The sequence below is a fragment of the Neobacillus niacini genome, from assembly GCF_000759675.1.
Taxonomy (GTDB): Bacteria; Bacillota; Bacilli; order Bacillales; family Cytobacillaceae; genus Neobacillus; species Neobacillus niacini_A.
On the sequence record NZ_BAWM01000046.1, the window covers coordinates 1 to 45,462 of the forward strand.

Annotated in this window: 30 protein-coding genes; 18 read left to right on the forward strand and 12 right to left on the reverse strand. The window is 39.9% G+C overall.

Annotated elements, in window-relative coordinates; translation table 11 throughout:
- Positions 1 to 425: 425 nt before the first annotated feature.
- Both TR08_RS17895 and TR08_RS17900 read right to left on the reverse strand, forming a co-directional pair.
- Complete coding sequence (locus tag TR08_RS17895) at positions 426 to 836, reverse strand: DUF3021 domain-containing protein (protein ID WP_045520486.1); 411 nt, start codon at positions 834 to 836, stop codon at positions 426 to 428.
- On the reverse strand, positions 833 to 1,291 hold the full coding sequence (locus TR08_RS17900; RefSeq protein ID WP_045520487.1) for a LytTR family DNA-binding domain-containing protein: 459 nt from the start codon (positions 1,289 to 1,291) through the stop codon (positions 833 to 835). Before TR08_RS17900 ends, TR08_RS17895 begins: the two co-directional genes overlap by 4 nt.
- A gap of 586 nt (positions 1,292 to 1,877) precedes the next feature.
- On the opposite strand from TR08_RS17900, the gene TR08_RS17905 reads away from it, so the two are divergent.
- Positions 1,878 to 2,357: a hypothetical protein gene (locus tag TR08_RS17905; RefSeq protein WP_045520488.1), complete on the forward strand. Its 480-nt coding sequence runs from the start codon at positions 1,878 to 1,880 to the stop codon at positions 2,355 to 2,357.
- Positions 2,358 to 2,554: 197 nt separating this feature from the next.
- Here the strand turns inward: TR08_RS17905 and TR08_RS17910 are convergent, their stop codons facing one another.
- Positions 2,555 to 6,940 carry a hypothetical protein gene (locus TR08_RS17910; RefSeq protein WP_045520489.1) on the reverse strand — a complete coding sequence of 1,462 codons (4,386 nt, stop codon included), beginning with the start codon at positions 6,938 to 6,940 and terminating at the stop codon, positions 2,555 to 2,557.
- Between the two features lie 45 nt (positions 6,941 to 6,985).
- Positions 6,986 to 10,042, reverse strand: a complete 3,057-nt coding sequence (locus tag TR08_RS17915) for a hypothetical protein (RefSeq protein ID WP_045520496.1) — start codon at positions 10,040 to 10,042, stop codon at positions 6,986 to 6,988.
- 193 nt (positions 10,043 to 10,235) lie between these two features.
- Here TR08_RS17915 and TR08_RS33645 point away from each other — a divergent pair, with 193 nt between their 5' ends.
- The 3 genes from TR08_RS33645 to TR08_RS32650 are packed head-to-tail and all read left to right on the forward strand — an operon-like array spanning position 10,236 to position 11,050.
- Complete coding sequence (locus TR08_RS33645; RefSeq protein WP_274521023.1) at positions 10,236 to 10,358, forward strand: hypothetical protein; 123 nt, start codon at positions 10,236 to 10,238, stop codon at positions 10,356 to 10,358.
- Positions 10,359 to 10,385: 27 nt separating this feature from the next.
- Positions 10,386 to 10,892 (forward strand): hypothetical protein, encoded by a 507-nt coding sequence (locus TR08_RS17920; protein WP_045520498.1) that lies wholly within the window; start codon positions 10,386 to 10,388, stop codon positions 10,890 to 10,892.
- The gene (locus TR08_RS32650; RefSeq protein WP_193747780.1) at positions 10,874 to 11,050 is read left to right on the forward strand and encodes a hypothetical protein; all 177 of its coding nucleotides are present in this window, start codon (positions 10,874 to 10,876) and stop codon (positions 11,048 to 11,050) included. Before TR08_RS17920 ends, TR08_RS32650 begins: the two co-directional genes overlap by 19 nt.
- A gap of 107 nt (positions 11,051 to 11,157) precedes the next feature.
- Here TR08_RS32650 and TR08_RS17925 read toward each other — a convergent pair whose 3' ends face one another.
- Complete coding sequence (locus TR08_RS17925) at positions 11,158 to 12,684, reverse strand: phospholipase D-like domain-containing protein (RefSeq protein WP_193747781.1); 1,527 nt, start codon at positions 12,682 to 12,684, stop codon at positions 11,158 to 11,160.
- A 341-nt stretch (positions 12,685 to 13,025) separates the two neighbouring features.
- Between TR08_RS17925 and TR08_RS17930 the strand changes: the two genes are divergently transcribed.
- Positions 13,026 to 13,250 carry a hypothetical protein gene (locus TR08_RS17930; protein ID WP_045520502.1) on the forward strand — a complete coding sequence of 75 codons (225 nt, stop codon included), beginning with the start codon at positions 13,026 to 13,028 and terminating at the stop codon, positions 13,248 to 13,250.
- 393 nt (positions 13,251 to 13,643) lie between these two features.
- Here TR08_RS17930 and TR08_RS17940 read toward each other — a convergent pair whose 3' ends face one another.
- Complete coding sequence (locus TR08_RS17940) at positions 13,644 to 14,750, reverse strand: hypothetical protein (RefSeq protein WP_045520505.1); 1,107 nt, start codon at positions 14,748 to 14,750, stop codon at positions 13,644 to 13,646.
- A 1,216-nt stretch (positions 14,751 to 15,966) separates the two neighbouring features.
- On the opposite strand from TR08_RS17940, the gene TR08_RS17950 reads away from it, so the two are divergent.
- The gene (locus tag TR08_RS17950) at positions 15,967 to 16,509 is read left to right on the forward strand and encodes a HEAT repeat domain-containing protein (RefSeq protein ID WP_045520509.1); all 543 of its coding nucleotides are present in this window, start codon (positions 15,967 to 15,969) and stop codon (positions 16,507 to 16,509) included.
- A gap of 477 nt (positions 16,510 to 16,986) precedes the next feature.
- Here TR08_RS17950 and TR08_RS17955 read toward each other — a convergent pair whose 3' ends face one another.
- The gene (locus tag TR08_RS17955; RefSeq protein WP_045520511.1) at positions 16,987 to 17,679 is read right to left on the reverse strand and encodes a response regulator transcription factor; all 693 of its coding nucleotides are present in this window, start codon (positions 17,677 to 17,679) and stop codon (positions 16,987 to 16,989) included.
- Positions 17,680 to 17,939: 260 nt separating this feature from the next.
- Between TR08_RS17955 and TR08_RS17960 the strand changes: the two genes are divergently transcribed.
- The 3 genes from TR08_RS17960 (at position 17,940) to TR08_RS17970 (ending at position 21,429) form a co-directional block, all read left to right on the forward strand.
- On the forward strand, positions 17,940 to 19,565 hold the full coding sequence (locus TR08_RS17960) for a flavin-containing monooxygenase (protein WP_045520517.1): 1,626 nt from the start codon (positions 17,940 to 17,942) through the stop codon (positions 19,563 to 19,565).
- An 81-nt stretch (positions 19,566 to 19,646) separates the two neighbouring features.
- Positions 19,647 to 20,381: an SDR family NAD(P)-dependent oxidoreductase gene (locus tag TR08_RS17965; protein WP_045520520.1), complete on the forward strand. Its 735-nt coding sequence runs from the start codon at positions 19,647 to 19,649 to the stop codon at positions 20,379 to 20,381.
- An 85-nt stretch (positions 20,382 to 20,466) separates the two neighbouring features.
- Positions 20,467 to 21,429 (forward strand): alpha/beta hydrolase, encoded by a 963-nt coding sequence (locus TR08_RS17970; RefSeq protein WP_045520522.1) that lies wholly within the window; start codon positions 20,467 to 20,469, stop codon positions 21,427 to 21,429.
- A 523-nt stretch (positions 21,430 to 21,952) separates the two neighbouring features.
- Here TR08_RS17970 and TR08_RS17975 read toward each other — a convergent pair.
- The 3 genes from TR08_RS17975 to TR08_RS17985 are packed head-to-tail and all read right to left on the reverse strand — an operon-like array spanning position 21,953 to position 24,528.
- The gene (locus TR08_RS17975) at positions 21,953 to 22,738 is read right to left on the reverse strand and encodes an ABC transporter permease (RefSeq protein ID WP_045520523.1); all 786 of its coding nucleotides are present in this window, start codon (positions 22,736 to 22,738) and stop codon (positions 21,953 to 21,955) included.
- 3 nt (positions 22,739 to 22,741) lie between these two features.
- Entirely contained in the window at positions 22,742 to 23,533 is a 792-nt protein-coding gene (locus TR08_RS17980; RefSeq protein WP_045520526.1) for an ABC transporter permease, read from the reverse strand.
- Positions 23,530 to 24,528 carry an ABC transporter ATP-binding protein gene (locus TR08_RS17985; protein WP_045520528.1) on the reverse strand — a complete coding sequence of 333 codons (999 nt, stop codon included), beginning with the start codon at positions 24,526 to 24,528 and terminating at the stop codon, positions 23,530 to 23,532. Before TR08_RS17985 ends, TR08_RS17980 begins: the two co-directional genes overlap by 4 nt.
- A 706-nt stretch (positions 24,529 to 25,234) precedes the next feature.
- Between TR08_RS17985 and TR08_RS17990 the strand changes: the two genes are divergently transcribed.
- The 6 genes from TR08_RS17990 to TR08_RS18015 all read left to right on the forward strand — a co-directional run bounded on the left by TR08_RS17990 (position 25,235) and on the right by TR08_RS18015 (position 37,562).
- A complete protein-coding gene (locus tag TR08_RS17990; protein ID WP_238579171.1) occupies positions 25,235 to 29,404 on the forward strand; it encodes a 5'-nucleotidase C-terminal domain-containing protein in 4,170 nt (1,389 codons plus the stop codon).
- Positions 29,405 to 29,878: 474 nt separating this feature from the next.
- Entirely contained in the window at positions 29,879 to 32,632 is a 2,754-nt protein-coding gene (locus tag TR08_RS17995) for an ATP-binding protein (RefSeq protein ID WP_045520530.1), read from the forward strand.
- A 54-nt stretch (positions 32,633 to 32,686) separates the two neighbouring features.
- Positions 32,687 to 33,496, forward strand: a complete 810-nt coding sequence (locus tag TR08_RS18000; protein ID WP_081954543.1) for a CheR family methyltransferase — start codon at positions 32,687 to 32,689, stop codon at positions 33,494 to 33,496.
- The gene (locus tag TR08_RS18005; protein ID WP_052427506.1) at positions 33,438 to 35,504 is read left to right on the forward strand and encodes a PAS domain S-box protein; all 2,067 of its coding nucleotides are present in this window, start codon (positions 33,438 to 33,440) and stop codon (positions 35,502 to 35,504) included. The genes TR08_RS18000 and TR08_RS18005 overlap by 59 nt, the downstream gene beginning before the upstream one ends.
- Positions 35,505 to 35,543: 39 nt before the next feature.
- Positions 35,544 to 36,485, forward strand: a complete 942-nt coding sequence (locus TR08_RS18010) for a sugar ABC transporter substrate-binding protein (protein WP_052427507.1) — start codon at positions 35,544 to 35,546, stop codon at positions 36,483 to 36,485.
- A 753-nt stretch (positions 36,486 to 37,238) separates the two neighbouring features.
- Complete coding sequence (locus tag TR08_RS18015) at positions 37,239 to 37,562, forward strand: hypothetical protein (protein ID WP_052427510.1); 324 nt, start codon at positions 37,239 to 37,241, stop codon at positions 37,560 to 37,562.
- Between the two features lie 32 nt (positions 37,563 to 37,594).
- Here TR08_RS18015 and TR08_RS18020 read toward each other — a convergent pair whose 3' ends face one another.
- Positions 37,595 to 38,689, reverse strand: coding sequence for a glycerophosphodiester phosphodiesterase family protein (locus TR08_RS18020; protein WP_370576349.1), 1,095 nt, complete (start codon positions 38,687 to 38,689; stop codon positions 37,595 to 37,597).
- A gap of 597 nt (positions 38,690 to 39,286) precedes the next feature.
- Here TR08_RS18020 and TR08_RS18025 point away from each other — a divergent pair.
- Together TR08_RS18025 and TR08_RS18030 are read left to right on the forward strand one after the other, a co-directional pair.
- Complete coding sequence (locus TR08_RS18025; RefSeq protein ID WP_045520534.1) at positions 39,287 to 42,706, forward strand: phosphodiester glycosidase family protein; 3,420 nt, start codon at positions 39,287 to 39,289, stop codon at positions 42,704 to 42,706.
- Between the two features lie 368 nt (positions 42,707 to 43,074).
- Positions 43,075 to 43,275, forward strand: coding sequence for a twin-arginine translocase TatA/TatE family subunit (locus TR08_RS18030; RefSeq protein WP_045520536.1), 201 nt, complete (start codon positions 43,075 to 43,077; stop codon positions 43,273 to 43,275).
- A gap of 189 nt (positions 43,276 to 43,464) precedes the next feature.
- Here the strand turns inward: TR08_RS18030 and TR08_RS18035 are convergent, their stop codons facing one another.
- Entirely contained in the window at positions 43,465 to 44,385 is a 921-nt protein-coding gene (locus tag TR08_RS18035) for a DUF4822 domain-containing protein (protein WP_045520537.1), read from the reverse strand.
- Between the two features lie 367 nt (positions 44,386 to 44,752).
- Between TR08_RS18035 and TR08_RS18040 the strand changes: the two genes are divergently transcribed.
- Positions 44,753 to 45,310 (forward strand): DUF4865 family protein, encoded by a 558-nt coding sequence (locus TR08_RS18040; RefSeq protein ID WP_045520539.1) that lies wholly within the window; start codon positions 44,753 to 44,755, stop codon positions 45,308 to 45,310.
- Positions 45,311 to 45,462: the final 152 nt, after the last annotated feature.

Consider the following 45,462-nt stretch of genomic DNA (forward strand, 5'->3'; position numbering starts at 1 on the left):
TCATTCTATTTATAGAGGTTATGAAATCCTGCGAATAAGTGAGCATTCAAGAGATATTCGTATCAAACTGAGGGAGTTGAAGAATGACTTAAAAAAGCATCGGCTTTATAACTGATGCTTTTTCAACTTTATGATATGGAATTTGCAATTTCCACTAATATCTTGGGTGTAACTTTACCAGATATTCAACAGCCATATTCTATTGGAATCCATTTCTTCTTTTCCACTAACCTTGTAACTAGCAAGGCACAAACATAGTAAGCAATAATTTCTATAAAATTCCTTCTAAAGCTACCGCTTAACTGAGCATAGATGAGTCGTTTCATTCTTTTTATGACCAATTAAACTTTGTATAAACTTCTCATTCTTTATCTCATCCGCCATAAAGCGTATAAGCGATCCCAGTACCTCATAAACATCAATTCTCATAGTTTCTTTAAATCATCATTTAATTTCCGTGCTTGATTTTTGAAGTAAAGATAAAATGCAACCCAAAAGATCGTATAGACGACAATGGAAATTAAGAGTGTTAACAAAATGTTGGTAATATTAAATGGGATCCAGCCAATCGTGAGTGCCAAGATGAGGTATAGGATTATGATGGTTAAAAAATGGAGAATCGTCTGCTGCGATAGTTTCAAATTCCTGTTTTCAAAGTATAAGGGACTGACTGTAAAAAACCAGCCACAAAGAGCGGAACCGATGGAGTTTTTCAAAAATAATGGTCCATCTATCATTTCGAAGCCACCGAAAAGGATATATAAATTGGTGAATAAAACCGCAATAAAGCATCCGAAGAAAATACCAATAAAACTGCGGATTATAAATGTTTTCATTCTACTTTCCTCCTGTTCAATTTTAGAGCTTCTTTAATCGCAGGGACATAGGTGCGAGACACATATTCTTTCTTTCCTGATTTGAAGTAAACGCAGAGTGTACCATTAAATGATGCTTCAAATCGGCTTAATTGATTTAAATTGGCGATAACCGATTTAGACAGGCGGATAAATTTTTTATAAGGGAGCAGGGCCTCGAGCTCATATAACTTCTCTTTTAAAATAAAAGAATCTATTTCCGTTACGGCGATAATATGATCGTTTTCAGTATGAAAATAGTGGATGTCATCCGGTTTAAGAATATGTTGCATTTCTCCCTTTTTTCCAATCAGGAATTGTTGCTCTCTACCATAGATGAAGTCAATTAATTCCTGTATATGTTCATCCAACTCAGGTCCTTCGATGGTAACTCTTGTTTCTTTAAGTGATTTGTCAATATTAAGGAAAAGTTTCAAATTTCAGACACCTCTTTTCACCTAAAAGTATAATCGTTTCTGCTCTCGATGTCTGTCAATATCTGTTCTTATAATTCCCTCCTCTCATTGACTTTCTAATCAAATTGTATGATGAAATTCCTTTCAAGTCTGCATTATTCCAGTAAGTGGAATAAAAGTGAAGGGTAACTTGTGGAAAATAGTTGGTGACTTACATAAAAGGAATCCCTTAACGAAAACAACAATTTGTTTAGTTATAAAGAAAGGCATAAACCTTCAACTGTGAGAGAGGAATGGTTACAGTATTTTTGATGAGAACTATTCATTACTTTGTGAAGTATTGTACTTAAAGTAACGGGTGCATTACTTTAACATCAGGCTGCCATTATGGTGGCTTTTTCTTTTGTACTGTATGCAGGATAGTTTAATAAGGCGTTGAATATTTAATTAGTGCAATTTATTATGATGGGATAATAAGGGGGAATTGGTGAATGGCTATAGTTCGATTTATAAAGGAAGAGGACAAACACAGATATTATAGATTGGCGAGAAGGAAACCCCCAAGGTTTTCAAACTCTTTTTTGTAGTAAAGTATGCCGCGGTTGAGATGGATCCCCTTACAGATGCATTGACCTATGCACCTAATCTAGCTCGATTCCTTCCGTTAGTGCAACTTCATATAAATGAAGATCCTGAACGGATGAGACGTATTCAATGTGCATTGACAAAGTTGACGAATCCAGGTACTGACGATACGTACTTTCAAAGGGGCTCACTTAGTCAAATCTCCGGCGGTCTGAAAGGTTTGACTGATGAACAGATTCTTACTATCGCTAGAAATATTATGCACTCCCTTCGAAGAGATATTGCAAATAATAACCCTAATGGGTTTCTAGTACCGAACGACGTAGTGATACAAAATCTTCTTCGCTGGGAAGAGAATGTCCGGCATACTAAGAACAAATTAGTAGAAAGAATAGCGGTGGAAGGAGCAGCTGCAGGCCAAGTGCATAAGTCTGTAGCACGGTACATTTCACGGAATGAGGACAATGCAAATAGTATTTTGAGTTGTTTCAAGGGTACTTGATAGAAAAATCGAAGCAGTACGTACATGTTATTTTATGGTTATGGGGTCAGTCTCCCGCTAAAAATACTGGGGTGGGGGACTGTCTTCATTTTGGCGAATGAACGACTGTCACCACCTAATAAATTTATTAGGTGGTGACAGAAACCTATTATGATATTCATTTTTTCTTAGGTTGAATCATATACGAAAAGCAATTTTTACAGGTGAATGATATCCATATAGACGATACGTTGATAAGTTTCCGTTGGTTGTGCACCGTAAAATACATCCATTTCTTTAACAACCAGTCGGAATGGATATCCTCGATTTTCCTCTGGAATAGCTACTTGGCCTTCCCATATGACCACACCATTTGCATCAGGGGGGCCTGGGTGGAGCACGATTTCATCAAAGTTCGGCACGTCCTCCCACCCGATGGTCTCATCTACCATCTCCGCCAGTTGTCGTTGCAGTTGGATATTCATCAAACTCGTAGCAGATTCTACCGTGTTGATTGGTACGTTTTGGTTCTTTTTCGAATAAGTTACACCGCTTACGGAGACATTGTAGGCGCCGGGATGATTTGGATCCCGTGTTACGGTTAAAGAACGATCCGGTGACGTTTGAACGATGTCGGCAAGCACTACGGGTGAGATGCGTAAATCTTCAGGAACTGGATTTGTTAAGATCAACGATTTTGGCTGGAATCGGACAAGGGCTAGGCGGATAAATGGGTAGTAGGCATTGCCGGTATCAAGTTCTAGGTCACAATACCTCATCTTGCGTTCACGATCCCAATCGACGTCGAAGCAAACGACCTTTACAGCTTGATTTGGGAGTTCAAACAAAGGAGCATCATAAACCCCTTTATAATTCTTAAAATCTGCTATGGTCGGCAGTGGAAGTCCGGGTGATTCACGGATTGGGTCTTGCCCCCAAAAAGTCAAATAACTGTAAATTTCTTCCATTAGATTGGGTACTTTATTTTCAACTAACACAACCCCCAGCATCTCACCGTCTCCGGAAGACCACCAAGTGCGGTCAAGATAAATCCGAACCCCTCCTTTTCGCACACTTGTCACTTTGCCAACATTATCATTCATTTGCTGCCAAGAAAAAGTAGGCAAGACGTATTTAACTAAAGGCTTAGAAGGCCTAGCGGTGCTAAGGATGTCTATTTCAATCTCTTTAGTGTCGCGGACAAGGCTCTCGTTTGGCATGCTTGGTGAGAAGTACTCACGGAATCGTGTTGTCGCCCTGACTTTGTAACGGACACGCCTGTACTTCGTATCGCCAAATCCATGTTTCCCTACTTTGCTTGCCAAATTGATTTGTTCCTGTATTTCCGGAGTTGCTGGTTCTTCTTTTAGCAAGGTCTCATAGATCGTTTTCGCTTCATAACTGTTGAAGACCAAGCGTGATTCATTAGGTTCCAAACGTAAGGCATTCGGGTTCCTTTTCACAATTACTTCTTTACCGTGGTCCAGCCAAATTGGTAATTCCATCACATGATCACGGAAGGGGACGGGTTCTAAGTCTGGTTCCGGTTTTGTTAGGTCATCCACTCTTTCTGACCATTCGGCAAGAATATCCACCTTGGAAGTGCTGGGGATATGAACATAGAAATTTCCATAAAGATAGGCTTCGGTGCTATTCTTCTCACGTGGTCTTATTTGCAGTAAAGGCTGTGAAGGAAAATCGAGCGGCTGCTGAACAGCGTGAACAAGACTAATCTCCCGAAAAGGGGTGAACAACCAGTTGCGGCCGGCATAGATTTCTTTTTCCAGTTTCACCAGTTCCTCATTGGTCCAATTGGCTTTGTCTTCTTTCACCCACTGCAAAAGCCCCATATCTGGAAGATTTCCTCCAAATGTAGAGCTGACGCGAATATTGGTTGTGATACTTGCCTTAGGCAGATAGATTGTCAGAACGCGGGTTCTTTCATCCCACAGAGGTACATTAGAGCCTTCAACGATACGAATGCGGAATGATTTTGCTTCATACCAAGTTTTTCCTTTTACCTCTACGAAAAAGAAATCTTCGGGATTACCACCGGGAAGCCCTTGAAACATTACCCCCGAAATCCATGGTTCCGGCAAGTAAGGAAGGATCAGTTGCTCCTCGGTATGAACAGCATAGCCATCGGTCGAAGAAGAATCAGAATTGGTGCGAATAAAGCGAACGGACGGTGATGATACATCATTGAACGATCCGGACTCACGTGCAGCCAAGTAATAGACATTCTGGATGACATGGCGAATCTGAGCCGGAGCCATGCCGCTATACTTAGCATCAATGGCTTCATCGAGCAGTCCATGCTCCTCTATCAGTTGAAGTGAGGCTTTCGGCGGTGCAACATGCCTCTCGTTAAAAGGCAGATAGATAGGGCGGGCTGCCGCATATTCTTCTGCGGTTTGGTTATAGTTGCTTCGAATCACGAGCCTCTCTAATGATTCACCTTCCGCATAGGCGGTTGTATCCGGATTATACAGGTTGCCACTTGGACTATATAGCTGTCTCGGAACAAGCTCCGGAGGATTGACGGGATCAAAACGGAGGTACTTAAGGGTACCGATCGCTGTCTGATTAAGCCCTAATGCTGCTTCAATCTTTTGTGATTCGTCCATCGCTGGTCCATTTCCTGCTAAATCAACGGTTCGGACACGGAATGTATATTCATTTCCAAACCTGAGACGAGGCAAGGTACCAGGCACGACGGAAAAGTTTGTCTCTAGTCCAAGCTTTGTCATCGCTGTGTTATTCACTTTCTGCGGCATGGTATCAGGTTGGCTAGGATTAGGCGCGCTAGCCGTACTGCTAATGCTTTTGCCGGGGCGGGGTGCTGATAAACTCCAGCCTTGCCAAGTGAAAAGGGACTCGTGAATATAAAGTTCGCTAACGGGACCCGTATTAGGAGTACTAGTGACGCTAGGCTGAATAAAACCCTCATCCATAAACTCCAAGTAATTTGCTACATTCAACAGGTAATATTGACCAAAACGCCGGTGCAAAGAATTTCGATTATGATATTGATCAATCACATCTAGTCGATACCCGCGTAAAAGATCTTCTGCATAGAGGGGATCTTCCAGTTTAGGCGGACCGGCATTTAGCATCCCATTCAATTTGTTCGAGCGGTTAAAAATATCGTTTAAATTGTTGGCATTCTTATTCCGTACAACCGAGATACCGCCGTTACGCAGAGGAGAGACACCCGCCTTTTCTTCTGTATCAATGGGTTTGTCGTTTATCCCTTTAGCCTTTTGAGCCGCAACGGTTGCGGCAAGGTTCAAGGTCTTGAGTGCAGCACCATCCACATCGACTTGAACCAATTCAATCTCCTCTTTTTTTGGAATCCAGATTCCCCCGTCAAGTTCATTTGTTTGAGAGTGGGCCGTAAATAGGGTGAGACCATTTTTCTCCTGATAATTATATGCCGTCCATGGACAATAATCTTCCGACGAGGATGTTGGACGGTTTTGAAAAGAAGACTGACCTCCATTCCCGGAAGATTGCCCGTTTTGAAAAGAAGACTGACCGTTATTTTGCTGAGTATTGAACTGAGAGAACCATTTGGGCACGATACGCATTTTAAATGTGCCGGTATTGTTATTTGTTTTTGGTATCGCATCAGCCGGAATATAAAAGTCTATCACCAGGCCTAAGCGGCGCAAAATCTCAGGATAATCACCTAAGGCTGAGAGCATTTGATGAAAGTCGATTTCTTTCTCAAAGTGAGCTTTGGCTTCAGGGCCCTCAGGCATGGCAGCAGGCTGAGCATCGGCTGGTCGATAGTGATAGAGCATCGTACGGTAATACGCATCTTGAACATCCTGATTACGAGGGTCGCCGGGAAGTCGTACGATTGGACCTTCCGGAGCCGGCGGACCCGCCGGAGGCTGTGGGCCGTTTGGACCCGGCGGAGTTGGCGGACCAACTGGGCCTGCAGGTGGTTCCGGAAGAAAAGGAAACTTAGGTATAATGGCATCTCCAGTCTTCCCTGAGATACGGCGTCTGCGGGCTGTGACTCTGGCTTCTTCAAGAGAATTATTCAACAGGGTGCTTAAGTCCTTTTCCGTTTTGATCCCACGAGCACGAAAGCGGTTGTGCAGTTCAACAAGTTCATTGATAAATCGATCTATACTCACACCGACTCCATTTGAACCTCTAGGAGGAATCATAGGTGGCAGGTCATAGCGTGATTCTTTCATAAGCTTTTGATAAAAACTCTTCGTATACTCCAATACTTTTTTCACCGGATAACTCACGATCGGCCGATTGGAATAGTCATCAAATTCATGCGGGTGAACAGGAATATCCGGCCGGAAAAGGGACTGCCATAGCGGTTGACTAGGAGGAGAGCTCACTCTGTGTGCCGGGATCACTTTCGTCTGTATTCCGTCATGCACCTCAACTGAAAATGTCGACCGTTCTGGCTGCATATGGTATGCCCAATTAAGAAAATTTGGAAAAGATGCCAATGTTGTTTCTTGTTCCGAATATAAACGCGGATTTACATAAGCTGACAGTCGCAAATAGCGGTTGTTACCATCCATTGTCATTCCATTTGGGAGAGCAATCCAAAGAAGCCTTTGATTGACCATACAAAACTCCTTTATCGTTAGTTTTATCGTAAAAAAATGAACTGTTTAGGCAAATGCCATGCAATATTTTTCCCATTCAACGGGATAGCCGCCTGGGTGGTCAGGTCCCATGATTTGGGCAAAAGTAGGATCTCCTGCTGCTCCGGCGAATCTGCGCTCCACCGTGAGGCTCACGCTTTTACTAAAAAAGGCGATCTTAACGCCAACCGTTAAAGAGGCCTGCCCCCAGACTTCCACTTTGCCATTTCCTTTCTCTCGGATAGTGAGACCCATGTAGAATTCAACAGTCACTGAAACCAAACCTAGTACACTCACATTGCCGCCACACCGCAGGTAACCTGTTAGCTTTACTTCGTTCCCGGTCATCCCGAAATAAATCCCGGCCATCACATACACACCGCCACTGGCGACTCCAAGATTAATGCTGATGTTTCCGCCAAATTCGATCGATGCCTCAATCGTTTCAATTCCCTTCGCATTGAGTGCAAGAGCAAAGAAACCTCCACCAGCAAAACCGCTTACCGAGACATTGAATGGCTTCTGACGTTCAGAGACGGCAAACCTTACACCGGCAGGCTGATCGACAAAGGGGAGAGATAGCGATGCCGAAAGATTGATATTCTGTAAGCTGAAAATACCGACACCGAAAGACGGAATCCCAAGCGTGAAGCCTGCCGTCACGCCGGTTGCTGTTACATTGACGAATGGCGGGTCGGAAAAGCCATTAGGCGGGATAATGTTTTTAAGGGTTTCAACAAACTGCAGCGGCCCCTTGAATACGAGATCAAGCCTTTCCGCGTTGACATCCATTTTCTTCCCGTTCTCAGCCGTAAACCGTAACGATGATAATCTAAGCACCAATGCATTGGCAAATTCTAAAGCAAACTCTCGTAGGGTACCAAGTATGATGTAGGTGGGAGGGCTGCCGTTGGGTGCCGTAACCATTTGTACATTGATGCTTAGCTGAGCATCGTTCGGAAAATTTGTTTCCCCTTTTAGTGTGAGAAAACTAAAGAATCCTTGTTTTAAGTCTTTAATTTTCGGCTTCCATAAATAGCGTGTTTCGATTGCATTATTTGGCAGGCGGCGATTCGTTAGCATAGGGGCTTCCAGTTTGAAATTAGGATCATTCAGTTTCTGGATTAGTTGGTCGGGTGTTAAATTTTTTTCCAATTCCTTGATTTTTAATGGATCAAAGTTTGCTACCACATCTAGAATATCCTTTAGTTCAATACCCCCTAGGAATTTGGCACCAGCAAACATATTTCTGGGGTCGAACGTGCCTATTTTTATATCTTCTAGTTTAGCAACAGGGCCGAGCGCCCGCGATAACCCTTCAATAGATGTATTGGGTGTAATGAGACCGCCGGCCTTCTCTGTAGGTAAGGATAAATCCAGGTTTTGAGCAAGCTTCACAAAAACTTCACCTTTATTAGCTGCTCGATCAAAACCATTAACTAAATAAGCACGTTCATAGTTGATAGATTTTGTTTCAAATTTCCGGCCGGTAAACTGTTCAGCGGCAGGAATGTTGACTCCTGCTGACTCAATTTGTGGAAGAAACCTAGGGTTATAGTAAGCCAATTGATTTAACACATCTTCTTTTACACCTTCAACAAGCTGTGCATTAAAAGTTACTGTGTCTGTTTCAAGTGTGGTCTTACCCTTACTGTCATTCTCGGTTTTAGCATAGGCGATTGACTGGTGGTTTAATTGCGCACGTCGTAAATCCGAAGTTGTGTTATTATAGTCAATTACTTCGTTTTTCCAAGATATTCTCTTGTTCTTATTGATTGGAATACACTTAAGAGGTCTTTCAAAGGAAACTATGTTCCCATCCCAATCTTCTGCGACCATTTTGAAGCGAAAGAACTCCTCTCTATCTTGCACCTTGACTTTAGGCCAGAAAGATTCGCTTAGGCTTGCATTTTCAATGTGTGGAGTTGTAGTAGTGGTGATTTTTATCCATTTAAAAGGCATTTCACGTCGGTCGTGGAGGTACGCTGGTGCTAGAATTTCGTAATTTTTCTCAGGCTCTCGGACTTCAATGAATGAATATTTTCGTAGGACCGCATGCGCCCCTTTCACGTTTTGCCCGTTTGGAATAACATAAGGTTCAAATCGCCGTTCAGTAATGGTTATAATCGATACTGCATGCCCCGTATCACATAGAAAGGCCTTAGTAACGGTTTTAACAAATTGGTCTCTACCTTGGGTTATAATGTGGTGCCATCCTTCTAAGTCAAATAATGGATAACCAAGAGTTATATCAAAAACCGTAGGGTAATTCCATATACCCTCAAAGTTTGCCCATGCTCCTGCAGAAGAGAGCATCAGACGTCTTATATTTATGGGACTCGGAATGTATTTAAGTGGAATATGAAGACTCTTCAATTTATCCTTCCAAGCATCTTCACTCATGCCTCCGGGAAATTTTGGCAATGTAAAATCTGTTGTCAAGCGTACAATTTGCCTAAGATGATCCTCGGTTAGGGAAGGATTTTTATCTTCGAATGGGATAGAGCGATTAGACTTAGTAATGATGTGTGTAGTGCCGCCTTCACGGTAAGAGTTTTCGTTTTCTTTTTTCTTATCTCCGAGTTGTGTATGCCATAGCACAAATCGCCCATCATGTCCCTCAGGTCGAATGATATTATACCAGACACCAGATTCGACAGGAGAAAGATAGAGCCCTGTCGGGATTTCCAGTGCAGTCTTCCCTTCAAAAATCTTCGGGTCAGGTAGGGAATCTGGCAATGGGGAATCTGGTAGTTTTGGCACAACAGGTTTGTAATCCTTCCAGTTAAGCAGAGTTTCAAGCGTGAGCGGCCAGCTTTCTTGATAGTTTGGAAGCTCGAACACTAGGCGGCTTGGTCCGGAAAGCATGGCTTTGATTGGACTTACAAAAGGTTCACTTTCTTTAAAGACTTCTTCTACAATATGCTGTGGGGGAAAGTGAACAATTAATAGTACTGGTTTAAATGCATTACTCCGGACAAGGCGGAGCGGAAATCCTTTAGTGTGTACGTTTACTAGTTCAAAGACTAGGTCCAGGAAGTCTTCTTTACGTGAAGCTCGGATAAATAGATTATTATCAGACACAAATTTCTCTCCCTTCTTAATGAAAAAAAGGATTAGCATGTCATTCTAGCAGCTAGCTTAAATAAAAAAACAATATTCTTAAACAATAGTATCAAAATATGCATCGAGGAATTTTGAAAGACCAAAAATATCCAATTCACTCAAATAGTCGGATTGAATAAATTAGAGGGAACGAATGAATGGGGGTATGACCATGGATTGCTGTCTAAACAGACGTACCTTTATTACATTAACTGATGGTACCGACTTTTGGTACTATCCGGTTTTTATTGAAAGAACGATAGTTGCTGGATACCGTTGGGAGGGGCTCCGTTGAAAACAAAATAAAAAATGGACACATATATTGGATTATCTTTTAGAAAAGAAGAAAGAAATGAAACGAGACCTTTCGATAAACCATACGCAAACGCAAGAATTTTATAGGCGGTATTATCCTCCAAACCAACCGCTGTCAAATCTTTCACAATACTCGGCAATGCCATCCAATCCATACCACCACTTTGGTTTCCAGCTTAAAGCACCCTATATTGATTCCTATAATACAAATAATCGACCAGCAGGAGCTGTTGTTTCAGGTATAATAACTGCAATTGATTCTGTTGGATCAGCCGTAGAAAAGGTCCAAAACACCCTTAAGGAATTTAATAAACCACGATCAGTGGTGCTTGAAATTGATAACAACACCGACCTTACGTTTACAAAGAGTTCCGAGCAGCACGTATACGGTGATTGGGCTGCTAAGCCTCAAGACAAAATCCCACCTAAAACGGCGATGGTATTTGGTTCCCAGAGCGCGCTGGATCAAGCTCTACAAGAGGAACAGCAGGGTGGATGTGGTATACAGCACTAGGCGTGGCTATCCGTATTTACTGGGATAACCCATTTTGGGGAACTAAAAAATGTGATGTGGAAATTTACGGAGAAGATGCTGATAAGTACTGGATTAGTAAAGAGTGTAGTAGCGGTGATATTGGTGCACATCTACGATATGAAATATACCCTCGCTAAAACAGAGAGCAAAAGGAGGGTGCCCTTGACTCACTAGTATTGGGTCCCCCTTTTGTGTTTCATTAACGTATTTCAATTATGGATGGAAATTAAAATATGAATGCTTCCTAACATTTGGTTTCAACATTCATAATATAATCTCGTATGATCGCTTCCGGATCAGGGAGTAATCCTTCTAGGACCACATCAGGTATTACATCCGTGGATGGTAAGGGAACAATATCTGGAACATGAAAGAAGTTTAATTCGAGAAATTTAAGGAGGACTCGACGAAGTGATACTTTATCAATAGATGGTGAATGGATATGATGAACAACGACGTGAAAGCGTCGGTTCGGAGCCGCAGGATTCGAAGTTGCCTGATTAGGCCATTGGTCGAGCCCGCGTATAGGATCTTCGATTGTGCTGGTATTAGTCAAGCCCAGGTGTCCCTTCCAAAGTTTCAGCCTTAGCTCTTTTGCAAAACTACATACCAGAACGCTAACACCATTCATCGTTCCTGGCACGGTAGTCCAATCCACAATACCTAAGTGCATCTCGGAATCTGTGGTGTGGCTTCGTAAATTGATGTTCGCCGAACCGACTGCGGCATAACAGTCGTCCACAATCATCAGCTTGGCATGCACGTAGATGTCCTTCTCAAGGCCAGTCTGCTGTAAATGATAGACGAAAACATTGCCAGGATTATTCTGACGAATCCGGCTAACAGCTTCAGCCCTCATTTTCTCGTGGACAACGGAGATGGCTGGTATATCGTACTTGTGCGTAAGCACCAGGATAATCTTCACGCCCCGATCGGCGGCTTGACGCAATTTGTCGGTCAGCGTGCATGGCCAGAAGTACTGGTCTTCGATGTAAATAAAATGTTGGGCACGATCAATAGCTCGTTCGTATGCCAGGCGCACCGTTTGTTCCCCTCCAGGCAAAAAGGAATAGACACTCTTACAAGCCAGGGTTCGTAAAACCTGTACATGTTGATTACCTATTGAAACACTAGCCGGCGGCGGCTCCGCAATGCTCTCTGGCTTCGAACCGCCAGGCACACCTGGTATCAAATGTGGTGCTGTATCATCGTTCCAGCGCTGTCGGAAATTGCTCCAAACCTGCGCCACGGCTGGGCCTCTTAATGCAACCTGTACGTCATGCCAAGCATCCATAAACTCTTTTTGGCGCTGCGGCGGACTGAAGTGCTCAGGGGTATCCCATCGATCGACGCAAATATCAATCCCCCCCACATAGGCCCAATCGAAACTGGCTGAACTAAGAATGATGGTTTTCTGGTGATGGGCGGCAATCTTTAAACGTGGAAGGCGATCATCGAGAATGGCAGCCGCCCTTGGGCTATTCATGGCATTGATTTTCTGAACGAACTCCATGTTTTCCACAGGATGTTTGTAGGCCACTCCGATTATCTGACCAGGTAATGTCCATTTTAGCACGGCTGAGCCGAAGTGGTACCACAACATGGCCCGAACGTTTACTCCCTTGTTGATGAGTGCTATAACTTGCTGCATGAATGTAGGGGGGCCGGCCATAGTCGGTTCAAGACGCTGATCTGGCGACACTCGCCAGCCTGTCAGGTGGAAATAGTCACCGTTTTCCATAGCGGCAATGCGTTCTGCTAGATGTGACATATACGCCTCCCCATCAATGAGCGGAGTGACCTCGTTTCCTGAAGTAAAGTGAGGAGTCCTCGGCACCATGTCCACCGGAAGAAACCAATAGTTTGGGTCAGTGTTAACCACATGCAACTCTCCTCTCCTATAATTCATAGATAGCTTCGAATCAACTAGAAGGTCCTTAATGTTTAGGTCAGGTGTAAAGAGCAGAATAGGCTGAATTGGCCGCAAAAACGCCGAAGTTCAACCTTCAATAACTGTTTTCTTTATTAATATTCACTATGAATGTCCAACTTTCTTGGATTCTCATTTTTCCCATTTGGGCGTTGAAATAGCAAGTTAGTTTAAGAAATATTATGATAAGGAGATTTAAGATTGCAGAGAATTTTATTGGAATCGTACAAAATAGCAAGTTTAAGATTGTGTATCCGCAATCTGCTGCTGATTCGTTTGCCATGTTGATTGAGGATAGCGTCAATGTAGGAAGTCCTATAAAAGAGCTATCTCTAGCAAAATATGAAGGAAAAGCTATTTTGTTAGCGGTGATAAACGGGAGGAATGGATTTAACGAAGCAAAATAATAGAACAGACGGGACCGATTCTCACCATTTTGATAAAACAGATGTTTAATGTTTTCGATGAAAGCAGAAAAGCGTAAGTGAGCCGCCGTAAATGGGGGATATTCAAATTGAAACAATAACATGCTAGCGGAGATATGGACTAGATGATATAAAAATCATCAATATTTAATATAAAATTAATTGTAAAAGTCGTAAAGACTAAGCCCTTCATAGCAAATATAAAGGAAACAAAGTTTTTTGGGTCTGCACTTTTGAGATTATGGATGAGGATAAAAAGAGCTGGCAAACCAGCCCTTTTTAGTAGGTGGTTCTTCAAATAAATGTGAATGGAAAAGCAGCTATTAACCAAGAACATAAATAAATAGTTTAAAAGATTCAGAATTATGAGCCCTCTTAAGGGCCTGCTAAATAAAGGTCGATGGTGCGATCGACAATGGAGCGAAGCGCGTTTATCGAATCGTCATCACTAAAGCTATTCTGAAAGACTACTATAAAATCTGCCTTGTGAAACTCGCCTATCTTGCGTTGCACGATTGCACCTTCAGATGCGACCCAATCCCTTGACTTCAATTGTCCAAACCCAATTTTCGAGTGCGTCACACTGAATCTTCTTTCGGGAAAGAGTGGTTTGTGTCGCTTAAAATCCAACCAAGATCCGTTATCTCCCTCAGCCGCTGAGACCATAAGCAACATCTCCATTAATCTACTATAAGTATTATTATTTTCAGATATGCTTTTATAATCCACAAGAGTATGTTGAAATATATGAGCATAAAGATTGGCCATATCAAAACATGTTGATGCTTGGGCCGCATCAACATCATTCACACTAGGTATACGGATGGGGGTCATGGAACCGGTAAAGGTTCCTCCAACCCAGATTCCAGTCCTTCCCTCTGGGAAAAAGAAACCTCCGGCGGTCAAAGTTCCGTTAATCCAACTGTAACTAAGTGCCTGGATACATGCCGCAGCTGCCTCATTACGACCTTTAATAATCATGTCTTGGAGGTGCTTTTGGAACTGTGGGCGGAATATGACCTCATGACTAGGGGTCATTGTGAAGATCTGCTCATAAATTGGTGTCTTCTTTGCATCTCTTTCGTTCACAGGGGTTAATGCTATTTGCGCCTCCCTTAGTATCGAAAGAAACTTGTTTTTTATGATTTCGTCAAAGTTCGATTTTAGCCGTGCATACAAATCGTTCGGTGTAGTTATACCTGAGTCAGTAACAACTTGATTGGCGCTTTTACGCAACTCATATGCTGCATATAAAACGCCCATTTTGACGAGACTTGCTGTGTAGAAGCTTTTGCCGTACTCTATTCCTGCATGCTTAAAGTCCATAGGTGTGGTTTCGTTGATTGTCACGAATGAGATTGCTGTTCGTTTAATGCTCGGTAATACATCGGCCGCTTCATTAACAGCCCGATCCAAGCACGACTGCAAAAATGGATCAGCTCCAAGTAGTGTCGGATAGGGAGCTGGAAATGGGTTTGTCATTAGTTGATCTCCTTTCACTCGGAATGAATCAATTTTCCCGAAAGATAGTACTAGTTATTTAGTTCTAAACTAACTTCACATAGAACTTCCCTGAAAGATGATTAAATGCTATCTCTCAGGCTTCCGAATACTTTATTTCTCTTCACTTACTAGAAAGACAATCTCCCGGCATTGCCGTAATTCCCTCTATCTCCGTAAAAACTATCTATAAAGGATATTAGTTGAAGAAATAACCCATTACTTCCTCCTAGTTGGGGGGAAAATACTGTGAAACACATTGTAATTCTTAGTTTCCCCGATATTATACGGTTGTCAGCTTTTTTAGTAAATTGTCCCTATACAATTGGGCAAATATCTACATTACATGGCAAGGCTAAAGCTAGGATAGTACTCTCTCGGTATTTGGAATATTCATTTTACTGGACAGGAAAGATTCAGGGTTGGAAGCATGAAATGAAGAGAGAGTTCGTAAAAGGGGCGTCCTCTATAAGGAAAAATAGGAAATGCTAGAAAACAGCCTGTATGGTAAATTTCTTAGTCCACAGTGGATAATTATAGGTCAACAATTACATAAACCATCATAAATCTTGCTTTACATATTAGATAATCACCCATCTATATACGGACAATCACCTTTTAATTATACATCCATATATAATAATAGGAAAAAATCTTTAAGTTGAAGAGTTTAGAGAACAACGATATTAAAGAGGGCGTCCTAATAGTATAGATTTTAGGAATGAATAAGATATAAATAGACATGATAAAGTATTCAAAGAAAAATATTAGGAAATTTGTCTTTTCATAATTGAGCCATACTGAAACACTAGGTTGATAGTTTTAGTAAAATTTTTGGTAAATGAGGTGGGAGGCAACCATGTTATATACTACAAAAAGAAATGATACCTTATATCAAATTGCAAGTAGATTTGGCAGTTCTGTACAGTGAATAATCAATCAAAATGTTATTTGTGAACCCAATAGAATCAGGCTGGGCCTCCCATTAATCATCCCTGAAAATGGAGAAATGTTACCGTTAACAGGCGGATGGCCTTATTATGTTGTTCAACCAGGGGATTCGTTAGCATGCTTGGCAGCTTATTTTCATACAACTGTAAAAAAACTAATGGATTCTAACCACTTGTCTTCTTCATAACAAGTTGGGAGGGAACTACTAGTAGGCACCCAGAATTATCATCCAGAAAAATTTTATGAAATGATGAAAAAAGCGGGAGAAACAGAGGACTCATGCAGTGCAAATACGTTTCAAGAGCTTTTTTACTGGGCTTCCTACGAATGGGAAGCAATCGGAGATGCTGCCATTCCTTATCTTGCAAAACTACTAAAACATTCCTGTGATGGTTTGAGAAAAGGGGTGATTGAAAGTTTAGGCAGAATTGCGAGTACACAAGCACTAAAAATGTTGCAACAATATATTCGGAAAGGGAACGATCCAGTAAATTTGGAATTTGCCAATTTAGCCTTGAAACGAGTTGATATAGTGCAACGTACGAAAAATAAACGATATCATGTTACAACGAATGACTGGTTTATTTTGCAGGGGCCTAAATCAGGAGCTTTATTAACACACATTCCAAAAGGGACGGTCGTTATTGGATTACGTTGGAACTTTCCTAGCCCTGATCATGAAGAAGGTCCAAAAGGCGGGATAGCAATATTTGATTTTATTAAAATCGTTGATACAGGGCAAACTGGATTTTTCTCACGTGTAGGTAATAATGCGATTTGGATAATTTAATTTTTCACTTTATCATATTGAAGCATTTCTTATCATTCCTTATTTTAGGCAAAGAAGATGAGTGCTAATCAATCACCTCTTCATATTTCTTACCGTATGGACCATTATTACCTTGGGGAATTCCGCGATGTTTATCTATACGTTTACGGAAATAACTTTTCCAAAAATAAGGAAATGAATATTTGGATTGAATATGAAAAAGGGGTGTCATTCCCTTTACACGTTGTAACGTATATGCAAGGAGGTTTTGATGTTCTATCAATAAAGTATAGATGTAGTGGTTATCCTAAAAAATGGTGTGCTTTGATATCATAGCAAGAGATGGTTGGAAACGAGAAAACTCGCCACAAATATGTGCGAGTTTAGTTTTTTTTATATGCCAATAACTAAGCCATTATCAATTACTGCTTCTACCTTAATCATTCCATTCTCGTCATTGAACTAACTACTAAGTTATAAGAATTAACTCATCAAAAACTATAAAATATATCCTAATCTGAATAATTCTCCGATCGCATGGGAACGATTTGTAGCTCCCAGTTTTTTGATCGCAGTTTTCACATACTGATTAATCGTTAATTCGCTGATTTTCATTGTACTTGCCATTTCTTTGGTACTTTCTCCTAGTGAGATTCTTCGCATTACTTCTAATTCTCTTTTACTTAAAAGTCTTGCTACATTATGTTCTTGTGTAATTATCAATTTTCCAACTAATTTTCCAAAATAGGTAAAGGATGATAAAAGGTTGTCATCAATTGTTGTGTTTTCCTCAAACTCAGAACTACAAATATAACCGAACACGAATGAATCGTAGCAAATTGGAATAACTAGCAATGAGTTAAAATTAGAGGATATCGTATATTTAATGCTGACTTGTTTAAGGTATTCTATTCCCGTACAGTATTTTGCCTTCTTTTCACTTATTGCTGAGAAGATAATAGGAAAAGAACGTATATCTTCACGAATTTCACCTATATGTACACCCTCAGTTTCGGAAAGATAAAAGACCCCTTCACCCAGATAGCCAAGAGGAGAATATCGTATTAAATAAGAATCTTTGGCAGGGAAAAGTTCTAGATAGATTTCCAACATTTTATAAAGCTTTTCCTCATGACTTATTATTAACTCTAGTCTTTGGAGTGCTTGTTGGATGGTATAGTTTGAAACCATAGTACATCCCCTTTTTTAAGCTAATTATACACTCGTTTTACGAAATATTCTAACTTTTATAAATATATATGGGAATAAGGTATAAAAACAAAAAAATAATCACCCACTATTTAGGGTATTTTGAGTGTAAAAATAGGGAATTCTAAAAATTCAGAAATTTAATTATGATTAAATTACCACCCAGAAATTATGTTTATTTTTGAGTGCGGTAGGTTGATCTGTTAGATAAGGTGAAACAAATTTTTAAAAAGGAGGAAAAAATGATAGAAAATCAAGTAAAAGACTTTGATGCAGTTGTCATAGGTGCAGGTTTTTCTGGATTATACATGTTATACCGCTTAAGAGAGGCGGGCTATTCCACACGCGTGATTGAAGCTGGTGATGGTGTAGGTGGAGTTTGGTACTGGAATCGATACCCGGGAGCAAAATGTGACATAGAAAGCATTTATTATAACTACACATTTTCGAAGGAGCTCTACCAGGAATGGAATTGGACATCTAAATATCCTGAACAGAAAGAAATACTAAGTTATCTTAATTATGTTGCTGATAAATTCAATCTTCGTAAGGACATTCAGTTTGATACCCGAATAAATGCTGCCCATTATGATGAGGTAAGTTGTAGATGGAAGATTCAAATGAATGACGGGACAAGTGTGACAGCAAAGTTTTTCATTTCAGGAGTAGGGTGTCTTTCTGCTACCAATGTTCCTAATTTCAAAGGATTAGAGAACTTTAAAGGGGATTGGTACCATACTGGAAAATGGCCACAAGAAAAAGTAGATTTCAGAGGCAAACGTGTAGGGGTAATTGGCAATGGTTCAAGCGGTGTCCAGGCCATCCCTGAAATTGCAAAAGAAGCAGGACATCTGACTGTATTTCAACGGACCCCTCAGTATACAATCCCAGCTAGAAACTACCTTTATGACCCATCGTTTATTCAACAAACGAAAGAAAACTATGAAGAGATAAAAAGAATCATGCACGGGTCCCCAACAGGTAATGGGATTCAAATTCGAAATGTATCTGCCCTTGAAGAATCTCCTGAAGAACGGTCGAAGGTTTATGAAGAGGCTTGGCAAGAAGGTGGATTTGCCTTTACATCAACCTATAATGACTTATTTACCAACGAAGAGGCAAATAAAACTGCTGCTGATTTTATTCGGGCAAAAATTAAAGAAATAGTCAATAACCCTGAGACGGCAAAAAAGTTACTCCCAGACTACTTTTTTGGAACAAAACGTCCAATTTTAGATACAGGTTATTACGAGACTTATAATCGTGGAAACGTTACTTTAGTGGATGTCAAAAATGATCCAATCGTCGAAATCACTCCAAACGGTCTTCGAACAATGGCAGAGGAATATGAACTGGACATCCTTTTATTCGCAACAGGTTATGACGGGATGACTGGTCCATTATTCAATATCGATATTCGAGGTAGAGACGGGGTTACTCTTAAAGAGAAATGGGAAGGTGGAGCTGCGGTTAGAACTTATTTAGGACTCGGGACGGCTGGTTTTCCAAACTTTTTTATGATTACTGGTCCTGAAAGTCCATCCGTATTAGTTAATATGCCTACAGCCATTGAGCAGCATGTTGATTGGATTGCAGATTGTATCGAGTACCTCACTCAAAACAGTCTGGATACTTTGGAGCCTACGAGAGAAGCAGAAGAAGAATGGAGCAGGCATTGTCGTGAAGTAGCAGAAATGACTCTTTATGTAAAAACGGATTCCTGGTACACTGGTGCGAATATTAAAGGGAAACCACGAAGTTTTCTAATCTATCTAGGAGGTTTTGTCTACTACAAACAAAAATGTAATGAAGTTTCAGCTTCGGGATACGATGGTTTTGTTCTCTCGAGTAGAATGACCTTGCAATAATGGTCTGTTACAAACATTTTTATACAATAATTAACAAAAGATCTAAATGTTTTTGGATGATTGATTGAATGGAGTGGAGACATGAGCTTAGCAAATCGTGTAGCAATCATTACCGGAGCAGGAAGTGGTATAGGTAGGGCAGCCAGTTTAAATCTTTCGAAAAAGGGTATGCTGGTTGCTCTAGTTGATTATGATGAGGAAGGTGGAGAAGAAACCCTTCGACTTGTTAAAGAACAAGAGGGGAATGGTATTTTTATCCAAGCAGATGTATCTAGTAGTACTGATGTAAAGAATTATGTTTCGAACATAAAAGAAAGATATGGAAGAATAGATGTTTTCTTTAATAATGCTGGAATTATGGGGACTTTATCCCCTTTAGCAGAATATAGTGAGGAGACGTTTGACCGGATTATTGCAGTAAATTTAAAAGGAGCTTTTCTTGGGCTTAAATACGTAATCAAGGTCATGGAAGAACAACAATCAGGGGATATTATTAACACAGCTTCAACAGCTGGAGTTCAAAGTACGCCATTTTTAGGAGGCTACTCAGCAAGTAAACATGGTGTAGTGGGTCTTACTAAAACGGCAGCTGCGGAGTACGGACCAAAGGGGATTCGGATTAATGCCGTTTGTCCTGGAGGGGTACTGACAAATATGACAAAGGATTTGGTAATGTCCGATCCAGTACAGAACGGGCCGCTAAGAAGACCAGCATCTCCTGAAGAAATAGCCAATGTTGTTTGTTTTCTCGCATCTGATGAGGCTAGTTATATGAATGGCTCTATCGTAACTGTAGATGGAGGTTTAACAGCATAAATTATCTAAAAATGAAAGATACCAATTAATGTAAACGCATACATTGAATTTGAGTTAAAAAAATATTATCAGAGGTGAGTTGGCAGTGAAAAACAGAATTGATCCTGAATTAAGGGAAGTTCTTGAAGTTTTCCCACCACTTGATTTAGATCATCTTGAAGAAACAAGACAAGGTATGGTTCAAATCTCTCAATCTATTGAAATTCCTGTTAACGAATCTGTTTCTATAACCAATCGGATAATACAAGGTCCAACAGATAACCCTTCCGTTCGGGTACGAATTTATGAACCAAAGGAAAAAAATGAACTCTTGCCTGGATTATTATGGATACATGGAGGTGGTTATATATTCGGAGTCCCTGAAGGGGATGATCTATTGTGCCAAAGATTTGTTACAGAAGGAAATTGTATAGTTGTCTCAGTCGATTATAGACTAGCCCCAGAAAATCCATATCCAGCAGGGTTGGAGGATTGTTATTCAGCACTAGAATGGTTCTCTGGAAATGCTGTTGGTTTAGGTGTAGATCCCTCCCGAATTGGAGTGGCAGGTGCTAGTGCTGGGGGAGGATTAACAGCTGCATTATCATTACTTGCTAGAGATCGGAAAGGTCCAGAGCTTTGTTTCCAAATGCCGTTGTATCCAATGATTGACGATCGGAATAACACACCATCAAGTCTTGAAATCACAGGTAACATGGTTTGGAATCATGATTTAAACCAAAGAGCTTGGTCATTGTATTTACAAGGTGCAAATGGAACAGAAAATGTCCCTGTGTATGCTGCACCTGCTCGAGCTACAGATTTATCAGGGCTTCCATATACGTATACATGTGTTGGACAATTAGATCCATTTCGTGATGAGACACTAATCTATATCCAAAAACTATGTCAAGCAGGCGTAGATGTTGAATTTCATTTGTATCCAGGAGCTTATCACGGATTTGAAGGAGTTGTACCACAAGCGAATATCAGTCAGCGGGTACTTGCTGAGTATATCGGTGCAGTAAAACATGTGCTTCATCGTCAACTACCTGTAGAAAATAAATAGTTTAAGATGGGATCGCCGCGGCGGTCTTTTCTTGTTGTACTCACGGGGAAGGATAGTTGAAGCAAATTTCTTCTTAATATGATTGTGTTAATTTTTATGTGCTTCTCTTTTGTATACTTTTTGAGAATAAGGAAATTAATACAAGAGTAAAATTGTAGCTGAACATAAGTTAATATAGGAAATTAAATATGGTTGTTATTCAAGAGGTAGACGACCGATCAATAAAAACATATTAATTTATTGACAAGCTCTAATGAAATTGCTGAAAAAAATATATGACGCAGAAGCTATTTTCTTTGTTGCTGGTTCTAGAAGGAAAGATTTATTGATGATTGACTTAAATGGTGCGCCTTACGGAATTTTAAAGATTAAAACTTAGTATTTGATAATTTTTAGGTCAAAATAATAGATGGAATTATGAAGTGCAAAACAAAGAATTAGTCAGAAATCATTTAAAAGGAGCAAACAATCATATATAGTTTGCTCCTTGTTTATTTTTAACTTAACCTGAATTCAATTTTTTTTAATTCCCAGCCCCACGATATTTCTTTACTCCAACATTCCAAAGAAGAATCGCAACTCCGAAGAAAAGGATTCCCATGACTGGTGTAAAAAAGGCGTAGCCATACCATTCTTCTTTATTTAAAAAATAGGATGCTGGATACACACCGACAAAGGCGAAAGGTAAAATCCATGTTAACACAAATTGAATAACCTTGTTGTAAATATTTACAGGGTATCGGCCGTAATTGCTGATATTATACATCATAGGCATAATATCGGTACGGCTGTCAGACCAAAATCCAATCGTTGCAATGGAAATAAAAATCCCGGCATAAATAAAAGCTCCGCCAATCACCATGAGCATAAAGATCAGAACGTCATACCAAGCAAAGGTTAAGCCTTGGTTCACACTGGCATAACCCATAATCACTAAGCCGGTAATGACACCGAATAAAGATTCCAGCTCCATTCGTTCCATTATAATCTGGAAAAGGCTGTGAACCGGGCGTGTTAAGACTCGGTCCATTTCCCCTTTAACAATATAGCGATCATTAAAGTCCCATATGTTAAAAAAGGACGTAAATAATGCATAAGGAACAAGGAAAAATCCATAAATAAAAATGATTTCATCACGGTTCCAGCCGCCTAAAAAGGATGTATGGCGAAATACAATTAAGATGAAAATTAAATTGACAGCTTGAAACAATAGATCAGAAAGGATTTCAATCGCCGTATCGACACGATAAGTGAGCCTTGTTTTTAAATATTGAGAGGCGTATTGGAAGAACAATGATATATTAAACATTGGTCAGCCCCCTTGTACAATTAAGTGTTTTTTTGCTAGTATCCAAGTAAGACGGATCGGAATCAGTAGGATGAAAACCCAGAAAGCCTGTAGGAGCAAAGCGTTATAAATCTCCTGACCGACAAACCCTTCTGTAAAAATCATACTAGGAACATAGCTGATCGCTTGAAAGGGCAAATATGACATCAGCCCTTGAGCCCAGTCTGGATAAAAAGAGATAGGGAGAAGTAAACCTGAGAACAAATCGATCACAACACGTTTTGCTCGGATCAACCCTGTGTTATTAAATAAAAAGAACGTCATCATTCCAGTTAATAGATTGATATGCGTATTCACTATAAAACTAAAAATGAGCGAGACAAAGAAAAACATCCACGTTGTTAAACTAGCATCAAAGCTGACTGGAAAAGTCAAAGCCACTATGATCATGCCTGGTACGGAGAAAAACAATAAGCGAAAGATTCCTTCCCCAAGTGCCTGCATGGTTTTCATCCCTAAATAACTATACGGACGAATCATTTCAATGGCGACTTTGCCGTCTTTGATTTCAGCAGCAATTTCACGATCAATATTGTTATAATAAAACGCTCTTGCCATCCAGGCTACTGCTACATAGGTGGTCATTTGAGCCACTGACAAACCTTGAATCTCTTCTTTCCCTCCATAAATCGCAGACCATAAAAAATAGTATGCTCCAATATTGATGCTATAAATTAAAATCCCGCTATAATAGTTTGTCCGATAGGCTAGCATCATTAAAAAACGAACCCGGATCATTTCCAAATACATACTCATGTGAGGGCCAATCCTTCTTCGTAAATCTTCCGGACAATCTCTTCAGTAGAAACCTCATTGATTCGAACATTCTTAATCGGATTCCTTTGTACGACATCACTAATTAATTGGGATACCATTTGTTCATCCCCATTGATATACCCGAGCCAGGTGGTTGCGTCCTTTTGTTCCCATTGAATATTATCGCTACCAGGCAGGCTGGTGCGAGGGATTTCTGATAAAAATTCAAATTCTATTTGTTTTCCTTCAACTGCATGTGCTTGAAGCTGATTTAGCTTGCCGTCATAGATAATTTTTCCTTCATCTAATAACACCACTCGTTCACAAAGGGCTTCAATATCGGTTAAGTCATGTGTCGTCAATAATATGGTTGTTTTATATTGCTCGTTAATTTCCTTTAGAAACTTACGAATTTTTAATTTTACTAAAACATCTAGTCCAATCGTTGGCTCATCTAAAAAGAGGAGAGGAGGATTGTGTATAAGGGCGGCAGCTAATTCGCAGCGCATCCGTTGTCCAAGAGAAAGCTTTCGTACCGGTTTATTTAATAAAGGACCGATTTCTAATGTTTCAATCACATGGCCCATATGATGGTTATAGTCCTCATCGGATACACGGTATACTTTTTTTAATAACCGGAAGGACTCTTGAACAGCAATATCCCACCATAGCTGTGACCTCTGACCGAACACCACGCCAATGGTTCGTACGAATTCTTCCCTCTGCTTATGGGGGTTCATCCCATTTACAATAATGGAACCGGATGTGGGTGTCAAAATTCCGGTTAACATTTTAATCGTCGTTGATTTACCAGCACCGTTCTCTCCAATATAGCCAACCATTTCCCCTTGTTTAACGGTTAAGGAAATATTGTCAACAGCCGCATGGACTTTATAATTTCTCGTAAATAAATCTCGAAAAGCTCCAGCCAAACCTGGCCGGCTTGAATATGAATTAAATTCTTTCCGTAAATTTTGGACCTCAATGACATTCATTTCGTTTCCCCCTAAAGATATAAAAAGAAAAACTTGATCACGAAAAACGTTTTTACCAACTTTAAATAATAACGTGAGCGGTTTATTCTTGCAAGTATGGGGCATTGTAAATATCTGAAAATAACCAATAGTTGTTTTGCTGGAAAAAGGTGGATAAAGTAATGTTTGATTCATTTTAGACGTAATTTACACATGATGCATTCAGCAAACCATAAGAAAATAAAACAGAATGAAAATCGTAAATTAAAATGTAACTAATTACTTTACAAAGGAATTTTGGTCACATTCTTGTCGAATAAAAATTAAGGAGGAATAACTATGTCAAAAACAAATTAAAAAATCGTACCACCTTTTGTGTGAGTTAAAACTATGTGTCAAAGGTGATTCTATAGCAAATTTCTTAAATGTAGTAGGATGGGTATAGGTAATTATTCTCATTAAAGAATAATTAATAAATAGTATTATAGTAGTGTAGAATTGGAAATTTGATATTTTCTTACGTAAAGATTATTAAAGTTTTGTATAGAGTGAGTAAAACTTTCGTTAAAAAAGAACGAAATAAAAAGGAGACATGGTAAGTTAGGAATATATTTGTAGTACTTCCCTACATAAGAAAGGAGGAATAAATTTTATAGATTTGGAAGATTTTTTGGAAGTACTACTTTTATAGAGGTTCACTATAAAGAGATTTAGAGGAGGAACACTCTTGAAGAAGCTTAGAAAACAAGTATTTGCTCTAACGACCATGTTTGTCATGTTGATTGGTATGGTTCTCCCATATCGGGCACAAGCAGCTGAAGCTATTACGGTTGCGCAGGCAATTGCGAATAATACGGGGACAGCCACTGTTACAGGGTATATTGTTGGTTATACAACTAGTGGAGGTAGTGGGAAAGCTACATTTGATTTTGAGGCTCCATTTAAAGATGATCTTAACTTTGGGATTGCAGATAGCCCAACGGAAAGAGACGCAACGAAAATATTACCCGTTCAAATTCCTTCTAGTTTCCGACCAACCTTTGGATTACTAACGAATCCTTCGATAGTTGGTAAAAAGGTTTATGTTACTGGTTCACTTGAAGCTTATTTTTCAGTACCAGGTATAAAATCTTCAACGGCCATTTCATTTGATGGCACAACTCCACCTCCAGTTGAACCTCCTGTAACAGGTGAAACAGGATTAAAAATTCGCGACATTCAAGGTCAATCACATACTTCACCTTATAAAGATAAAAATGTAGTAGATGTACCAGGGGTTGTTACTCAGGTAGTCGATAGCAGTAATTTCTACATCCAAGATCCTAATCCAGACAACAATTCTCATACATCGGAAGGTCTTCTCGTTTACAAACCAACTCACGGTGTTGCAGTGGGAGATAGTGTAACCGTTTCGGGACTTGTAAAAGAGTGGGTACTAGATGGATATGCCGAGAAGCTCAAAACCGATTTAGCTATGACAGAAATTAATGCCCAATCAGGAAAGATTACAAAGGTTTCTAGTGGAAACGGGCTTCCGGCGCCAATCGTAATCGGCAAGGACGCAATTCCACCAACTTCTGTCATCGATAACGATCAATTTGCAGCATTTGATCCAGCAGAAGATGGCATTGATTTTTATGAAAGTCTTGAAGGAATGCTGGTTTCCATTGAAAATCTGACCGTAACAGGTCCTCAGAAATATGGAGAAGTACCTGTCATTACGGGGCAAGTGGATGGAAAAGCCTATACAAAAGAAGGAACTCCTCTTCTAACAAAAGAAAATCAAAATCCTGAGAAAATGCTTCTACAGCTTGATGATCGCGAGTTTGTAACGAAAGCGGGAGACTCTTTTGCTGGAACTGTTACAGGAGTGGTTAGCTATACGTTTAGCAACTTTAAGATTCTAACAAAAGCAGCTGATTTACCTAAACTAGTAGAACGTGAAAGAACGAATGAAATAACGACGATTCAAAAAGAAGAAGACAAGCTAACCATTGCAGGCTACAATATCGAAAACTTCGTAGCTTCAGATACCGTCAAACGCGATAAGCTGGCAAAATCAATGGTCGAGAACTTAGGATCTCCCGATATCATTGGTCTAGTTGAGGTTCTTGACGAAAGTGGGGAAACGAATAATGGTGTTGTCAAAGCTGATGCAAACTACAAGGCATTAAGTGATGCAATCAAAGGCTTTGGCGGGCCAGCGTATGCTTGGACAGAAATTGCTCCTGAGAACGGTAAGGATGGTGGGGTTCCTGGTGGGAACATCCGTGTAGGTTATCTATACAATCCTGATCGTGTGACGCTAAACGAGGCTCCGAAAGGAGATGCTACAACGGCTGTTGCCTATGAAAATGGCTCGCTTACTTTAAACCCAGGTCGCATAGACCCAAGGAATGCTGCATTCAACAGCAGCCGTAAGCCGCTTGCAGCTGAGTTTACTTTCCAAGGCGAAGAGGTCATTGTCATTAATAATCACTTCAACTCCAAAGGTGGAGATCAGCCTTTATTTGGAAAAAATCAGCCACCGTACCTTGAAAGTGAAGCACAACGTATGCAAATTGCGACAATCGTTAATAACTTTGTTTCTGACGTAAAAGAAAAGAACGAGGACGCAAATGTAGTGGTACTAGGTGATTTAAACGATTTTGAGTTTTCTTCACCACTTGCTGCACTAAAAGGGGATGACTTAACGAACTTAGTTGAAACGCTGCCTGCGTCTGAAAGATACACATATAACTATCAAGGAAATGCACAAGTATTGGATCATATTTTAGTATCCAATAACTTAGCTGAAGCAACTAAACTGGATATCGTGAACTTTAACTCTCCATATATGGAAGAGCATGGACGTGCTAGTGATCATGATGCACTTGTCGCTCAATTAGATTTAGCCGTAGAAGAAGGACCATTTACCATGTCACTTCTTCATACAAACGATACACATGCTTATGTTGAGCAATTCCCTAAGTTGATAACTGCTGTGAACGAATTGCGTTCCCAGAAGGAAAATAGCCTGTTATTAAATGCAGGGGATGTGTTCTCAGGAACATTATATTTCAGACAGTATTTAGGTTTAGCAGACTTGTATTTTATGAATCAACTAGGTTTTGATGCCATGACTCTTGGAAATCACGAGTTTGATAAGGATTCAGAGACCCTAGCGAACTTCATCAAACTGGCCCAGTTCCCAATTGTGTCTTCCAACGTAAACATGACAAAGGATTCTGAACTAGGTCCACTATTCAATAACTCAATCGGTGGAACGAGTGAACAAGGAGAAATCTTCCCTGCCATTATTAAAGAAGTGGATGGAGAAGAGGTAGGGATCATAGGATTAACAACGGAGGATACAGTTTTCCTAGCGAATCCTGGAGATGACATTGTGTTTGAAAATGCAATCGAAAAAGCCAATGAGACAATTGACATGCTTGAAGCGCAAGGTGTAGACAAAATTATTGCTTTATCTCACTTAGGCTATCAACCAGATCTGGATTTAGCGGATAAGGTAGACGGAATTGACGTGATTGTTGGCGGGCACTCCCATACAAAACTAGATGCACCAGTTGTTGTAGAAAAAGAGGAGCCGACATTAATCGTTCAAGCCAATGAGTATTTAAAATACCTTGGTGTTCTTGATGTAACATTCGACGAAAATGGTGTAATAGCGAATTACACGGGCGAATTAAAGGATTTAAGTAAGTATGCAGAGGATGCTGCAGCAAAAGCGAAGGTAGAGGAATTCAAAGCTCCATTAACAGAACTACAAAAACAAGTAGTAGGAAGTACATCTGTTGCGCTAAATGGTGAACGTGCTGATGTTCGCAGCAAGGAAACCAATCTAGGAAACTTAATTGCAGACGGAATGGCAGCAAAAGCAAATGAGTTTATTCCAACGTATATTGCGATGCAAAATGGTGGCGGAATTCGTGCATCCATAGATCAGGGAGATATCACGTTAGGAGAAGTGTTAACGGTTCTACCATTCGGTAACAACTTAGTCACTATTGACCTAACTGGAGAAGAAATTCTTGCAGCCTTAGAGCACAGTGTGAGCGCACCTGGTGCAGGTGCATTCATGCAGGTATCAGGGTTAAAGTTCAAGTACGATTCAGCACAACCGGTTGGTGATCGCGTCTGGCATGTTGAGGCATTAACGGCTGATGGTTATGAAGAACTTCAACTGGATAAAATGTATCGAGTAGCGACCAATGCCTTCACTGCAGACGGTGGCGATGGATACACCATGTTCAAAACGGCGAAGGACGAGGGACGTCTCGCGGAGTTATACATTGTAGATTTTGAAGTGTTTACTTCCTATTTAGAAAAAGTCAATCCTGTTTCACCAGTGGTTGAAGGCAGAATCATCCAACAAGTGTCCGACAGTGTAGCTCCAGATGCTCCTTTTGTAAACGAAGTAACGGACCAATCGACACAAGTGACTGGAACAGCAGAACCTGGTGCAACAATTGAGGTATCTGTTGATGAACTCGTGATTGGGTCAAGTACTTCATTAGAGAACGGTAGCTTTGTAATCGAAATAGCTAAGCAAGCAGCTGGAACGGAGCTGGCAGTTACTGCAACAGATGATGCAGGAAATGTAAGTAAAGAGACAGTAGTGAAGGTTATCGACGTAACTCCACCAGATGCACCAAAAGTAAATGATGTCATTCATAATGATACGTTTGTTACTGGAACAACAGAAGCTGGTGCAACTGTTAAAGTAATGATGGGTAAGGTTGAGGTAGGTACCGTTGTAGCAGATGCTCACGGTAAGTTTAAGGTATCTGCGCCCAAGCAAAAACATAAGAATCTATTAACCGTGACTGCCACAGATGCTGCTGGCAATGGTAGTAAGGCAACGACTGTTGACGTATTAAAGAAAAACGAGAAGTAAGAAAGAAGGCAGATTGCTGTTCGAGCAATCTGCCTTTTTTAATGAGCAGCCTTAATCAATAGCAAGAAAAACTAGTAATTTAATAATTTTAACTGCTTTCAGCAGGACACACCTATGGAGTGCGAGAGCCATAAATGCAGGTGTCCTGCGTTATATATATCAACGTTTCTTACATTTGGTAAGGAACGTTTATTTATTTATCACAATACGCATTTATAAAAATATCGGCTGTATATCTAGTAGTTTGTTCATTTTAACAAACAGGTACAAAATGTATGTTTTTTTTAGGCAAGTATGCCCGATCTAAAGGATGGTTAATTTTTCCAATTATAACTTTATAACTTACTAAAATATCATATAGACGATAATAAGGAATTTAAAGTATGATTAAAAATGGGAAAATTTTTACTAGTTAGTCTAATTAAAGAATCTAACAATATGATCCATTGAAAAACTAGCAAATTAGGAGGTTTTATGAGATTTCGAACGAAGCTCTATACGAGCATAGGATCATTACTTTTGTTCATTACGATTATCGTTATGATATTAATGAACATGCTTGAACAATCGACAGTTAAAATGAACGTCGTGATTATTGATTTAAACGAGAGAATCGAAATGGCTTCCACGATTAAAGATGAGACTTTAACAATATCAAAAGAATTAAATACCATGTTGAATGATCGTGGAGAGGCAATCCATTCAGACTCGTTGAATGCATGGGAAAATTCAAATTCAAATTTACAAATTGCGATTAAGTCACTGGAGAAAAAGGACACCCAAGAAAAATCTCAGGAACTCATTAGTAAATTTAAAATTTTACATGAATCTTATCGAAATATGGGTCAGCAAGCGTTGACGGAAAGGAAAATCAATCCTAAGGCTGAACTTACACCAACTTTTTGGACTGAATTTGAACTATCCAGTCAAAGAATGGTTCAAATGGCAGAACTCCTTTATGGCTTACAAAAACAAGGGATGAAGAATGAACTGTTACGTTCAAAAGATACCTATAATTGGGCAGTTGAAAATATTTATATATACCTTGTGATCGGCTTAATCTTCGGTATAGGTTTTGCCATATGGATCATAAAAAGTACCAGCAACAACCTTAACAAAGTAACAGACGTGATGAAACAAGCAACGGCCAGTGATTTTGATACATTACCGCGGATTGAGATTACCTCAAAAGGGGAACTGAGTGAAATCGCTGTGGCCTTTAATAAAATGGCCAAAGCACTTGAGAAACATAGTAGAATCGAGAAACAATTAAAAGAAGAAGCAGAAGATCTGAGCTGGCTGAATACAAAAATTGCAGAAATTGCAACCTTGTATCCGGTAGTAGAAAATGTGCAGATGCTAGCCAGTATGCTAATCACAAAGCTTGTACCTATGGTAGGAGCGAGCTACGGCGTAATCTATTTAAAGGAAGTTGAAAAAAGTGACCAGTATTTAACAAGAATGTCTTCCTTTGCCTCTAAAGCTTTCGAGCAAGAACGAAAGCAATTTCGTTTAGGGGAGGGATTAATTGGGCAATGTGCACTTTTAAAGCGCCCCATCCATTTAAACCAAGTTCCCGACGATTATCTAAAAATCGGTTCAGGTCTGGGAGAAGCATCTCCTAAAACGATTATGATTTTACCAGTATTATTTGAAGACCAAGTACTTGCGGTGATTGAAATTGCCTCATTTGAGACTTTAACCCCATTACAAATAAAGCTGCTTGAAGAAGTGAATAACAATTTAGGTATTAAGATCAATAGTATTATCAACCACATGAAGGTAGAACAATTATTGCAAGAATCACAAGCCCTGACAGAAGAACTACAAGCCCAATCAGAGGAGCTCCAGATGCAGCAAGAGGAGTTAAGGACGACAAATGAAAAACTAGAGGAACAGTATGAAGCGACTAAACAAAGGAACTTTGAAATACAGGAGGTCAGTGCGGCGCTTGAAGAGAAAGCACAGCAGTTGCTGCTTAGTTCTAAATATAAATCTGAGTTTCTAGCAAATATGTCCCATGAACTAAGAACTCCTCTGAATAGTTTGCTTATTCTAGCACAAATCCTCTCTAAAAATGGAGAAGGGAATCTGACCACTAAGCAACAGGAATACATTAAAACCATTTACTCTTCCGGAAATGATTTATTGAATTTAATCAATGATGTTTTAGATTTGGCCAAAGTAGAGTCTGGTAAACTAGATGTGATATCAAAAGAAGTAGAATTAAATAAGTTGAGAGATTTTATCTATAGTCAATTCTCTCCGATCGCAAATCAGAAGAATGTTAATTTTTCGATCGAAATGGAAAGAGAATTGCCAAAGACGTTTTTTACGGATGAACAACGACTGCAGCAAATCCTAAAAAATCTTCTATCCAATGCGTTTAAATTTACGCAAAGTGGTAGTGTCTCATTACAAATCCGCGAGGTCATTAAAAACATTACGGAGAATATAGGGGAAGAACATCAAGCCGAACGGATGCTTGCTTTTTCCGTCATTGATACAGGTATTGGCATCGAAAAAGAAAAACAAGAGACGATTTTTGATGCTTTCAGACAAGCAGACGGTACGACAAGCCGGCAATATGGCGGTACGGGATTAGGTCTATCGATCTGCCGGGAACTTGCTCATTTATTAGGCGGGTTTATAGAAGTTTCAAGTGAAATTGGAGAAGGAAGTACATTTACCTTATATTTGCCACACGTGCAAATGAATAACAAAATAGTAAAAATATCTACGGCTCGAACGGAAGCAGCGGTCAGTTTGGAAGCGAACTATTTAGTGAACACGAATGACCAAGTTTTAAAGGAAGAGCCAATGATCAACCATGGGAAATCGATCCTGAAAAACAAGAAAATTCTTATCGTCGATGATGATATCCGTAATGTATATGCCTTAACGATTGCGCTTGAAAATCATGATATGGAGATCTTGGTTGCCGAAAACGGTAGGGAAGCGTTGGAAGTTTTAAAGGATCATCCTAATACCGACCTGATTTTAATGGATATTATGATGCCGGAGATGGATGGATTTGAGGCAATCCAACATATTCGCAAGATAAGAATCTTTGAAACAATCCCGATCATCGCCCTTACAGCAAAGGCGATGAAACACAGCAGAGAAGAATGTCTGGAGGCAGGAGCTACCGATTATATTAGTAAGCCGATTAACTTGGACCAGTTGTTCTCATTAATGCAAGTTTGGCTGTTCACGAAGGAGGGGTAAAAAATCGCACAGGTAAAATCACATGAATCTCGTAATCTAGTTCAGGCCGAAGACATTGAGAGAATTGAAATCGAGTTATTACTTGAGGCTGTGTTTCGATATTATGGGTATGATTTTAGAAATTATGCCTTTCCTTTCATCAAAAGGAGGATTAACCATCGCGTTCAGATTGAGAGACTTTCAAGTATATCGGCTCTTCAGGAAAAAATCCTTCGTGAACCTGGTGTGATGGCCGGTATACTTTCCGACTTTTCAATCAATGTTACCGAGATGTTTCGGGATCCAAGCTTTTTTAAGAGTATCCGGACAAAGGTGGTCCCTTTAATAAAGGATTATCCTTCGATTAAAATTTGGCATGTTGGATGTTCTTCAGGTGAGGAAGTGTATTCAATGGCGATACTTCTGCATGAAGAAGGGATCTATGATAAAACAAGAATCTATGCAACCGATTTAAATAAGAGTATTCTCGAAAAAGCAAAACAGGGTACCTTTCCGCTAGAAGGGATGAAGCTCTATACCAAAAACTATATTGAGGCAGGAGGGAAGCAAGCCTTTTCTGAATATTATAAAGCCATTGACGATAAGGTTTGTTTCCACCCATTTCTTCAGAAAAATATGGTTTTTGCCCAGCATAATGTTGTATCAGATCATTCTTTTAACGAGTTTGATATGATTATATGCCGAAATGTTCTCATCTATTTTAATAAGAACCTTCAAAATGATGTTCATCAATTAATATATGAAAGCCTAAGCACCTCAGGTTTTCTTGGCTTAGGAATAAGAGAGGGGGTTAAATTTACACGTTATGAAGACTGTTACGGAGAATTTGATGGACCCGAAAGGCTCTATCGTAAAGTTAAATAATACACCTGCTCAAAAGGTGAATATTTTAATGGTGGATGATCATCCAGAAAACCTTCTGGCATTAGAAGCAGTGCTCACTTCACCAAACTACAACCTCATTAGCGCCCATTCAGGAAAAGAAGCGTTAAAATGCATGCTTCAACATGATTTTGCAGTGATTTTGCTAGATGTTCAAATGCCGGGACTTAATGGCTTTGATACTGCCAAGCTAATAAAGGCGAGAGAAAAAACAAAAAATATCCCTATTATTTTTATAACAGCTATTAGTCAAGATATGGAACATGTTCATCAAGGATACTCCGTAGGTGCGATCGATTATATTTTTAAACCCTTTCAGCCGGAAACATTGAAAAAGAAAATTGAACAGTTTGTCAAAATCCATCAAAATCATCAAGAAAATATCATTCAAACGGATCTAGGACATTTGCTTGAGCTGAATAAAGTCAACAAAAAGTTGGATAGAACCACCCTAAATTTACGTCGGACAGAGGCATTATCAAAAGCCATAAGTGAAACGATAACCGATACCATTGTCACGTTTGATAATCAAGGTTCGATTCTTTCCGTGAATCCGGCCGCAAGGAGCATGTTTGGCTACCAGGCAAAGGAATTGGTGGAAAAACACGTTCTGAAGCTTTTTCCTAAATGGGAGGATGAAGTGTTATCTGACTCATCTGTTTCATTCCTTTCTACGATTAGACAATCGGTAGGAAAGATTATTGAAGTAGTTGCTTGTCGAAAGGATAAAAGCTGCTTCTACGCGGATATGTTAATCGCGTCAACCATCGTTGAGGATGAACAGATTTTTGTTTGTACCATACGTGATGTAACAGAAAGAAAGCAAATAGAAGAAGTTAAAAAACAGAGATTTAATAATTTGGAACATATCGTCGAAGAGCGGACGCTTGAGCTGACCAAGTCAAATGAGAAACTGCAAATAGAAATTGAAGAACGAAAAAAAATTGCCGACCATTTGTTTCGCTCCCAAGAGAGGTTTCGAATTATCTTTGAATCCAGCCCTTGCTTAATGGCGATTTTATCACAGAAGGATCTAACTTTTATTGATGTTAATGCCTGCTGGACAAAATATATGGGTTATAGCTGTGATGAATTGATCCATCGGAAAATAAATAGTAAGAATTTTATTAATGAAGCAACGGAGATGTATATTGATCTAAATAAAAAGATTAGAAACAAGAAAATCAGGTATGAGACGAAAAACGGGGAAGTTCGATCAGGTTTAATATCTACTGAGTTGATTGATATCCATTCCGAACCATGTATACTGCTTGTTTTGACCGATATTACGGACAGGGTACATCTCGAGAATGAAATGTACCGGCTGGACCGATTAAATTTAATCGGCGAGATGGCAGCAGGGATTGCCCATGAGATCAGAAACCCGATGACAACAGTTCAAGGATTTTTACAATTATCAAGGAATAAAGTCGACAATTTATCTACTAATATCATCGATTTAATGCTAGAGGAATTGAACAGGGCAAACTCTATTATCACAGAATTTTTGAATCTAGCTAAAAATAAAATCAGTGTCAAAAAGAAGCAAAACTTGAACGCCATTATTGAAGCTTTATCTCCTCTGATTCAAGCGGAAGCGTTACGATCGAATAAACAGCTTAAGCTTGAATTAGGAGAATTTCCTGACATCTCCCTGGACGAAAAAGAAATTCGCCAGCTCATCTTGAATATTGCCTTAAATGGATTGGATGCCATGACTTCTAATGGGAATTTGACGATTAAAACCTATAAAGACAAGCAGACAGTGGTTCTGCAAATAAAAGATGAAGGCCATGGAATCAGCCCAGAGGTATTATCAAAATTAGGGACACCTTTCTTTACCACAAAGGAAACAGGAACAGGTTTGGGGTTAGCCATATGTTACAGTGTAGCAAAACGGCATGATGCTCAAATTGAAATTGATACGGGTGATGAAGGGACCACTTTCTCTGCTCGATTTCAGCTTATGCCCAGCTTAACCAACGCTTAGGTCCATTCTTTAACACTTAAAGAGAGGGGGAAGGATGTCGTGTTAAAGAACTGGAAAATTATTTTGGTAATTGGTGCTGTCATTTCTGTTATTGTTCTAGGTTTTATATCCGTAACACTAGCTGATAAAAAGCCGACTGTGGTCGTTGTGTTAAAAGAAGGAGAATCAGAATATTGGAAAATTATGAAAGCTGGAATAGAAAAAGGGTTTAAAGACTTTGACATCGATGGAAAGGTGATTTTTCCTAGTGAATCTACAACGCAAGAACAGGCAGATTTATTAAAGAAGACGTACAAAGAAAAGCCTGATGTTATCATTGCGGCACCTATCAGTTCATATGTAGGTCCAACAATAGAAACGTTTACGGATATTCCAATTTTGCTAGTAAATAACGAAATTCCAATGAAAAACAAAACAGCGTATATCGGAACCAATAATCTTGATTTAGGTAAAAAAGCCGGTGCCTTTTTAGCCTCACAGCTACAACCAGGGAATAAGATTGCCATTCTCGGAGGAGATTTGTCTAATTCCGTTTTTAGGGAGCGGATCGAGGGTGCAAAAATTTCGTTGCAAAATGCAGGTATCAAAATCGCCTATGTAAAAACAGGGATACCAAATGATCCCAAAACGATTCAAAGTGTGATAACAAAGCTTATGCGTGACCAGCCTGATATTAAGGGTGTCGTGACTACACATGACAGGATCGCGTTACCGGTAGTCAAGGAGTTAGAGGAACAAGGACTCATGATACCTGTCATTGGGCCGGATGGTCTTACCGAAATGCTTAAGTTAATTGCAGATGGAACCATTCCTGGTACCATGGCCCAAAACCCTTATGATATGGGATATTTAAGCGTTGAAACAGCCATGAAAGTGATAAATGGAGAAAATGTGGAAACATTCGTGGACAGTGGTGTAGACATTATCATAAAAGAGAATGCACAAGATAGATTGAATTTTTATAAGAAAATACTGAAGTAAGTACCTAATGGAATTTTACTAAAAAGTTTTCTTAATTAGAGAATGTAAAAGCCAATGAAATTGAAACAATTAACTAGATAAGTAGAAAGTTTTAAAATTGGAAAATGAGAGCCCGTGAATTTCAAAAAGAAGAAAGAGCGGTCACTCATAGGGTAGATGAGAGCCCGTAAATAGCTAAAAAAAGGAAGTACGGTCACTCATAGGGTAGATGAGAGCCCGAGAATAGTTAAAAGAAGGAAGTGCGGTCACTCATAGGGTAGATGAGAGCCCGAGAATAGTTAAAAGAAGGAAGTGCGGTCACTCATAGGGTAGATGAGAGCCCGAGAATAGTTAAAAGAAGGAAGTGCGGTCACTCATAGGGTAGATGAGAGGCCGTGAATTTCAAAAAGAAGGAAGTGCGGTCACTCATAGGGTAGATGAGAGCCCGAGAATAGTTAAAATAAAGAAGTGCGGTCACTCATAGGGTAGATGAGAGCCCGAGAATAGCTAAAAGAAGAAAGAACGGTCACTCATAGGGTAGATGATAGGCCGTGAATTTCAAAAAGAAGAAAGAGCGGTCACTCATAGGGTAGATGAGAGCCCGAGAATAGTTAAAAGAAGGAAGTGCGGTCACTCATAAGGTAGATGAGAGCCCGAGAATAGCTAAAAGAAGAAAGAACGGTAACTCATAAGGTAGATAGATGAGGGCCCGTGAATAGCTAAAAGTTTCCCAAATTAAATTTTGATCAAGCAAATCACCAGAAAGTAGCAGAAATGATTCGATACAATGTATTGGGTTTTTATAAGGCTCGGATCTACTCACTGAAGATGAACCAGAAGGATTATGTCTTTATCTTTGCCGCCAGCCAGCAAGAGGCATTCCAATTCTATACCAAAACATTTCGTCAAACCCCATTGAACTGTCACGAATATTCGCTAGATTTCCAGCTTGCTAGAGGCAATGGCGTGATTTCGTTTCGGGACATGAGGAAGGAATTCATGAGTTTTCCAGCTATAGCGGGGTATTTTAAGAGGGAGTGGTGGCATCTAAGTGGTAAGGGAGCATATGAATATGACTCTTTAAAAAAAGAACTCTGATCTTTAAGTATCAGAGTTCTTTTCGGATTCAATTAGCGTGATGTATAGCTTTTTGGCAGATCCATTCCATGCTGCCCCATGACCGTACGCAGCCTGTCCGGATAGTCTGTGATGATTCCGTCGACGCCGTCTTCTACAAGCTTGTGCATGGTAGGCTCATCATCAATTGTCCATGGAATGACCTTCATCCCATACTTGTGGGCTTCCTGAACCATGCTTTTGGTGACGTAAGGCTGGTAGTTCTCGTCAGTAATTTTTCCGTTCTGAGGAAAACCGTGGACAGGAGAGATGGCGTCCGCTCCGAACGAGTGGGCCGCAGCCACGAGGTCTCCCCCAAAGTCGTCAATGTCAATTCCACCTAACCACGGTGACGCACCCGCCTGACCTGGCTGCAGGAACTGCGGACCGTTCGTCAGTGCGACGATTGGCAACCGAGGCTCGACTTCACGCATACGCATAAGCGCGCCCCAGTCGAAACTTTGGATTGATACCCTGTTGAGCATTCCTGCTTCGCGTACCTCGCGGGCAACAATTTGCACGAACTCTTCACGGGGAGCGGTCTCATGCGGTGCCCCTGCCTCTACCTTTGTCTCGATGTTCATCCACACCTTATTAGCGTTGTAAAGCTTGACGAGATCGAAAACCTCACTCAACAACGGCATCCGTGCACCAGGGCTAGGAGTCTGCCCCGGATATTGCGGCAATACCTGCGAACCGCAGTCCAGTGTATGTACTTGGGCTAGGGTAAGGTCCTTAATGTACTTACCGACGTATGGATATTCGGGGTCACCAGCGAACGCAGGGCCAGTGTCCTTACACTTGGCGCCGGAGATCTTACGGTCGTGCGTGATAACTGCTTGATGATCTTCGGTAATCTGCACGTCAAGCTCGAGTGTGCTCACACCCAGTTCAAGGGCATGAGAAAATGATGCAATCGTGGACTCAACAGTTAGCCCGAGTCCACCGCGGTGTGCCTGCAGATCGAATTCTTTGGGACCAAAGCTCTTCGAGGCAACTGACCAAGAAGGGTTCTCAGCGGCTGAAGCAGGTTTTACTGACAGTTGACTTGCCGCTGAACATACCATTAGGGCAGCCAAAGTTGCTATAACAAACGTATTCTTTTTCAAATTCTCCACTCCTTATTAATCTATTACTCTAGTAAGTATATAAGGAAAATGTAAATTCCTTGTTAGGCATATGATAAAAAAAAGTAAAGAAAAATAAGAGAATTAACCTAGTTCCTTTGACATATATAAATCTAGCAAATCAAGAAATCATTCTCTTTCAGTATAGATGATCCAATCTCGCCGCACGTCTTCTACACTCTACTCGACATTCATAAGGAGACCGAACGAAACACATAAAACCTACTTTCCATTATAGAATTAGATAATATTTATATAATCATCAACAGATACCGTTTCTATTAAACCAACCATGGTTTCAAATTAATCTCTTTCTTTTGTAATACGCTCAACATTCTACAGTAGGTTTTTGTCGATAAGTTATTCCTATCGGTTTTTTTGAGGGGAAATTTAGTGTAATACTTAAAAACTATCAAAATCAGACGAAAACACCCTCCCGAAAATATAGGTCCATTTCCCTGTTTTTCCTATAAATCCATATATTTACATAATTTACACCGAATCTACACAATCTCTTAAAAATTACATGCTAGTTTAATAGTGTCCAAATAAATATATGTTACTAGGAGGAGTGTTGTGATGAATTTGCGGATTTTATTGATTTGGTCTCTTGGTCTCTCGTTAGTCTTTGGTGCTGTGACCCCTGCATTGGCGGAGCCGGCAGCGAAACATCTTGACCCATCTTCAATCCTTGATGAGCGGCAGGCTCAATCATCTAAAACGGATGAGCCTCAGACAGTCATTGTAGGCGAAAGGGGTACCACCCTTGTTACAAAAGGGCATTCAGAGCAGATTGGTATTGGGGTTGAATTTTCCACATTTGAACGTTTTGATGCCCGCGGCTGGATCAATGGTGAAATGCTGAAGGTGGATTTAAGTAACCCGGCTGTGACTTCTGATCTTTTGCATCCAGGAGTGGTGGCAAAGGCGGAGGGATTATCAAAATCAGCTAATCGTAAAGGGGCGATTGCTGGTGTGAATGGCGACTTTTTTGATATTAATAATACAAATGCTCCGCTTGGTGCAGAAATTGAGAATGGCAAGCTTGTGAAGGGGGCTCAGCCTGGAAGAGAGAAGTCAGCTGGTATTACGAAAGAAGGTATTGGGCAGCTAGCTTCTGTTCTTTTGGATGGAAGCGTAACCTTTCATGGCAGCAAACATTCGCTTTCAGCCTTAAACCAGAGCTCGATTTCTGCAAACGGGATTGGTGCCTATACTTCACTCTGGGGAACGGGTTCTAGAACTGGGGTGGCAAATGGAAGCCAATTAGTGCAAGAAGTGATGGTAGAAAACGGGAAGGTTGTCGAAGTTGGATCAAGCATTACAAATCGATCGATTTCTGAAAACGCATTGATTCTAATTGGCCGTGAGGCAGGTGCAAACACCTTGGGGCACTTAAAGGTAGGAGATGAGGTTTCCATTGAGTATGCTCCAAAGGTAACAAATGTGCAGCCATTTCAATTTGCCATCGGCGGTAATCCGCTTCTTGTAAAAGAGGATGTGGTTCAATCCGTTGACAATACCGTAACAGCACCTCGGACGGCTGTTGGGTTTTCAGCTGATGGTAAAGAGATGTATTTAGTTGTTGTTGATGGTAGACAAACAAGCAGCCGTGGCATGACTCTTTATGAAATGGGAGAGCTTATGAAGGAATTCGGTTCCTCTCATGCTCTTAATCTAGATGGTGGTGGATCCACAACATTGGTTGCCCGTACACCTGGTGGAGATCAAGCCGAGATTAAAAATAATCCATCAGATGGAACAGAACGGGCAGTACCGAATGGCATTGGCATTTTTACTGCAAAAGGAAATGGCATTCTTTCAGGCTTCAATATGACAACTGAGTCGAAATTAGAGCATTCCGATCGCCTATTCCCAGGATTAACAAGAAACTTTTCTGCAACAGGGTTCGATAACGCATATGATCCTGTTCATGCTGGAGATGTAAGCTGGGGAACTCTTCCTGGTGATGTTGGGAAATTTGAAAAGGATGGAATGTTTCGAGCAGAAAAGCCTGGAGCTGCAAAGGTAGAAGCACAGGCGAAAAATAAAAAAGGCACAGCTTCTATTAGGGTTTTAGCTGAGCTTGAGCAAATCAAGCCGAGTGTTCCTAGGCTCGGGTTAGCAGAAGGAACAACAGATACCTTTCATATTAATGGCTTTGATAAAAATGGCTATACTGCACCAATTGAACCTCAAGACGTAAGCTTACACTATGATCCATCCGTTATTGATGTGCAAAAGAACGCAGACGGTACGTTTTCTGCTATGGCAAAGGCAAGCGAAGGTTCGACATTAGTCACAGTAACCGTTAACGATAAAAAGGCTTATCTTCCTGTCACAGTCGGGTTAAAAACAGAGACTGTTTCAGAGATGGAAGCATTGTCTGATTGGCGCTTTTCCTCTGCTCGTGGTTCCGGAAACATTTCATCGGCAGCTGGAAGAACAAACAACGGAATCAAAGTGGCATTTGACTTTACAAATTCAACCGGAACTAGAACAGCCAATCTTCATCCTATACAACCGATTACCCTCCCAGGGGAGCCGCAATCAATTGGCTTATGGGTGAAAGGAAACGGCAAGGGCGAATGGATGTCATTTACTACACGAGGTGCTGATGGAAGCTATCATTACCTATATGGCCCATATGTAACATGGACGGGATGGAAAAAAATCGAGATCCCTGTTCCACAAGGAGTAAAATATCCACTTGAGCTACGAACGATTGGCGCCATTGAGACGAGTAAAGCGAAGCAATACACAGATGAACTTGTCTATGATGACTTGACTGTTAAAATCAGCCAGTCTATTGAGGTACCAGCTGTTCCGGAAAAAGCAGACCCCCTTGTCATGCAAAATGCGGACATAGGGAAGGATCGCTGGAAGTTCGCTGTGATGGCTGACAGTCAATTTGTTGCAAGCTCACCAAACAGCCAGCAAGTTCGTCTAGCGAGAGAAAGCTTAAGACAGATCGTTAAAAATAATCCTGAATTTTTAATAATTGGCGGCGATTTTGTTGATACCGCTTATCCTCAGGACTTTGAGCTGGCAAAGCAAATACTGGAGGAGGAGATTGGCGATAAGTTCCCAATTTATTACGTCCCTGGTAACCATGAAATCATGGGCACAGGAAACCTAGATAACTTTATGAATACCTTTAAGGAAAACAAATACTTTTTCACCCATAAAGGTACACAATTTGCCCTTCTCGATTCTTCAACAGGAAGCTTCCGCACCTCAGATTTTGATCAATTAATAGAGTTTAAAAAGACGTTAGAAAAAGCAGCGACTGACCCTGCTATTAAGAATCTCGTTGTCTTCGGTCACCATCCAACAAGAGATCCACTTTCAACGCAAAATAGCCAGCTAAATGATCGAAAGGAAGCAGAATTAATTGAATCATGGTTAACAAAATTCAGAGAGGATTCAAGTGGAAAAGGCGCCATTTATCTGTCTGGACATGCCCATACAGTCAATGTTGACCGAGTAGATGGTGTTCCTTACATGGTTCTCGGACCAGCTGGAAAAGCTCCTTATGGCCCGGCCAATGACGGTGGCTTCTATGCCTGGACAATGTTTGGCATCGACCCAACATCGATTCCGTCAAAGGCGAATGGACCAGATAAATCCAGTGAGCAAAGCCCAGTACATGATACAGAATGGATTCGAGCAAAAGTAAACCCTCTCCTTGAAGGGGTTACAATCGATGGGCTAGAATCTATCTCAAGCGGTCAAACAGCAGAAGTCAAAGCAACAGGACACCAAGCGGGAAATCTAAACTTCCCACTCCAATATCCAGCAAGCGTCAATTGGAATGGAAGTGAAAATGTCTTTATCGGAACAGGGGAAGGTTTAACAAAAGCAAAAGCATCGAATAACTATCATGCAGTGTTTGATACCGCTACAGGACACCTCACAGGATTGCAAAAAGGGGTGATCACCTTAGAGGTAGAATCAAATGATGTCAAAGCAGAGAAAACCATCACGATATCTGATTAATAGAATTGTTAATTGCTAGCATACGAAAACAAAAAGGGAAGTAACTTGCCTTATAAGTGAGTTACTTCCCTTTCTTATTGCACAATATGTGCATCCAAAAAGCGGTCGTTCGTATCATTGCAGGGATTTGGAACCTTTTCAAACGGATAGTCCTAACTGCCCCTAACAACCTTACCTAAATAAGACTTATTTACTAGTTTTGTCCCCATTAACATACATTTTACAATCTCTAAGTTTATGCTTTACATTCATCCATTAAAGTGTAAGTGACAAAACATGGACAGGAGTGGAAATGCAACGTTAAAGAAAATACCTCAACTTACTGTTTTCGGGAGCTGAAGCCAATACATTTCAGGAGGTGAAAAAATATATTAACCAATATTGGAGTACCAGGATTAATTTTAATTCTCGTCATTGCTTTAGTCATTTTTGGGCCAAAGAAGTTGCAGGAGATTGGACGTGCATTCGGTCCTACGTTGAAAGAATTCAAAAATGCATCCAAAGGGTTAGTTTCTGATGCCGAAGAAGAAAAGGAAGAAGAGAAGAACCAAAAGATGATGGCTTGTTAAGTGGAAGTCGTTTTGTCCCTTGGAGAAAAATAAAATCGTTTCATTTTGTCCCCATCGATGCTAACCATAAATTCAGATGGATTATAAACAAGAAAAAGAACATCAGATACGTATAATGTGTCTGGTGTTCTTTTTCTTTGGTTTGTATATCACAATGTTGGTTCCCGGCTAATGTAGCTGCAGCTTCTATTATTTAGTGAATTTTAGTTTGAAATTACCTTTGTATGGTACATGCTCAACCGTTATGAATATTTCATTTCCATCCTTATCTTTTCCTTTTCTTTTATAGGTGAATTTATTTTCATTAAGCTCAGTAAGCTCAAGTACTGCACCATAATTCATTCCCTGTGAAACATGAGCTCTTATCTTATTACCGTGAACAACATGGTAATATCCATAATCACCACGGCTTTGACCTGTTTTAGCATCAAAAAATTCATATTTATTTGTTTTAAAATCATATCTTGCAAGACCTAAAAAATTCGAATTATAGCTTGAGACATCATTTCCTTTTTCATCCAGTGCTACTGTCCCTTGCCATAAGGTGCCAGATAAAATTTTGTCTCCGTCCACATCAGTAACTACTTTTCCTGTAAAAGTGTTTAAAGTCTTATCAGGTGTAGAAAAGGAAAGTTCTGTTTCATTATAAGGAATATGGACAACGAACACTTCTACATCATTACCTTTAGCATCTTTGCCCATTCTTTTATAGGTAAACATATTGTCGGTTAGTTTAGTGATTTCAACTAAAGCTTGGTATCCTTTCGATTCGGAGATTAAAACTCTAATCTTCCCATCATTTGTAATAAAAAAGGTTCCATAATCGCCACGACTTTGTTTTGTCGTTTTATCAAAAAACTCATATCTCGCAGTTTTATGATCATATTTTGCAAGACCAATAAAGTTTTCATTTTCCTTTGTTAAGTCATTATTGTCCTTATCATAGACCTTTGTTCCTTGCCAATTTGTACTACTCAGAATTCTAGCCAATTCCTGCCCTTTGGTTAATTTTCCCTTTTCTTCGATATTGCCCTCAGCATTTGTTATTAATTGAAAGGGGAAAAATAAAGCCATGCTTAAAATACATAATAACAACATTCGTTTTTTCATTCATTTTCCTCCATATAGATAAATTTAACATACCTACAAACACAATATATATCTTTCTCCATTGCCTTCTGAATATACATTGCTAATAGAAAGTTACGCTCGAGTGGCATATATCATCAATCCGCCATATAAATATCTAAATCTATATAAGGCCAATTAACGTCTGGCAAATAGCAACAAACGTAACATCTGGACAAGCCCAATTTTGTGACCGGATGGGGATTTAATGGGTGTTTGCCTTAGTTAGAATGATAGAAGGATTTTTCTGTTTAGAAGCGAATCATTAAGAAGGTAATGGAACAATGAAGAGAAATACATAGAATATGTTTCTATTTTATAACCAGTCTAATCGAAAAGGGGAGATAGAATGTTTACATCACAATACAAGATTATATTACCAAGTGATTATGACATGAACATAATCAAGGAAAGAGTCGTAAATAATGGCCACAAAACAGATGGATTTGATGATTTGAAATTCAAACTTTATCTGATCACAGAAAAAGGGGTAAATAATAATTTGCAAAATAGTTATTCCCCGTTATATCTTTGGAAAAATCACAACGGCCTTAACAAATTCTTGTTTGAGGGCTTTTATGACAACATCCTGAACTCTTTTGGATGGCAACAAGTCCAGGTGGGAATTCCACTAGTAGACCCGCCATCAAACATCGAACGGTATAAATATCTGTATCAAAAGACAAAGCAAATAGAGCCAAAAGGGAGTCTGATTTACACTAAGGATGAAATACTAAAGGAAATCCAAATCATCGAAAACACAGAATATATGGTTATTTATAATCCCGATAAGTGGGATTATCAGGTTTTTTACTTTTTAGACGATTTAAGTATTTTAACAGAACAAGTAAATGGAGTTGTTTACCAAATACTGCATATATCACAAGATAGCAGCCTTACGGATTAACATAAATCGTGATTACCTATCAGACAATAAGTAAAATCTTTGTGTTTTTATTTAATAGAACATAATAATATTATGTTAACTGGGAATTAATTCCCAAACTTAAATTATAAAAATGCCCGCCGTATTAGAGGCGGGCATGCTTTTTTTTATAA

Bases quoted from the DNA above. Each gene is read 5' to 3' on its own strand.
- TR08_RS17895 (WP_045520486.1), bottom strand. From the start codon at position 836: ATGAAAACATTTATAATCCGCAGTTTTATTGGTATTTTCTTCGGATGC.
- TR08_RS17905 (WP_045520488.1), top strand. From the start codon at position 1,878: ATGGATCCCCTTACAGATGCATTGACCTATGCACCTAATCTAGCTCGA.
- TR08_RS17910 (WP_045520489.1), bottom strand. From the start codon at position 6,940: ATGGTCAATCAAAGGCTTCTTTGGATTGCTCTCCCAAATGGAATGACA.
- TR08_RS33645 (WP_274521023.1), top strand. From the start codon at position 10,236: ATGGATTGCTGTCTAAACAGACGTACCTTTATTACATTAACTGATGGT.
- TR08_RS32650 (WP_193747780.1), top strand. From the start codon at position 10,874: ATGTGGTATACAGCACTAGGCGTGGCTATCCGTATTTACTGGGATAAC.
- TR08_RS17925 (WP_193747781.1), bottom strand. From the start codon at position 12,684: ATGTCACATCTAGCAGAACGCATTGCCGCTATGGAAAACGGTGACTAT.
- TR08_RS17930 (WP_045520502.1), top strand. From the start codon at position 13,026: ATGATAAGGAGATTTAAGATTGCAGAGAATTTTATTGGAATCGTACAA.
- TR08_RS17940 (WP_045520505.1), bottom strand. From the start codon at position 14,750: ATGACAAACCCATTTCCAGCTCCCTATCCGACACTACTTGGAGCTGAT.
- TR08_RS17950 (WP_045520509.1), top strand. From the start codon at position 15,967: ATGATGAAAAAAGCGGGAGAAACAGAGGACTCATGCAGTGCAAATACG.
- TR08_RS17955 (WP_045520511.1), bottom strand. From the start codon at position 17,679: ATGGTTTCAAACTATACCATCCAACAAGCACTCCAAAGACTAGAGTTA.
- TR08_RS17960 (WP_045520517.1), top strand. From the start codon at position 17,940: ATGATAGAAAATCAAGTAAAAGACTTTGATGCAGTTGTCATAGGTGCA.
- TR08_RS17965 (WP_045520520.1), top strand. From the start codon at position 19,647: ATGAGCTTAGCAAATCGTGTAGCAATCATTACCGGAGCAGGAAGTGGT.
- TR08_RS17975 (WP_045520523.1), bottom strand. From the start codon at position 22,738: ATGTTTAATATATCATTGTTCTTCCAATACGCCTCTCAATATTTAAAA.
- TR08_RS17980 (WP_045520526.1), bottom strand. From the start codon at position 23,533: ATGAGTATGTATTTGGAAATGATCCGGGTTCGTTTTTTAATGATGCTA.
- TR08_RS17985 (WP_045520528.1), bottom strand. From the start codon at position 24,528: ATGAATGTCATTGAGGTCCAAAATTTACGGAAAGAATTTAATTCATAT.
- TR08_RS17995 (WP_045520530.1), top strand. From the start codon at position 29,879: ATGAGATTTCGAACGAAGCTCTATACGAGCATAGGATCATTACTTTTG.
- TR08_RS18005 (WP_052427506.1), top strand. From the start codon at position 33,438: ATGAAGACTGTTACGGAGAATTTGATGGACCCGAAAGGCTCTATCGTA.
- TR08_RS18015 (WP_052427510.1), top strand. From the start codon at position 37,239: ATGATTCGATACAATGTATTGGGTTTTTATAAGGCTCGGATCTACTCA.
- TR08_RS18025 (WP_045520534.1), top strand. From the start codon at position 39,287: ATGAATTTGCGGATTTTATTGATTTGGTCTCTTGGTCTCTCGTTAGTC.
- TR08_RS18035 (WP_045520537.1), bottom strand. From the start codon at position 44,385: ATGAAAAAACGAATGTTGTTATTATGTATTTTAAGCATGGCTTTATTT.
- TR08_RS18040 (WP_045520539.1), top strand. From the start codon at position 44,753: ATGTTTACATCACAATACAAGATTATATTACCAAGTGATTATGACATG.